The organism is Vibrio sp. 1727 (genome assembly GCF_033344415.1).
Taxonomy (GTDB): Bacteria; Pseudomonadota; Gammaproteobacteria; order Enterobacterales; family Vibrionaceae; genus Vibrio; species Vibrio alginolyticus.
In genome coordinates this window covers 57,672-115,342 of record NZ_JAWPOT010000011.1, presented here as the reverse complement: position 1 = coordinate 115,342, position 57,671 = coordinate 57,672, and the positions used below count along the sequence as shown (strand labels likewise).

Below are 57,671 nucleotides of genomic sequence, written 5' to 3'. Positions count from 1 at the left end.
CTCTAAGACAGGTTTCCTGAACTAGATCTTCCGCGACCGCTTTATCTTTGCACAACCAATATGCGTAGCGGTACAAGTCACGATGATACCCTCGGACGAGCGCTTCGTATTTTCTTTGCTTGTCCATATCAGAGTTGACCGGACTGTTGGAATTTTTCTTTCCAAACATTTTTAATATGGCCACAGGAGCCTCCATCCTCGCTCTGTGAGTTTCTTATTTGTTCTGAGCATGACTTTACTTGCTTCATCGCTTAGCGGTTTTGGTTGCAGGATTTGTCATGCAACCCCTTTGACACAATAAGCCATGTGGTTACCTAAAAGTGTATACGCAAATGTCAGATATCATCGAACACGAATTGATATATATTGTTAACAATATCATCATTAGTAATCAATGGCTTGGATAAGTTCACTCGATGGAGCATTAAAAGGGACTTCTGATGGTGGATTCTTGAATTATTTTGAATCAATAATCGCTCTAGGTGAGCTTAAAACTCGTAAAATCACTATAAAATTGATCTATTTCAAAATATCAAGCAGTGAAGGGGTTATAGTACACCTTGTCATCTCGTTAGTCATTGCGACTAACATGTTGAGCAAGATGACACTTCCTTTTGAAGGCTGACTTTACTTTCTCCTAATCAGGAAACTGATTACTTTTCAATTGGCGTAAGTTAATTGTTTTATAGATATTCCGACCACACAGTTATGTGTGGTTTTTTTTTGCTTCGATTTTACTTTCCGTATACCTCTTACCGTTTTAACTCTCTATAGTTAACCATTAGTAATCGCATAAGAATCAAAGAAGTAGAGTAATTGAACTACTTGCTTCACGTTTATTTAAACGCACGTTTGATAAATTTAACAAATTCATTACAATGCATCAGGTCAGACCTCTTGTATTTAAGGAGAAACAATGGGCAAGCAGGAAGTAAAAACACGCAATGGTGAGCGTGTCGCTATTGTCGCGGGGCTTCGAACTCCCTTTGCTCGTCAAAGCACGGAATTTAGCCAAGTGCCAGCGGTCGATTTAGGGAAAATGGTAGTAAGCGAAATGCTTGCTCGAACAGATATTGATCCGAAGCTAATCGAACAAGTGGTATTTGGACAAGTAGTACAAATGCCTGAAGCGCCAAACATCGCACGAGAAATCGTGTTAGGCACCGGTATGAACATCCATACTGATGCTTACAGTGTGACTCGAGCGTGTGCGACGAGTTTTCAAGCGGCGGTTAATGTCGCAGAAAGCATCATGGCGGGAACCATCGATATTGGTATTGCTGGCGGTGCAGACTCTTCATCCGTCCTACCTATTGGCGTATCAAAGAAACTGGCCGCTAATCTGCTTGCTCTTAGTAAGACAAAAACAATGGGTCAGAAGCTTAGTATCCTCAAAAACTTGAGCTTTAAAGACCTGATGCCAGTGCCACCAGCAGTAGCAGAGTACTCTACGGGTTTATCCATGGGACAAACTGCAGAGCAAATGGCTAAAACACATGGTATTTCTCGCGCAGAACAGGATGCGCTTGCACATCGTTCTCATACGCTGGCTTCTCAAGCTTGGAAAGAAGGAAAAATCCAAGATGAAGTGATGACGGCTTTCCCTGAGCCATACAAAAAGTGGATTTCGGAAGACAACAATATCCGTCATGACTCAACGGTTGAGGGATACGCGAAATTGCGACCTGCGTTTGATCGTCAGTATGGCAGTGTTACGGCTGCGAACAGTACGCCGTTGACTGATGGTGGTGCGGCAGTGATGTTGATGCGAGAAGGTAAAGCGAAAGAGCTCGGAATGGAGATTCTTGGTTACATCCGAGGTTATGCATTCTCTGCTATCGGCGTGGAAAAGGACATGCTGATGGGGCCGACTTATGCCACAGCGAAAGTGCTTGAAAATACAGGCTTGGAACTGTCAGACCTGACGTTGATCGACATGCACGAGGCCTTTGCTGCTCAAGCATTGGCGAATGTGAAGATGTTTGCTTCCGATAAGTTTGCTCAAGAAAACCTTGGTCGCTCAAAAGCGATTGGTGAAATTGACATGGATAAGTTCAACGTGCTTGGCGGATCAATTGCTTATGGTCACCCATTTGCTGCGACTGGTGCGCGTATGATGACGCAAACCCTACGAGAGCTAAAACGCCGTGGCGGTGGTATTGCATTGAATACCGCATGTGCTGCTGGTGGTCTTGGTGCGGCAATGATTCTGGAGGTTGAGTAATGAGCGAGCAAAAAGCATTTAGTCTAAAGGTTGATGAGCAAAATATTGCTTGGTTAGCCATCGATGTTCCTAATGAAAAAATGAATACGCTGCAGGCGGCTTTTGCTGACGAAATGAAAGAAATTTTTGCTCAGCTAAAAGACTCCAGTGGTATTAAAGGGATGATCATCCACTCCCTAAAACCGGACAATTTTGTTGCGGGTGCTGATGTTCGAATGCTAGAAGCATGCACCACAGCAAGTGAAGCGGAAGCCTTAGCAAGGCAAGGTCAGGAGTTGTTCCAGCAGCTATCGGACTTACCTTATCCTGTCGTTGCGGCTATTCATGGCCCATGTTTGGGCGGTGGTTTAGAACTGGCTCTTGCATGTGATTATCGTGTTTGTACGGATTCTGACAAAACGCGTTTAGGTCTGCCAGAAGTACAACTTGGTTTATTGCCAGGTTCTGGTGGTACTCAGCGTCTGCCACGTTTGATTGGCCTGTTACCGTCGTTGGACTTGATCCTGACGGGTAAACAACTTCGTGCGAAGAAAGCTAAAAAATTGGGCGTTGTGGACGCCTGTGTGCCTGACACCATTTTGCTCGACGTAGCAAAACAGTTTATCGACAAAGGTAAAAACAAGGGCACGAAAAAGCTATCGACGAAAGAAAAGGTGATGTCTGGTAGCGGGCTAGGGCGCAAGTTTGTATTTGAGCAAGCTGCGAAGAAAACGAATCAAAAAACTCGCGGTAACTATCCAGCAACGGTTGCAATTCTAGAAGTTATTCAACATGGCTTAGAGAAAGGCTTCGCTAAAGGCCAAGAACTTGAAGCGAAGCGCTTTGGTGAGCTTGTGATGAGCTCAGAGTCAAAAGCGCTCCGTTCGATCTTCTTTGCCACAACAGAAATGAAGAAAGAAAATGGCACGGATGCGAAACCAGCACCAGTTCATAAAGTTGGTGTGCTTGGTGGTGGTCTGATGGGCGCCGGAATCAGCCATGTGTCTGTTGCAAAAGCAAAAGTACCTGTTCGCATCAAAGACGTTAGCAACGATGGCGTTTTAAATGCGCTCAACTACAACTACAAGTTATTTGAGAAACAGCGCAAACGTCGCATTCTATCCAAGGCCGATCTGCAAGCGAAAATGCTGCAACTGTCTGGTGGTGTCGATTTTACCAGTTTTAATCATATTGATGTCGTAATTGAAGCCGTTTTTGAAGACTTAGATCTTAAGCAAAAAATGGTGGCGGACATTGAAGCAAACGCTAAGACAGAAACTATCTTTGCGACCAATACTTCTTCGTTGCCTATCCACAAAATTGCAGAAAAAGCGGAGCGTCCAGAAAACGTAGTGGGTTTGCATTACTTCAGCCCGGTAGAAAAAATGCCGTTGGTGGAAGTGATTCCGCATGAAACGACGTCAGATGAAACCGTTTCAACAGTTGTTGCACTTGCTAAGAAGCAAGGTAAAACCCCGATCGTAGTGAAAGACAAAGCGGGCTTTTACGTGAACCGCATTCTTGCTCCATACATGAACGAAGCGGCGCATATTTTGTTGGCTAACGAACCGATCGAAAAGATTGATACGGCGTTGCTTGATTTTGGTTTCCCTGTTGGCCCGATTACCTTGTTGGATGAAGTTGGTGTCGACATTGGCGCGAAAATTATGCCGATCCTGGTTAATGAGTTAGGTGACCGATTCAAAGGGCCGGATGTGTTTGATATCTTGTTAAATGATGGACGTAAAGGACGCAAGAGTGGTAAGGGGTTTTACACTTACAAGGGCAAGAAGAAAGATGTCGACAAATCGGTTTACAAACTGCTTAAGCTCGACCCTGAATCTAAGCTAAGCGATAACGATATTGCGTTGCGCTGTGTGCTGCCAATGCTGAATGAAGCGGTACGTTGTTTGGATGATGGCATCATTCGCTCGCCACGTGACGGTGATATTGGCGCGATATTTGGTATTGGTTTCCCACCGTTCTTGGGTGGTCCGTTCCGTTACATGGACCAATTTGGCATTAAAGAGCTCGTAGAGAAAATGAATGAGTTTGCATCGAAGTATGGCGATCGTTACGCGCCATGTGATGGTTTGCTTACTCGAGCTGGTGAAGGGACAACGTTCTATTAAACGTTGCTTCGGTAGAGAAAAAGGCTTGCCAGTGGCAAGCCTTTTTCATAAAGAAGAAATGGTTACTTCTTCTTGTCTTTCTTATCTTTATTGTGGCCTTTACCTGGGTTGTCGTCCCCGTGAACGCTGCTGTTACCTTTTTTGTCTTTATCATTCCACTGCTTTGAAGAGCAATCATCTGATTTGATGGATACATTGTCTCCGCTAAGGCGCACACAGTCGTCACTTAATTCGAAGCCATCGCCTTTGACTGAGATTTCAGCGTAAGCAGATGCCAATGGCAGTATAAGAGCCACAAGTAAAAGTGCTTTTTTCATGATTACCTCATTAAGTTATTTTTAGTGCGGTAATTAGAGATAAGCCGCAATGGCGTAATTTCAATTTTCTGCCAATTATGGTGCCGATTCAATCTATGAGACCGACAACCTCATGGGTTTGTAGGTACATTCTAGTAATCGACAATTTTATTTCTGCGCAACTAGATCACCCCAAGCCGCAATCTTTTGGCCGAAGTTGGAACTCTTCAATCGATCCTATTTCTTGTCCTAGATGGATGCGCGGAGCCTCCGAATGCGCTTGACCTTGAGAGTGCATGATCAAACGATTTGCAGTACGAGGTTTCAATTCGTTCACAACGAAGCGAATCATGTCTGCGCGCGTCAGCTTCTTCAACTCCGCAAGTACCTTGTCACGTTGGTTAAACTCAGTGTCTTTGTTTCCTATTGCAACCCAAAGACGTTGAGCTCGTCCTCGAAGTGTGGTGTCCGGCGTTGCTATTTGGTTCCACAAGCCGCGCTTACTGCTGTGCCATTGGTAATCGTTTAACTCTAACAACACCATATAAAAGGCATTTAAAAACTCATCGATTGAGGTAACCAGCTCGGCAGGTGCTGCATTAGGTGACTGCACATACAGTACAATACCAGGGTGACGATTTAGCGGCATATTGCCAGTGCCTACCATGTAACCTAATTGCTGCTTGGTACGGATTTCGTGGAAAAACGTTGCCGACATAAGGTGATTGGCCAATGAGTATAGCGCGATACTGCGAGGCTCAATATCCTCGCACTGGTGGTAAATAACGACTGCGGAATCTTGCTGATTACAATGCACCTCACGTTGAAAACTGCCATTTTTACCTAGCATAATGAGCGGACGAAGTGCCTCTTCATAACGTTGCTCGTTAACTCTTAGAGCATCCTTTAAGGTCGTTGCCATGTCATGGGCTTGCTGGCGTTGCCAGTCTCCGTAAACAAACATTTCAACGTGCAGTTCTGCAAGAATGGATTCTACGAATACCGAGAGTTCATCGACTTCGATTTCTTCTAGCGCTTCGACTAAGGTTGCGAAAGGCGGGTTATTGGGTTGAAGTAACCCAGTAAGTGCGTTAAACAGCTGCGAAATAGGGCGATCTTGTGAAGCATTTCTCCAGTTTCGTAACAGTTGTTGTTTGATGGTTTCAAAGCGAGCTGGGCTGAAATCTCGAGAAGCAAAACGGTGCAGAATCATTTCTAGCAACTGAGGCAGCTTTTGACTGAACCCTGAGAGGGTTAAGGTCACGCCACCTTGGTGAGCGTACATATTGTAACCCATCCCTGCGATTTCTGCTTGATAGGTTTCTTTTGCTAGCGAATCGAGGAACATCTCTACACATAAGCGCGTTTTGACGATGTTCTTTGGTGATGCAACGGCATGAGAGCTGTCGATAGCGACATAAACGACACCTTTAGGCACGCGAAATTCGTCATCTTGCAAATGCCACAGCCGAAACCCTTCGAGATCCTCAATCAACTCTGGCAGCGAATCACCATTTTCGAGTGGCATGGGGTCGAGGTCGTAGCAAATATAAGGGTTCTTTTTCGGTAAGACGAATTGCCAGCTTGGGTCGATTTGTTGATAGAAACGACGTTGGCCTTCACTAAAAGGTGTGACGGAGTACGGGGTAAAGTACCATTCGGCAGTACGGTTGTATTCCAGGCCTTTAGCAATCAAAGTGACGCGTACATTATCGATGGTTAAGTATCGCAGCAATGAACGCTGTAACTCCTCATCGTAGCCCGCCATTTTGTAGTCACCATAAACCGTGTCTTCCGGTTGATAGTGCTGCATGTTGATCACCAGATGGCTGACGAGATCCATTGGGCGCGATGGCTCTTGGAAGCGGAAAGCCGATTCTAATACCGCTTGTTTTTCGAGATAGCGCCATTCATCTAACCCGTCTTGTTTGATCATCGAGAGGTATTGAAAAACTGCTTGAACGATATCATCAACATGATCTAAGCCGTTTGGCGTCAGGGTGCAGCTTACGGTAAAGTCTCGGTAGTTACTGCCACTCGCGCCGCCGCCCGCTGAGAGAGAGGTAATCCAGCCTTTTTCTTTGAGTTGAAGCATCAAACTGCCTTCTCCTTCATAACCCAACAGGTGAGCAAAGTAGGAGAGTGGCTTCACGCTATAATGCGCATCCATTCCCGGCATGGGGAATGTGAGAATCAGTTTACGGAACTCTTTGAGCGGCTCGACTTGAACCAAAATGCCCGTGCTTTCCTCAGTGCCTATCGGTACATCAATCGATTTTCCACGAAGGTGGTGATTTGGGATGTCGGCAAACATGGTTTCTACCCAAGCTTGCTGTTCATCGAGCGACTGTGGCCCAAATAGAGTCAGTGTCATCAAATCGGCGGAATACTGAGAGTGGTGAAACTCCACAATTTCGTCGCGGATGGATTTACCATCTCGGTCGCCAAGAGTATCTAAGTTTCCGACAGAGAATTTTGAAAACGGGTGCTCTGGATTGATGACTTCTTTGTTAACTTGATACAGGCGACGAGAATCATCATTGAGTTTGAGCTTGTATTCGGAGTCGACAGCCTGGCGTTCTTTGTCTAATGCTTCTTCGTTAAACAAAGGTGCGGTAAAGAATTGGCTAAATCGATCTAAGGCACTTTCAAAGGCATTTGGAGCAATATTGAAAAAGAAACAAGTGTGCTCTGTACCAGTCCAAGCGTTGTTTGTTCCACCGTGTTGGCTAATATAGCTTTGAAACTCGCCCACTTTAGGGTATTTTTCCGTACCCAAAAAAAGCATGTGTTCTAAATAGTGTGCCAGACCTTGGCGATCGTTTGGGTCGTCGAAGTGTCCAACGTTCACTGCCAGAGCAGCTGCCGACTGTTGAGCTGTATCGGAATGAATCAGCAGTACACGCAGATCATTGCTCAAGGTAATGTAGCGGTATTGATTTGAATCGTTAGGACTTAGATGCACGATGCGTCTCCAGATTTCGCATTACAGTAATTTAGGCTCCCCTCGCGGGGGGCGCAAAGTTTGCGTTTCGACAAATACTGCTTGCCGTATTTTTGTTATTCGTAGACTTCTGCACAGGCCCATCGCGTTTGCGTATGGGGAAGAACTGTTTGAGTGAATGCTCTGAACTCATTGCACAGTTAAATAGTGTGATGAACTGAGTACATTCTTTTAATAGATTGTTAAGAAAGTCGCTATCTTTAACAAGCGAATTGGTATAATTAACAGATAATTATATCAGTATTTTTGTTTCGTCATTGTTAAAGTTAGCCCCGTCTATCTAATAAAGATAGCAGTCAACCTTTTGGTAGCGTTAGCTATCCCTAGGAAATAACATGAAAATATTCATCATGCGTCACGGTGAAGCCGAGCATTTTGCAGATTCAGACGCAGCACGACAATTGACCCCAAGAGGCAGAGTCGAATCAGAAGCGGTTGCTAGAGCCTGTAAAGAACAGGGTTTTGCGCAATTCGATAAAGTGTTGGTGAGTCCGTACATTAGAGCTCAACAAACTTGGCAAGAGATCAGTGCGTATTTCTCTGCAAAAAGCATTGAAACTTGTGAAGATATTACACCTTATGGCCAGTCCGAGCATGTCTTCGATTTCGCAAGTGCGTTAATCGAAGTCGAACAATTGGACTCGCTTTTGTTCGTATCGCATTTGCCTTTGGTCGGTTATCTGACTTCAGAGTTTGTAAAAGAAATGACACCTCCGATGTTTCCTACATCAGGCCTAGTGTGCATTGAATATGATTTACAAACACAAAATGGTGAAGTGCTATGGCATATTACGCCATAAGTGTCTAAACCAAAATAAGCGTTTGCAAATTAGAGACCGAATAAGAAAGGCAGGATATCCCTGCCTTTTCGTTTCATCGTGTCTACGGTAAGCCTGTTACTTTTCAGGAATTGAAAGCAACACTAACAACGCACCATCACCACCAAATTCTAGTGGCGCTTGGTGAAAAGCCATTACGTCAGGATGCTGTGCTAACCAAAGTGGGGCTTTCTGTTTCAGGATGTGTTTCCCAATACCATGTTGCACACACGCACAATGAATCTCGTTTTTGATGCAATAGGCTATCATCGCACCAAGCTCGCGTTTTGCTTCTTGCTGTGTCATGCCGTGCATATCGAGGAACACGTCCGGTACATACACGCCACGACGTAGACGTTTGACTTCATAAGTGGAGACGTCGTCACGTGCATAACGAGTTGGACCTTCATCGTTTAATAGAGGGACAAACTCGTCTGAAAAGTAAAATTCAGAGTCACTCGCTTCACGGTTGGAGCGCTTGATTTCTTTTTGCTTAGTATTTTTTTTTGGTTGCTGGATTATGGTATCCTGTCGCAACTTTTTTACGCCCTGTACTGCTTCCTGAAACAAGGCGAAATCGTCATCGTTCTCGGTGTCTTTTTTGCTCATTAGGTAAACAATTTCATTAATAAACTTTATTGGCAGTATTGTAGCGCTTTTCGGAGGCAATTTTGGATAAGATTTTTGTAGAAGAAGCGGTATCGGAGCTGCATACCCTTCAAGATATGATTCGTTGGACGGTAAGCCGCTTTAATGCAGCGAACCTGTTTTACGGTCATGGTACTGATAATGCGTGGGATGAAGCAGTTCAGCTTATCCTGCCAACCTTATACTTGCCGATTGATGTGCCTCCGCACGTATTGAACTCTCGCCTAACGACAAGCGAGCGTCTGCGTATTGTTGAGCGCGTAGTAAAACGCATCAACGAGCGTACGCCAACAGCATACCTAACAAACAAAGCATGGTTCTGCGGTCTTGAGTTCTTCGTTGATGAGCGTGTACTTGTACCACGTTCTCCTATCGGCGAATTGATTCAAGCGGAATTCCAACCTTGGTTGGTGGAAGAGCCTACGCGCATCATGGACCTATGTACGGGTTCTGGTTGTATCGCGATTGCTTGTGCGCACGCTTTCCCTGAAGCAGAAGTGGATGCGATCGACATCTCTACAGATGCTCTACAAGTGGCTGAGCAAAACGTACAAGATCACGGTATGGAGCAGCAAGTGTTCCCAATTCGCTCTGATTTGTTCCGTGATCTTCCAAAAGAGAAATACAATCTAATCGTGTCCAACCCACCATATGTGGATGAAGAAGACATGAACAGCCTGCCAGATGAGTTCACGCATGAGCCTGAGCTTGGTTTAGCTGCGGGTACGGATGGTCTAAAACTTGTGCGTCGTATTCTTGCTAACGCGCCAGATTATCTAACAGATAACGGCATTCTTATTTGTGAAGTCGGCAACTCAATGATTCATATGATGGAACAGTACCCAGAGATTCCATTTACTTGGATTGAGTTCGAGAACGGCGGTCATGGCGTATTTATGCTAACGCGTGACCAGCTGGTTGAGTGTGCAGAAGAGTTTAAACTGTACAAAGACTAATAGAGTCTTGCACTAAACATCAAAACACCGAGCTTTATGCTCGGTGTTTTTTTTATGCATACCTAGCCGATATTAACTCTTTACATCAAAACGTAATAAAGCCACTATGAATCCACGAAGAATTGGAAAGCAGCTATGCTCTGTTTTGAGAGAGCGTGGCGATAAAAACTTGAGGAAGTAATGGCAGGAAACAGTATCGGACAACATTTCCGAGTGACGACATTCGGGGAAAGTCACGGTATCGCACTGGGATGTATCGTAGACGGATGTCCTCCGGGGTTGGAAATTACAGAAGCAGATCTACAAATCGATCTCGACCGCCGTCGTCCAGGCACATCACGTTACACCACACAACGTCGTGAACCGGATGAAGTTAAAATTCTTTCTGGCGTTTTTGAAGGCAAAACCACGGGCACATCGATCGGTTTGCTAATTGAAAACACCGATCAGCGCTCAAAAGACTACTCTGACATCAAAGATAAGTTCAGACCGGGTCATGCTGATTACACTTACCACCAAAAATATGGCATCCGCGACTATCGCGGTGGCGGCCGTTCTTCAGCTCGTGAAACCGCAATGCGTGTGGCGGCTGGTGCAATCGCGAAGAAATACTTAAAAGATGAGTTTGGTGTTGAGATTCGTGCTTACTTGTCACAAATGGGTGATGTATCTATCGACAAGGTAGATTGGAGCGAAATCGAGAACAATGCATTCTTCTGCCCTGATGCTGACAAAGTAGAAGCATTTGACCAACTTATCCGTGACCTGAAAAAAGAAGGCGACTCTATTGGCGCAAAAATCCAGGTTGTGGCAACTAACGTGCCTGTTGGTCTCGGGGAACCCGTATTTGACCGTCTGGATGCAGACATCGCGCACGCACTAATGAGCATCAACGCGGTGAAAGGCGTAGAAATCGGAGACGGTTTCGAGGTGGTAAACCAAAAAGGCAGTCAGCACCGTGATACGCTTGCTCCTGAAGGTTTTGGTAGTAATCATGCGGGTGGCATTCTTGGTGGTATCTCGACTGGTCAAGACATTGTCGCAAACATTGCGCTTAAGCCAACATCAAGTATCACTGTGCCGGGTGAGACCATCACAAAAGAAGGTGAACCAACTCAGTTGATTACCAAAGGTCGTCATGACCCATGTGTGGGTATTCGTGCTGTGCCTATCGCAGAAGCGATGCTGGCAATTGTGGTGATGGATCATTTACTACGCCACCGTGGTCAAAACCATGGCGTAACAACTGAAACACCGAAGATTTAAGAGCTTTGTGTCATTCCAGCGAGCTATAGCGAGACTAGGAATCTAATTTCAGCGCGATGAAAAGAGAAAGAAACATCTCTGACAACAGAGCGCTCGGATAATAGATCCTGAATCATGCTCCTTCGTCGCTGTTCAGGATGACTGAATATAAAATTATGCCACTCACTGAATCGCGGGTGGCACAATTTTATCAGGCAACCTTTTTTGTTTAAGTAGTTTTTGCTTAATGAATCGAGCCTTCGGTTTCCAAATGGAAAGAAGGCAGACGCCACTTAAAGCGTACCGCAGCCATACGCAACATGTAACCAGTAACCAGTGTAATAATAGTGGCAGTGACATCGGGAACATTGAATTCTAATAGCGCTAAGTACATTCCTGATGCGATAAGAGCGACAGAAGCGTAAAGCTCTTCATGCAGTACCAATGGTGTTTGGCGACAGATTAAGTCACGAAGTAGCCCACCGAATACACCAGTTACTAACGCTGAAACCATACAAATACCAGGGTGCAAGCCCATGCCCATCGCAATTTTTGTTCCGATGATACTAAACACGATTAAACCTAATGCATCGAGGCGAATGAACAGACCTTTCAGCTTAATCACCCATTTCGCTAAACCTGTTGTTAGCACACCTGCAACACACGTAATTGCAAGGAACTCTGGGTTTTTTACCCAACCAAGAGGGTAGTGGCCTAATAGAATGTCACGTACGGTGCCACCACCAATGGCCGTTGCGCTGGCCACCAACATAACACCAAACCAGTCCATCTTTCTTCTACCAGCACTTAACGCACCTGTCATGGCTTCAGCCGTGATACCAATGATATACAACACACTTAGCAACATAGGGAAACACTCAACGTAAAAAGTCACTACGTTCTACGAGAATCAGCGTAGGCGAAGTAACAACACTTACAAACGGTTCTATCTCTCTTAAAAAGTGATTAAAACCAGCAACATGCTTGTAATCAAACGGCTTCAAAATAGCGGTTTGAACGGCATCAAAATAAGGCGAGAGTGTAGTGGTAAATAAGTACGCTGACGAATGAGAAATTGTATGGAGAAAGCGACCTTCAGATAAATTCAACTAATAACCAAAAATGTGGGGCTGCCTTTACCTCATAACTAAAAACAGCGACAATATGCAGCGCATGTCAAACTGAAGTACAAACTCGACGATGACCCACGAATACCAAGACTTAATCACCATTTTTAATGACACCTTTTTAGAACAATTTAATACGAAATTAGAGTTAGGTGGTGATGCGCCTATTTATCTTCCTGCTGATGATGAACACCCTCATCATCGGATTATTTTTGCTCGGGGTTTTTACGCCTCTGCTTTACACGAGATCTCGCATTGGTGTGTGGCTGGTCCAGAGCGTCGTTTGCTGGAAGATTTTGGTTATTGGTATGAACCCGATGGGCGAACAGCAGAAGTTCAAGCGGAGTTTGAGAAAGTTGAAGTGCGACCTCAAGCTTATGAATGGATTCTGGCACAAAGCGCTGGCTTCCCTTTTACGGTGAGTTGTGACAATCTACACGGCGATTTTGAACCAGATAGGCTCGGCTTTATGAAAAAAGTGCATAAAGAAGTGCTGGGTATTTTGGACGTTGGCTTGCCTTTGCGAGTGAAAATGCTTTCTGATGCCCTGCGCGCATTTTATCAAACTAAGCCACTGGAAGCGTCGGACTTTTGCGTTAAATAACCACTAATAACCTCAGAGATACACCATGATTATTGAATTTGAAGAAAAACTACTGGAACTGATTGATGCTCGAATTGAAACAGCATCTGACGATGAATTGTTTGCTGGTGGTTATTTACGTGGTCACATCTCTTTATCCGCGGCGTCTTGTGAAGAAGAAGGGATTAGCGATATTACTGAGCTGAAGTCACGCATTGAGAGCAGCTTAGAAGATGCGCGTACCGAGTTAAGCCCGGCCGATCGCGTGATTGTCAGTGATTTGTGGCAAGAGCTCCAGGCTCAGGCTTAATCCCTAAGCAGCGTTCTCCCTTTATTTAATCCTAGTCATTTACTACTTCGAAAAATTCGAACCTCTCCATAAAATTTTTGTGGTTGTAGCGAAACAGTTCAACTTTTATTCTGATCAGCATAAAACGTGAACAAAGGATTACAACCATGAAAATTGTCGCATTTGGTGCATCTACCAGCTCTACCTCAATCAACAAACTACTTGCTACATACGCAGCAAATCAAGTCGAAGGCGCTCAAGTGAATGTTCTAGACTTAAACGATTATCAAGCGCCAATGTTTAGCGAGGACAAAGAGAAAGAAATTGGTCAAGCTGAAGGGGCTGTCGCGTTTTTACGTGACTTGGCGGAGGCTGACGCTCTCGTTGTTTCCTTCGCAGAGCATAACGGTTCGTACCCAGCGGCCTATAAAAACTTGTTCGATTGGGCGACGCGCATTGAGCGTAATGTATTTCAAAACAAACCTGTCGTTTATTTAGCAACTTCCCCAGGTCCCGGTGGTGCACAAAGTGTTCTTGCGGCGGCGACAGGTTCTGCTCAATTTTTTGGCGCGGATGTAAAGGCATCGTTATCTGTGCCGAGCTTCTACGAAAATTTTGACGTGGAATCGGGTAAGGTTGTAAACCCAGAAGTGGCAGAGCAAGTGAAACAGGCAGTTGCACTGCTGAAGTAATCTCAGTACGAGCGACTTAATGAGTTAGCGATTCCCGACACGTATCTGTGTCGGGAATTAAAACGAGAGAATACTCTTACAGCTCGGTAATGGCTTTGCCTTTTCTTAGTTTACGAACCCACATTCGACTTGGGTGAAGTTCGGTCAATACATCAACAGGTAATGGCAGCGGGTCCCCACAGATCTGGGAGGCCAACACTTCAGCTAATAATGGTGCAGAGCTCAGTCCACGAGATCCTAAACCTAAGAAGCAGAATAGGTTAGGGTACTGATGAATGGTTTCTACCTCTTCTTCTTTTTGATTTTGTAAGTTGGCGTATTGCGTTTTGATCGTCTCAAAGTCACCCACATTTCCGACAAATGGTAAGTGATCTCGGCTAACACAACGAATACCTTGGCGAGATTGATTACCAGTGATATCTACCTCTTTTGCCCATGTTTGATTCGGTACACATTTCACTAGCTTTTCCGCATTATCTTTTTGGGCGTTTTCATCAAATTCGTAGTCAAGGTGACTGCGGTCGTAGCTTGCACCGATACACAAGTGTTGATTACTTGGGTTAACAGGTGTCATGTAACCGTCGTAACACAACACCGTTCTCAGCTGACTCAGCGTTTCGGTTGCTGGCGCATGACTGACTTGTCCTTTCACTTGTCCCATTGGTAGGGAAGCGGTTTGACTCAATGTCTGGAACTCATGGCCGTTCGCAATTACAACCGTTGAGTGCTCAAATGTTTGACCACTCGCCGTTAGTAGCCAGAGCTGACGTTTTTCATCCCAATCTAATGCCTCAACAAGATGTTCAAACTTCGTTGAGAGTAACGACGTCTTCTCCAATTGTTTAATTAACCCGCGAGTTAACTCGGCAGGGCACAGCCACCCTCCCATTGGGTAGTGCACAGACGCCATATCAATAGGTAACCCGATAGTGTTCGCAGTTTCCTCGGCGGACAGCTTTTGAATGAGCTCTGGAGTGAAGTTACCCGCAAGCATTTTCTCCAGTTTGTCTGTGGATTTGTCATCCCACATCAACTGAGTTACGCCACACCAGTCATGATCAAAATCGATCTCTTGTGCTGCTTGTTCAACAAACTGACGTGCGAACAAAAATGCAGGAGCAAACACACGCGAAACGCCCGTGTGCGGGCCATTAAGCAGTGGATAAACGGCTCCTTGTCGATTGCCTGAAGCTCCTTTGGCTGGTTGTTTGTCTTTACAGTAAAGGGTGACGTTTTGGCCACGACGAACTAACGTTTTCGCTAACGCCGCGCTAGCTATACCACCACCAATGATGGCAATCGAATCAAGATTGCTAGATGCTGAGCGATTGAACCAAGGGAGATGGTTCGACTGCTTTTCACGTTGCTCCATAGAGCCGGCGATCATTTCTCGCTTAGTGCCGAAACCTTTCACCTTTTTCATTGTAAAGCCAGCTTCGTTCAAACCACGACGTACAAAGCCTGCTGCGGTAAACGTGGCAACTGTACAATCTTGCTTGGCTAGCTTTGCCATGTTGTTGAACAGGCCTTGGTTCCACATTTCTGGGTTTTTGCTTGGCGCGAATCCATCTAAGAACCAAGCATCAATCAAACCTTGTTCGTTGTATGGAACTTGCGGCATGCAGTCTTTAATGTCACCAAACCAAAGGTCGAGTGTGATTGCGCCGTCTTCTAAAACAATGCGATGACACTCCGGCACAGCGGCAGGGTAGTGCTTTTGTAACTTTTCCGCGTATTCAGCTAGCTCAGGCCAAGCTTCATGCGCCTTCTTTAAATCGGCTTTGCTTAATGGGTATTTTTCAAAGCTAATAAAATGCAGCTCTTTCAATGTTGCGTCCGGATGCTGACGACGAAACTCACTAAACCACTGGCATACTGCTAAGAAGTTTAATCCCGTGCCAAATCCGGTTTCACCAATGACAAAACGTCTTTGGTCAAATTCCTGCCATCTTTCTGGGAGATGATTTTGTTTTAAGAAAACGTAGCGTGTCTCTTCAAGACCGTTTACGTTAGAGAAGTAAACATCATCAAATTGGTCTGAAACCGGAGTACCAGCTTCGTTCCAACCAAGTTCTGCGTTTTTTATTGAAGTCATAATGGTGCAAATTTGTGATTTGGCGCGGTAAGAATGGGGCGATTGTACGAATTTATGGGAAAGCTGACCACTTTTGTTGACTATCTTAGTTATCATCTAGCGGATTTTTGAATTATAGGAATGTCATAATGAAACGAGTCGTAATCACCGGTATGGGTATTGTTTCAAGTATCGGTAACAACGTCGAAGAAGTTCTAGCGTCTCTTAAAGCGGGCAAATCTGGCATCACTGCATCTGAGCAGTTCAAAGAACACGGTCTTCGTTCGCAAGTATGGGGTGATCTAAAAATCAACCCGGCGGAACACATCGACCGTAAGCAGATGCGCTTTATGGGTGATGCGGCTGCTTATGCATACCTATCAATGGAGCAGGCAATCGCAGACGCTGGTCTTACAGAAGAACAGGTTTCAAACGATCGTACCGGTATCGTTGCAGGTTCTGGCGGTGCTTCTGCATACAATCAAACGGTAGCGACAGACACGATGCGTGCAAAAGGCGTAAAGCGAGTTGGTCCTTACATGGTTCCTCGTACTATGTCTTCTACTGTTTCTGCTTGTCTTGCTACGCCATTTAAGATTCGTGGCGTGAACTACTCAATGAGCTCTGCATGTGCAACATCTGCACACTGTATCGGCCATGCTATGGAGCTTATTCAACTAGGCAAACAAGATATTGTTTTTGCTGGTGGCGGCGAAGAGCTAGATTGGTCTCAAACTATGATGTTTGATGCGATGGGCGCACTGTCAACCAAATACAATGACACGCCAGACAAAGCATCTCGTACATACGATGCAGACCGTGACGGTTTTGTTATCTCGGGCGGCGGCGGCATGCTGGTTATTGAAGAACTAGAGCACGCACTGGCACGTGGTGCGAAAATCTACGGTGAAATCGTAGGTTACGGTGCGACATCAGATGGCTACGACATGGTAGCGCCATCAGGTGAAGGCGCAATTCGTTGTATGAAGATGGCGATGCAAGACGTTGATGGTGTGGATTACATCAACACGCACGGCACATCGACACCCGTTGGTGACGTGAAAGAGCTTGGTGCTATCCAACAATTGTTTGGTGAGAACAGCCCTGCAATCTCTGCAACAAAAGCAATGACTGGCCACGCACTCGGCGCAGCGGGCGTGCACGAAGCAATTTACTCAACACTTATGCTAGACAAAAACTTCATTGCTCCAAGCATCAATATTTCAAACTTGGACGAAGCAGCACAAGGTCTGGACATCGTGACAGAAGCACGTGATGCAGAGCTAACGACCGTAATGTCAAACAGCTTTGGCTTTGGCGGCACAAACGCAACTTTGGTTATTAAAAAGTACCAAGGTTAACTGAATTTGTTGGCGCCTTGCGAGAGTACTGTAAACGCCAACAATCCAGTTTCCAGAGCTTGATCAGTCACACTGATCGAACAGACGCAGACTCTATCCCATGGAGAGCGGGATAGGATCCTTTTGTTCTGGAACTTTGCCCGGCTATTTAGCCGGGCTTTTTCTTTTCTCTGTTTCTGCTTTTCTCTAGGCTTCCCGTCAATCGATTCTATAGGAGTTACCTCCTTGAGGTTTATTGGTGTTATATCTTGAGATTTTTCGGGAAAAGGGCACAATCGCTTTAGTTTCGCATCTTGCGAATAAACGAACTCTTACAAATGGATGTTAGAACGCTGGCGCTATGAAAATTATTGTTGATGAAAATATGCCGTATGCTGAAGAACTATTCAGCCAACTCGGTAACGTAATTCTAAAACCAGGTCGTACACTGACCGCCGATGATTTAGTGGATGTTGATGCCCTAATGATTCGCTCAGTCACCAAAGTGAATGCTGACCTGATCAGCAAAGCAAACAAGCTGAAGTTTGTTGGTACGGCCACGGCAGGCATGGATCATGTTGACCAAGCACTCTTAAAAGAGAAAGGCATTTTCTTCACTGCGGCGCCAGGGTGTAACAAAGTGGGTGTGGCGGAATACGCGTTCAGCGTGATGATGGTGCTCGCTCAGCAACAAGGTTTCTCGGTATTTGACAAGACGGTAGGTATTATTGGTGCAGGCCAAGTAGGTAGCTACCTAGAGAAATGTTTGAAAGGCATGGGTATTAAAGTTCTGATCAATGACCCATTCAAACAAGAGGCTGGTGATCCTCGTAGCTTTACTCCGCTGACAGAACTGATTGAAAGCTCAGACATCATTACACTACATACGCCAATCACCAAAGATGGCCCATACCCAACGCATCATTTGATTGATGAGAAGGTATTAAATGGTCTCCGCAGCGATCAAATTTTGATTAACGCGGCTCGAGGTCCCATCGTTGACAACGCTGCTTTGAAGCAACGTCTTTTGAAAAACGATGGCTTTACAGCGGCACTCGACGTATTTGAATTTGAACCAGAGGTTGATATGGAGCTTCTGCCTCTGCTAGCATTCGCAACCCCTCACGTTGCAGGCTACGGCTTGGAAGGGAAAGCTCGCGGTACAACGATGATTTTCAACAGCTACTGTGAGTTCTTAAATAACGAATTACGTGCGCATGCCAGCGATTTACTGCCAACCGCGCCTGTTCCTACTATGGTATTGGACAGAGCTTGGGACGAAGCAACACTGCATAACATCACGCAGTTAATCTATGATGTGCGTAGAGATGACGCTCTTTTCCGCCGTGAAATCAGTAAGCCAGGCGCTTTTGACCTGATGCGTAAAAACTACTGGGATCGCCGTGAATACAGCGCTGTCACGCTAGTGGGTAACAAAACATGTAACCTTGCTCCATTAGCAGAACTAGGTTTTCAGATTGAGGTAAGTCAATGAGCCAGCAATATAATGTTGCCATTTTAGGTGCGACCGGTGCGGTCGGTGAAACAATTTTGGATGTGCTTCAAGAGCGCAAATTCCCAGTAGGCGAAATCTTCCTACTCGCGAGTGAGCGCAGCGAAGGCAAGACTTACCGCTTCAATGGTAAAACGGTACGCGTTCAAAACGTAGAAGAGTTCGATTGGTCTCAAGCGCATATCGCACTGTTTTCTGCTGGTGGTGAGCTATCAGCCAAGTGGGCTCCAATTGCCGCTGATGAGGGCGTGATTGTTATCGACAATACATCACACTTCCGTTACGAGTACGACATTCCTCTTGTTGTGCCAGAAGTAAACCCAGAAGCGATTGCAGAGTTTCGTAACCGTAACATCATCGCGAACCCGAACTGTTCAACCATCCAAATGCTGGTGGCACTAAAACCAATTCACGATGCGGTGGGCATTGAGCGTATTAACGTATCAACTTACCAATCGGTGTCTGGTGCAGGCAAAGCGGGTATCGATGAGCTAGCAGGTCAAACGGCGAAGCTGCTAAACGGTCTGCCCGCAGACAAGAAGCAATTCTCTCAACAGATCGCGTTTAACTGTATTCCACAAATCGATCAGATGATGGAAAACGGCTACACCAAAGAAGAAATGAAAATGGTGTGGGAAACACAGAAGATCTTTAACGATCCATCAATCACAGTCAATCCAACGTGTGTACGTGTTCCTGTATTCTACGGTCACGCAGAAGCACTTCACATTGAGACTCGTTCACCTATCGATGCACAAGAAGTCGTTAACTTGCTTGAACAAACTGACGGTATCGAAGTGTTCCACGGTGAAGACTTCCCTACACAAGTTCGCGATGCGGGCGGTAAAGACCATGTAATGGTTGGCCGTATCCGTAACGATATCAGCCATCATAGTGGCGTAAATCTGTGGGTTGTTGCTGATAATGTGCGTAAAGGCGCGGCAACTAACGCGGTGCAAATCGCAGAAGTTCTGATCCGCGATTACTACTAAGTCGCTTACAGTTCATTTCAAAGCCTCGCACAGTGCGAGGCTTTTTTGTACGAACGAAACAAAATAGTGTGAGATTAGTACGAATATGGCGAGAGCCACACATTTTTTATTCTCAACGCTATAGTTTTGCATGCGATATCCGATATATTTAACCGATCACCATTTCAAATTGTATTTAGCACAAAACTGAGCCTTCTATGCGTCAAAATTATAAGCGTTTGTTAGCAGCCCTTGTGTTGATGAGCGCGACTCAGACATCATCAGTGGTTCAAGCCGAAGGAATTCGTCTTGTTGGACCGTCTGGTGAAGTGCAATCATCTCCGAGCTATGCTGAAGATATTGAGCGAGCATTACCTGCTCCTCCTGCGAATACTCAACCGTCACGTTTCTTTGGTCCGACTGGTGAAAATCAAACACTATGGTCGATCGCTTCGGAATTACGACCTTCACGCGGTGTTACCGTTCAACAAACGCTTCTTGCCATTTACCGAATTAACCCTCAAGCGTTTGAGAACCAAAACATTCATGAATTGATCCCAGGGAGTCGGCTACGAGTACCTTCTCTAGAGCAAGTGCAAAGCGCGACCACAGCGCAAGCTGTTGCGATTATGAAGGCGCATGAAGCTAAGTTAAAACAGCCGAAGCCGACAAATAGAGCGACGCCAGCACAACGAGTCACCGAGCAACCAAAGCCACAAATTAAAGTAGAACCCAAGCCTGCGACTAAGCCAGAGACAGTGGCAGCAACGGAGCCAAAACCAACTCCGAAAACAATACCCGTCATCCCTGCGCCACCAGTAACCACCTCTCCGCAGGGGGAAAAGCAGGTCAGTGCGCTAAAGGACAAACTTCAAGGCTCACAAAGTGAATTAGACTCATTAGAAGAGAAGAACCATCGTCTTCGATTGATGCTGTCAGAAGTGCAAAGCGAAGTCGAAACTTTGAAAAGCGAGCTGAATGACGAAGAACGCATTCGCTCGGAAGTCGAGAAGCTGCTTGCTGAAGAACGCCAGCGCCTTGCTGAACAACAACGCATGCAACCAAGCACCATGGACAAAATTTTGTCGAATGGTTGGCTTGTTGGTCTTGCGGCATTAATTCCTGGTGCTTTGATTGCGTTGCTAGTTGTTATGCTTCTTGGTCGACGCTCTAAAGCGAAAGAGGAAGATGCGGCTGCACAGGAACAGCAAAACGTTGATCCTCTTGCGGCGCCAATCGGTTTAGCGGCGGCGGATGAGCTGGATGAAGAGCTCACGCTTGATGATGAATTGTTTGCAGATGAAGATATCAACGCACAGTCTTTAGAAGAAGAGAAGTCAGATTTAGAAGAAGACGTCTTTGCTAACCTCGACGATGAAGAACTGGATTTCAATCTGGAAGGGGACGATGACCCATTTGCAGATATTGGCGATGACGGCGACCTAGATGTTGGTCTGGATGAGTTTGAGTCATCGAACAATGGTATCCAAGTCAACGGCGAAGAAAAAGCGCTTGGTTTAGAAGAAATGGAGCGAGCCTTAGATGAGGTTGCTCCAGAACTAGAAGTGCTCGATGACGATGAGTCTGGCTTCGATCTTTCGGATGATACGAATGAGAAATCAGACTCACTTTCAGACGACGCATTTGCCGAGTTACTTGCAGCCGATGAGCCGTCAGAAGAGTTACCAAGTGACACTGTCGACCAGGATATGCTTGATGACTTGTTTGCTGAACTCGGCAACGATGACTTCGATTTAGATACTGATGAGCCTGAGTTAAAACAGCCCGTTTCGGATGATGACTTTAGTGTTGGAGAGGCATCTGACGACGATATCGATAAGCTATTGGCCCAGTATGAACAACCGGCTAGTGAATCGGAAGTTCGAGAAGCTGACGCCAATGAAGGTCCTGTTCTAGATGAAAACAGTACAGAGCTACTCGATGAACTCATTGATTTTGATGAAGATGACACAGACGAGTTTGATCCACTAAACGAGCTAGAAGCAATCTCTGGTTTTGAAGGTGATGACTCGATCGAAGAGTTAGACGCAGATAGCACAGACTTACTGGATGAACTCATTGACGATGTTACCTCTGAACTTGATGAAGAGACTGAAGCTGATTTAGATCCGTTTGATGATCTGATTCGAGAGGACGAGAGCCCAGAGCAGAATAAATCGGAAGAGGAAGAGTTACTGAAATCACTTGGTTTTGGTGAATCAGACGCCGACGAAAAGCCATCTCCCGTAGTTGAGTCAGAACAAACTCATGAAGATCAGGACATTGAGTCTGGGTTGGACATCGACGCTTTATTAAGTGAAAGCCAGCCAGACACGCAACAAGCTGTAGAAGATCAACCATTAACCGAGCCAGAAGCTACTTCAGAGCCATTTAGCAGCGATGAATTTCTTGGTGATTTAGAGGACCTCTCACCAGAGAATGATCCTTTAATGAGCGAGCTAGACGACCTATTTGAGTCAGACAGTGAAGAGCTTCTGCCAACAGAACAAGAAAAAGCGGATTTTTCTGCTGAACTTGACGCTCTATTTGATAGTGAAGACGATTTACCGCAGCAAGTTGAAAAAACACAAGCTGAGATAGAGGAAGCTTCATCACTACAGCAAGAGGCTACCGATACTGATTCAACACAAGAACCATCCGTGGAGTCCGATGCTGAGGTACAGCCTCACGTTGAGCAAGAGGAAGACATTCCAGCCTTCACGCCGACACCAAATACAATAGAAAATGAATTCGGTGTTCCACAAGAAGAAGATTGGCTACTGGATGAGCCTGAATTGGAGCCGGAAACTGAGTCGACCAACGATTCAGAAGAAGAATTCAATTTTGATGAGCTAGATTTGCCAGAATTCAGTGAAGAAGATGCTCTAGCATCTATGGCTGGCGAACCTGCGTTAGAAACGTCCGAGTCCGTTGAGTCAGAACAGGTTGAAGCAGGCTTACCAACTGAATCAGAAGATGAATTCAATTTTGACGAGCTGGATCTTCCTGAGTTTAGTGAAGAAGACGCATTGGCGTCTATGGCGGATGAGCCGGAGTTAGAAACGTCCGAGTCCGTTAAACCAGAGCAAGTCGAAGCTGACTTACCAACCGAGTCCGAAGAAGAGTTCAATTTTGATGAGCTGGATCTTCCTGAGTTTAGTGAAGAAGACGCATTGGCGTCTATGACGGATGAGCCGGAGTTAGAAACGTCCGAGTCCGTTGAGCCAGAACAGGTTGAAGCAGACTTGCCAGCTGAATCAGAAGATGAAGTCAATTTTGATGAGATCGATTTGCCAGAGTTCAGTGAAGAAGATGCACTGGCGTCTATGGCTGGCGAACCTACGTTAGAAACGTCCGAGTCCGTTAAGCCAGAACAAGTTGAAGCCGACTTGTCAGCTGAGTCCGAAGAAGAGTTCAATTTTGACGAGCTGGATCTTCCTGAGTTTAGTGAAGACGACGCATTGGCGTCTATGGCTGGCGAACCTGCGTTAGAAACGTCCGAGTCCGTTGAGCCAGAACAAGTTGAAGCCGACTTGCCAACTGAGTCCGAAGAAGAGTTCAATTTTGATGAGCTCGATTTGCCAGAGTTCAGTGAAGAAGATGCACTGGCGTCTATGGCTGGCGAACCTGCGTTAGAAACGTCCGAGTCCGTTGAGCCAGAACAGGTTGAAGCCGACTTGCCAGCTGAGTCCGAAGAAGAGTTCAATTTTGATGAGCTCGATTTGCCAGAGTTCAGCGAAGAAGATGCCTTGGCGTCGATGGAAGAAGAGCCAGAATTACCGAGCTCTGAGACTGCAGATATAGAACCAATCTCCGGTGAGGATGAAGAGTTAAGTTTTGACGACCAAGATCTTCCAGAGTTCAATGAGGAAGATGTTCTCGCGTCAATGAACGAGGGTGCGCCAGAGAGCCCTAAGGTTGAAGCAGAGACATCGAGACCAGCTATTCAAGCCGATAACGATCATGATGCTTTGTTTGAAGTATTTGCGCAGCAAAACGGCTTTGATACTGACCCAGAAGTGCAGCCAACAGCGACAGAGGGTGAGCCGCTCAGTAATTTGGATGATGAATCATCAATGGCTAACCTTCTTGCGGAAGACGCAAACTCAGAAGTATTTGAAGGTAAACTAGACAGTGACACCATCGCAAGTGCAGGTATGGATTTTGAAACCATGCTTGATGTTGGAGATGATTGGGATGGCTTTAAACCCGCAGCTGATAACGTAAGTTCTACTGAAGAAGTGCCTGAGGACCAGCGTGATGTTTGGAATTCGAGTGATGCACTAAGTCAGCCAGAGATCGCGCAAGAAAACTGGGCAGAGCAAAGCGACTTGGATGACTTCGACCCGAAGAAAAATCAATTTATGACGATTGATGAATTGATGGCTCAGGTCGACAGAGAAGGTGGTGAGTTCGAAGAAGAAGACCTTAAGCTCGATGTCGGATTGAACGAGTTTCCAGATGTTATCGGTGAGATCGGCGATATTGACGTAGATAGCAATGCTGAAGCGGCTGGGAAACTGGATTTGGCTAAAATCTATCTCGAGATGAACGATTCTCAAGGGGCGATTAAACTACTAGAAGAGGCGATTGTTTACGGTGAGGATGATATTCGCCGCGAAGCAAAAAGCCTGATTGACGCCATTAATGGCCGATAAACCGAAACAAAAGGGTAGCGTTTGCTACCCTTTTTGTGTCCCGTTAGTATGATGCTACCTTTATGTCACCCTTGGTGAAACTGGCAACTTGAGGTGACTTGAGTATATACTTCCCGCCCCATTTTAGAGTTCGAAGGTTAAGATGAGAATCGCATTAGGTATCGAGTACAACGGTACAAACTACTTTGGTTGGCAGCGCCAAAGAGAAGTGAAAAGTGTCCAAGAAGAGCTAGAGAAAGCATTGTCCGTCGTCGCTAATCACCCAGTTGAAGTTCAGTGCGCTGGTCGGACAGACGCAGGCGTGCATGGCACGGGACAAGTTGTGCACTTTGATACCAACGTTACTCGAAAAATGGTAGCTTGGACCATGGGCGCAAACGCGAACATGCCGAGCGATATAGCGGTTCGTTGGGCTCAAGAAGTTTCAGATGATTTCCATGCAAGATTCTCAGCGACAGCGCGCCGTTATCGTTACATTATTTTCAATCATGCTTTACGTCCAGGCATCTTAAACTCGGGGGTTAGTCACTATCATGGTGAGCTCGACGAGAAAAAAATGCATGAAGCAGGGCAGTTCCTACTCGGCGAAAATGATTTTACGTCGTTTCGCGCGGCGCATTGTCAGTCTCGCAGTCCATTTCGAAACTTGATGCATCTGAACGTTACGCGCCATGGAAACTATGTGGTTATTGATATTAAAGCCAATGCGTTCGTGCATCATATGGTTCGTAATATCACGGGTAGCTTGATAAAAGTTGGACGTGGCGAAGAGAGTCCTGAATGGATCAAGTGGTTATTAGACGCCAAAGATCGCAAACTAGCGGGTGCGACAGCGAAAGCGGAAGGTCTGTACCTGGTAGATGTAGACTACCCAGAAGAGTTTGGGTTACCTGAAGTGCCGATCGGTCCACTGTTTTTACCAGATAATTTGAACTAATTTTACAAACTTATTTCAAAATATCGGTAGTGTTTACATTGAATGTGAACGGAAAACATACGCTATTTACGATATCAAAAATAGGTACAACCAGTTTTTTATCTACAGTAGCTGCAAGATATGGTTTAATCCGTCGGTATTATGTCGAATTTATATCTTTCGCAATGAAGCGGAAGAGTTGAGAGAAAAGGTCTTCCATGAGTTGGCTTGAAAAGATTTTAGAGAAAAGCAATCTAGTAAGTTCACGCAAAGCTTCTATCCCAGAAGGTGTGTGGACTAAATGTACCTCTTGTGAACAGGTTTTATACCATGCAGAGCTAGAGCGTAACTTAGAAGTTTGTCCAAAGTGTAACCATCACATGCGTATGAAAGCGCGTCGTCGTTTGGAAACATTTTTAGATGAAGGTAATCGAGTTGAATTAGGTTCTGAACTTGAGCCACAGGATAAACTGAAATTTAAAGATTCTAAGCGATACAAAGAGCGTATCTCTGCTGCACAAAAAAACAGCGGTGAGAAAGATGCGCTAGTTGTGATGCAGGGTGAATTGCTTGGTCTGCCGCTTGTGGCGTGTGCGTTTGAATTCTCCTTCATGGGTGGTTCAATGGGTTCAGTCGTTGGTGCTCGCTTTGTGAAAGCAGTGGATGCAGCCATTGAAAATAACTGTGCGCTTGTTTGTTTCTCAGCAAGTGGTGGTGCTCGTATGCAAGAGGCTTTAATGTCTCTTATGCAAATGGCAAAAACCAGTGCTGCGCTTGAGCGTTTATCAGAAAAAGGTCTGCCGTTTATTTCTGTTCTAACTGACCCTACAATGGGTGGTGTATCAGCAAGTTTGGCTATGTTGGGTGATATCAACATCGGTGAACCTAAGGCCCTCATTGGCTTTGCTGGTCGTCGTGTAATCGAGCAAACTGTACGTGAAGATCTTCCTGAAGGTTTCCAGCGTAGTGAGTTCCTACTTGATCACGGTGCTATTGATATGATCGTTGACCGTCGTGAAATGCGTCAGCGTGTGGGTGGTCTTATCGCTAAGATGACTAACCACAAGTCTCCTTTGGTGGTTTCGGTTAACGAATCTCCAAATGAAGAGCCATATTCTGTACCAGAAGCGGACGAAAAAGGGTAAAGTATCAACTAACATAAAAACCAAAGAATTTAATGGTTAAAGTTAGATGACCCAAAACCCAATTCCTCAAGCCACATCTTCATTAGAGATGTGGCTTGATTATTTAGCAAATATTCATTCCTCAGCAATTGATCTAGGCTTAGACCGTGTCCAAGCGGTAGCAAACAAAGCCAATCTTACCAAACCAGCTCCAACCGTAATCACCGTTGCCGGAACCAATGGCAAAGGCTCAACGTGTGCGTTAATGGAAGCCATTTTACTTGATGCTGGCTATTCAGTCGGTGTTTACAGTTCTCCGCACCTGATTCGTTACAACGAGCGTGTACGCATTAATGGCGTTGACGTTGTAGATGCAAAGCACTGTGAAGCATTCGATTATGTAGAAAAGCAGCGTGGTGATGTTAGCCTTAGCCTCTTTGAATTCGGTACGCTTGCTGCACTACGTATTTTCCAAGTAGAGAAAGTTGACGTTGTCTTACTTGAAGTAGGACTTGGCGGCCGTCTAGACGCCACTAACGTTGTTGACCATGATGTTTCTGTTATTACGAGCTTAGCGATCGATCATGTGGATTGGCTTAGTGATGACATCAATGTTATTGGTTTTGAAAAAGCGGGCATTTACCGTTCAGGGAAGCCAGCAATTTGTGGTCAACTAACGCCACCAGCGACCGTGGCGGCTCATGCTGACGATATTGGTTCTGAGTTCTTCCAAGTAGGTATTCAGTACGATTACCAACTAACTGATAATGGTTGGAAGTGGAGCAGTGGGGCATTTGAGTTAGAGGATTTACCAATCCCATCGCTACCATTACAAAATGCAGCCACTGCACTGATGGCACTAGGGGCTTCGGAATTGCAAATCACTGACATAAATATTGTCAATGGCTTGAATAATGCGCGTTTGGCGGGGCGTATGCAAGTACTGCATCACGAACCTGAAATAGTCCTTGATGTCGCTCATAACCCGCACTCTGCTGAGTATTTGGTAGAGAGAGTGAAGCAACAATATCTGGGTAAGAATATCCATATTGTGGTTGCAATGCTGCATGACAAGGACATTAAAGCAACCATTGAAGCTCTAACTCCAGTTGCAACACAATGGTATCCAGCGTCGCTTACTGGACCGAGAGCGGCGACCGCTGATGAATTGTGCCAATACTTACCTGATGGGCAAGTTCATTTTGAAAACCCTGTTGACGCCTTCGAGAGTGCGAGAAGCCACGCAAAGACAGGAGACGTTATTCTGGTGGTTGGCTCATTCCATACCGTCGGAGAGGTATTGGAACATTGGCAATCAAATAATAAATAAGTAAAGGTATTTTGATGGCAAGTAAATTCCAAAGTCGTTTAGTCGGCACCATCATTCTAGTCGCAGTCGGAGTCATTGTTCTTCCCGATGTGCTAGATGGTAAGAAACTGCACTACAAAGAAGAATTTGCCAGTATTCCTATCAAACCAGAACTTGATAGTGATGTGGAAAACTTCGAAATATTAGAGCCAGTGGAAGACGACATTACGTTACCGGATTCTCCGGTTGAAGCTGTAGTGCAAGAACGTGAGGATGCTCAAGTAGCCGTTTCTGAGCCCGAGCCAGTGCCAACATCTAAACCTGAGGTCATCAAACAACCAGAGCAAGTTGAGGTCGTCACTCGTCCTGTTCAAGAGAAAAATCAATATGAAGATTCAGCTTGGATCATTCAGTTGATGGCACTTAAGAATCACGAAAATGCTGTCGCGCTTGTCGCGGATTTGCAAAAGCGTGGTTATCAAGCTCACACAAAGAAAGAAAACGAGTTTACGAGAGTTATTGTTGGCCCTGATGTGTCAAAAAGTAAACTTGAACGACAAGTTCAAGAATTACAAAAAATTACAGGATCAAAAGGTCAATTGCTTAAATTTAAGCCATTAAATCCATAAGAAAACGTTTGCGTCGGCATTTTTTCTGTTAAAATGCGCGCCAACTTAAGATGAAGAAAAGATGAATTGGATAGATTTTATCATTTTAGGTGTGATCGGATTTTCAGCTCTGATCAGTTTAGTTCGCGGTTTTGCTAAAGAAGCTTTGTCTTTGGTGATTTGGTTCGGAGCGTTTTTTATCTCCAGTAATTACTATGCCAAATTGGCGGTGTACTTCACCAACATCGAAGATGATATGTTTCGTAACGGAGCGGCGATTGCGGCGTTATTTGTCGCAACCTTGGTAGTTGGTGCAGTGGTGAATTACGTCATTGGTCAACTGGTACAAAAAACAGGGCTATCAGGTACGGACCGAATTCTCGGGATTGTATTTGGTGGTCTACGCGGAGTCTTAATTGTTTCTGCGGTGCTGTTTTTTATGGATGCGTTTACTGCATTCCCAAGCTCGGATTGGTGGAAAGATTCACAGTTGATCCCTGAGTTCAGCCGTATCATCGCCCCATTCTTCGAGCATTTACAAGCAACATCAAGTTTTCTGTCTGGCACTATCTAGTAGTGCCAGCTACTGTCGCAAATCGAGGATTAGGACATGTGTGGTATTGTTGGAATCGTGGGCACAACGCCTGTAAACCAGTCTATTTATGACGCGTTAACGGTGTTACAGCATCGTGGCCAAGATGCCGCTGGTATTTGTACCATAGAAAGCAATCGTTTTCGTCTGCGTAAGGCGAACGGTTTAGTCAAGGATGTATTTGAAGCAAGACACATGCAGCGCCTGCAAGGCGAGGTCGGAATTGGTCATGTTCGTTACCCTACAGCAGGCAGTTCAAGCGCTTCAGAAGCTCAACCTTTCTACGTAAACTCTCCTTTCGGTATTACACTTGCCCACAACGGTAACTTGACCAACGCTAACGAAGTTCGTCAGAAGCTGTTTGAAAAAGATCGCCGTCATATCAATACCACTTCAGACTCTGAAGTATTACTAAATGTACTGGCGCACGAAATTGACTCAGTAAAAGGAAATGTCACGACCGAAGACGTATTCCGCGCAGTCACCAATGTTCATCGCACAATTCGCGGTGCTTATGCTGTGACAGCTATGATCATTGGTCATGGTATGATTGCATTTCGTGACCCACACGGTATTCGCCCGCTGTGTTTAGGTAAGCGTGAAGTTAACGGCAGAGCAGAGTACATGGTTGCGTCTGAATCGGTGGCATTGGATGCGGTCGGTTTTGATTTCGTCCGTGATGTTGCACCTGGTGAAGCGATTTACGCAACGTTTGACGGTGAGCTTTACACGAAGCAGTGTGCAGATAATCCTAAGCTTAACCCTTGTATTTTCGAGTTCGTGTACTTTGCTCGTCCAGATTCGTTCATCGATAAAATTTCGGTATACAGCGCTCGCGTTGAAATGGGTAAAAAGCTGGGCGAACGTATTCGTGAAGATTACGCAAACCTTGATATCGATGTTGTCATTCCTATCCCTGAAACGTCTTGCGACATTGCACTGCAAATCGCTCAAGCGATCGATATCCCTTATCGCCAAGGTTTCGTGAAAAACCGTTATGTTGGACGTACCTTTATCATGCCTGGCCAGCAACAACGTAAGAAATCAGTACGTCGCAAGTTGAATGCTATTCGTTCGGAATTCAAAGGTAAGAATGTGTTGCTGGTGGATGACTCTATTGTTCGTGGTACAACGTCAGAGCAGATTATTGAGATGGCTCGTGATTCTGGTGCCAAGAAAGTGTACATGGTCTCAGCGGCTCCTGAAGTTCGTTTCCCGAACGTATATGGCATTGATATGCCAAGTGCTACAGAGCTTATTGCCCATGGCCGTGACAACGATACAATTTGTAAGCAGATTGGTGCCGATGCGCTTATTTATCAACGTCTAGAAGATTTGGTAGAGGCAGTCGGTCTTGGAAACCAAGATATTACTCAGTTCGATACATCCGTGTTTAACGGGGAATATGTAACGGGTGATATTGACCAACGATACCTAGATTTTTTAGATGGTCTTCGTAACGATGATGCGAAAACACAACTTGAAATCCAACAGGACTTAGCAAATCTAGAGCTTCATAACGAAGGCGCATAGGATGCGCTTTCTTAAGTCGTAAAAAAACCAGAGCTTCGGCTCTGGTTTTTTGTTTTCGCTATCTAGTTAGTGAATGTTATAAGCGATCACAAAGTCAATAAAGAGGCGAACTTTCTCTGGCAGGTGGTCTTTGTGGTTGTAAAGCATATAAATGTCGCGCGGGTTTGCACTCCAATCTGGCAGTACGCGTACCAAATCGCCGCTCTCGATGTACTCTTTGATCATGACATCTGGCATTAGTGTGATGCCTAAACCTTCGGAGCAAGCACTGCGCACCACATTGAGCGCGTTTGCTTGAAAACGACCACGATCAACATTCACCACAGACTCGCCTTTGCTATTAATCAAGGTCCACTTAATAAGCGGGTACCCTTTTAGCAATGAATGGTTAGAGAGCTCTTCTGCATGATGAGGCGCAGGATTCGAGGTTAGATAGTCAGGGCTTGCAACGAGAATATCCTTCACTTCGCCAATCTTACGCGCGATGAGGCTAGAGTCGCGTTGCGGTCCCACTCGAAAAATTACATCCCATTCAGTAGGGTCAAGCTTGTCCGCATTATTCTCTGTCGTTAGCTCAATGTTGATGTCCGGGTACTGCTTCATAAAGCTGTTGAACATCGGCATCATCATTCGTTTAGTTAAGTTATAAGGCGCGGATATCTTAATCTTGCCGGATGCTCCTCGGCAGTCGTCAGTGATTTCCTCTGCCGCAGTTGTTAGCCTTTGTAGTAAAGGAGAGCACTCATGGTAAAAACGTTCCCCTGCTTCAGTGAGCGAAAGTTTGCGAGCATGACGGTTCAATAGTCGAAGATTGACAGAGTCTTCTAGCGCTTGAATGCGTCGGGTGATGGTCGCAACCGGGATCATGGTTTTTCGCGAAGTTGCGGTGTAGCTCCCATTTTCGACAACCAGTCGAAACAGGTTTAAGTCATCTAATTTCATATTTCCAGACACATTAAATTACCGATTACGGTTAATTTATAATTAACTTTGTGATCAAAGCTTGCTTTAAGTCAACATGTTGCATCATTTGAACACAGCAACCCTGTTTGAGTAAATACTGTTATACGCCGTAATATTTGTATTAATGCAGTTTCCGAGCTAAGTTTTATAACAAGGCGAAGCGGCCTCAGGTCTTGCTGTGACACGTTTTGCTGGAAGTAAACACAACAAAAATAATGACTTAATAATAAATCTGTTTTTTTGACTGAGCTTTGTGAGGGATAAAGGTATGTTTAAGACTCACAGTCAAACGGCAATGGTCTCGGCACAGGAAGTGATTAATCAAAAACTAATAATGTTGGTGGACGATGATCCAATATTTCGTAAAGTAACCAATGCCTATTTAGAAAGTCAGGGTTTTAAAGTAGTAGAAGCAGAAAACGGCCTAGAAGCGCTTCAACAACTCAGGGAATGCCAACCCGATCTTATCTTATGTGATTTATCGATGCCGGTCTTAGATGGTATCGAGTTCGTCGAAGAAGTTAGTCTCGAATACCCATATATGCCGCTTATCGTGGTATCAGGCACGGATGAAATGTCCGATGTCGCGAAAGCGTTGCGATTTGGTATTAAAGATTTTCTTCCTAAACCGATAGGTAATTATGAGCACCTATCTCAGGCGATAGAGAATACGCTAGAAGATACCGATAGCCACTTCTCAGAACAACGTGACTTTTCAAGTCAGTGGTTCAGGGTTGATGATGGTGGTGAAATCCCAGATGAACAAGAGCTGTATTGGCATCTGGAATATTTACAACAGAATCCGAGTGCGGCAAGAGATTTACTGCAAGCGCTATTGCCAGAGAAGGATGCTGCTCAGGGAGATTGGCGCTGCTCGTACCGTTTATTGCAATCGACGGATGTGATGCCCTTGGTTTTCGATTATCGTTGGTTAATGAATGGTCAATTTGCGTTTTATCTCGTTGATTCTGCTTCCCAAGCTAATGATGGAGTTGCGACGACATTGCTCGTTAGGGCATTGTTTGACGATTATCTCCGTAACTTGAAAAGTTTCAGTGCTGATCTCAAGGACATGGTAGGGATCATTGAAAAAGGAATTGAGTGTTCGGAGTGTGCGGGTGCAGTCAATGCTGTGTTTGGTGTCGCCGACCTCGCTTCATCCTCGGTCTCTATATTGCCTGCGGGTTTAGATAGCCATTGGTCTGACGGAAATACGAATCAACACATCGCAGCAGGTAACCGTTTAGGGGGAGGAAGTATGAAAAACTTCATCACCCGCGATTTACCGCTTAGTGTTGCAGGACAGTTGTCTATCGGGTGTTTAGGTTCTTCAAGTTTTAGTTTAAGTATTACCCGGAAATCCCGACTAGTATAATTATGACTTGCAAACCAATAAGCAGCGTCCTTACGCTGCTTATTATCTTTTTAGAACCACCAAAACAACATACGTTTAGTTCAATAACCTTACTTTTTACTGGTGTTTAGATTTGGCTGTTTAATGTATAGTCAGCGCTTAAAACAATAATGACCCATTTGTGCAACGATAATTTAACGCTGTGCCTTGGGAGAAGCAAAGTCAACTAGTGAGAAGACACATCATGGCAGACAAAGATTTTAAAGAGCCTTATAATATTTTTTACTTTTTAGGTTTTATTGCAGTTCTTTTGATCCCAACACTTCCTGCAACGCTAACCTGGTTTCGTGTAATGAATGGTTACGCAGGCTTTTAATCTAGCTATTTTGTACCGGAGTTCACCATTCGTATTAAGCGTTACTTTTTCAATACTGTTGGTGGACTCTGTATTGTGCTCGGCATAGCCGGCATAGCCCTTCCACTTTTACCCACCACACCTTTTATTTTGCTTGCTAGCGCATGTTTTATGCGTGGTAGCCCCGCATTTCATCAATGGTTACATAACCACAAAACGTTTGGACCCATTCTCGACAATTGGCATAAGCATCGGGCTGTTACTTCAAAAGTAAAAAAGCGTGGTGCGATTTTTATTGCGCTTAGTTTCATGGTTTCAATCGTTGTTGTCCCCCTCGTTTGGGTAAAAATTGGTCTTTTAGTGATGCTAATCGTTTTACTCAGCTGGTTTATGCGTCTGCCTGTGATTGAGTTGGTTGCTGACCGAGAAGAAAATCACTAAGATTGTAGAGAATAGTGTGCCCGCTCTTCGAGTGGGCGTTTGTATTTTCAGCGCCTGTGACTTTTACGAAAATAAGCACATAGTGGTGAAAACCTATTGTTCGTTGCCCTCGTGATACTGCGATTAGAGAGGGCGATGAGCCAATCTAAGTAAATCGGTATTATGACTACAGAAACAATTTCACTGATCAAATCTAGCATCAAAAGCATCCAAGACTACCCAAAGCCAGGCATTCTATTTCGTGATGTGACGAGCCTTCTTGAAGACGCGAAAGCATACCAAGCGACGATCAACTTACTTGTTGAACGTTACAAAGATATGGGCTTTACCAAGGTTGTGGGTACGGAAGCTCGTGGCTTTCTATTTGGCGCGCCTTTAGCGCTTGAGCTAGGTGTTGGTTTTGTACCAGTGCGTAAACCAGGCAAGCTACCACGCCCTACTGTTGCTCAATCTTATGAGCTTGAATACGGCGTTGATACACTAGAAATCCATACAGATGCCATCGTTGAAGGCGACAAAGTACTGGTTGTCGACGATTTATTGGCAACGGGCGGTACTATTGAAGCGACGACTAAGCTGATTCGCCAACTGGGTGGTGAAGTTGAGCACGCTGCCTTCGTTATCAACCTACCAGAAATCGGTGGCGATAAACGTTTAGAAGCACTAGGTCTAAACGTGTACAGCATCTGCGATTTTGAAGGACATTAATACATTCAATGAGTTATTTAGCTTTAGCGCGAAAATGGCGTCCTAATCAGTTTGACCAAGTTGTCGGACAAAAACATGTCCTGACGGCGTTGGAAAACGCACTGGCGCAAAACCGTTTACACCATGCTTATCTGTTCAGCGGGACTCGTGGTGTGGGTAAAACGAGTATCGGTAGGCTGTTTGCCAAAGGCTTGAACTGCGAAACCGGCATTACCGCGACACCTTGTGGTAAGTGTGATACTTGTCGTGAAATTGATGAAGGTCGCTTTGTCGATCTTCTTGAAATCGACGCAGCATCACGTACTAAAGTTGAAGACACTCGTGAACTGTTAGACAACGTTCAATACAAACCTGCTCGTGGACGTTTTAAAGTGTACCTCATCGATGAGGTGCACATGCTATCGCGTCACTCTTTCAATGCGTTGTTGAAAACCCTGGAAGAGCCGCCAGAGTATGTGAAGTTCTTACTCGCAACAACTGATCCACAAAAGCTGCCTGTCACTATATTGTCGCGTTGTCTTCAGTTTCATCTGAAACCAATCAGCGTTGATGATATTCACCAGCAACTTGATTACATCCTAGGTCAAGAGCAAGTTTCAGCAGAGCCAAAAGCGTTGGGTATGATCTCACATGCTGCAGATGGCAGTATGCGTGATGCTCTTAGCTTGACTGATCAAGCAATTGCTTTAGGTAACGGTGCGGTGCAAACCGATATTGTCAGCCACATGTTGGGGACGATTGATACCGACCAAGCGATTCACTTACTAGAGTCAATCAGCAGCAAGCAACCTCAACAAGCCATGGATAAAATCCAGCAATTAGCAGCAAATGGTGTCGAGTGGGATGGTTTGTTGCAGCAAGTCGCAACACAGTTACACCGAATTGCGATGTATCAAGCGTTGCCCGCATCGTTAGACCGAGCCCAACCAGATGCAGAGAAAATTGAGCTGTTGAGTAAAGCTCTAAGCCCGCAAGACGTTCAGCTTTACTATCAAATTGCATTGAAAGGTCGTGAAGATTTGACCCTCTCGCCAAATGGGCGAGTCGGTTTGGAAATGATTGTGCTGCGTATGATGGCGTTCCGCCCATCAAATAACAGTGGGGCAAATGTTGTTTCTAGTAACTGCGAGCCAGCGTCATCTCCGGCTCAAAGTACCAGTCAACCAAAGGCTGCGCCAGCTCAGACAGCCGCGGCTCCTCGAGCTCAGCAGCCGAGTCCAGCACAAAGCACACCACAAGCGGCGCCTCAACCTTCATCCAGTTCGCAACCTGAGTATCAAGCGAGTGGATATGAGACGGTTCCACCACAGTATGATATGGCGCCGCCGATGAGCGAAAACCCAGCGCCGCAACATGAAACGCCACCTCAACAAGTGCAAGAGAGCGTTTCAACACCAGCGCGCGGCGGTCTAAGCGGTTTGCGTCACCAATTACGTTCTCAGCGTCAAGGCCTACAACAGAACACTCCTCAAAATGGTGGCTCAAAAAAGCCTAAAGCGGCATCTGCACAACCAGAATCGGTTATCGACCGAGTAGCGCAATTGCATGGCAATTCCGCGCAGGTGTCGCCAAACTCAGCTCCGAAGTCGACGGAGCCACAAGTTGAGGAAGCGTATCGCTGGCGTCCAAGCAAGCCTGTTGAGACAAAAGTAAATACAAAACTGACACCTACGCAGCTCAAGCAGGCACTTGAGCATGAGAAAACGCCTGAAATGGCACAAAAGCTCATCGATGAGTCATTAGAACATAATGAATGGGCGAAGCTAATCAGCTTAATGGAGATCCCTAAGCTGGTAGAGCAACTTGCGCTAAACTCTCATTATAGTAAGGAAGGAACAACCGTTTCGTTACTATTGAGAAGCAGCCAAGCTCATTTGAATACTGATAGAGCTCAAGCCGAATTGCTTAAAGCACTTAATACCGTGTTGGGTGAAGAGTGCCACATGAGCATCGAAATAGGGGAGAGTGGAGAAACACCACTTGAACTGAGAGATAGGCTCTACCAAGAGAAATTACAGCAAGCGCTGAACAGTTTAGAAAACGATCCAAATGTTCAATTTATTGAACGTCGTTTTGCTGCAGAGCTTGATAAAGATAGTGTGCGCCCTATCTAATAATCGAATGGAATGGGGTTGAAAACCCAAAGGTATAACCCCATTAATTGATGCAACACCTCATTAAACCAGAGAGATAAACATGTTTGGTAAAGGCGGTATGGGCAACCTAATGAAGCAAGCCCAGCAAATGCAAGATCGCATGCAAAAGCTTCAAGAAGAAATCGCGAATATGGAAGTAACTGGCGAGTCTGGTGCTGGCCTAGTTAAAGTTACTATCACTGGTAGCCACAGCGTACGTCGTGTTGACATCGATGAAAGTTTGATGGAAGACGACAAAGAAATGCTTGAAGATCTGATCGCTGCGGCGTTCAACGATGCAGCCCGTCGTGTTGAAGAAACTCAAAAAGAGAAAATGGCTTCTGTAACTGGCGGTATGCAACTACCACCAGGCATGAAAATGCCATTCTAATCTGCTGATATTTAATTAAGCGGACTTTTAATGCGTACCAGTCATATGCTGGAGCAATTGATGGAGGCCTTACGTTGTCTACCTGGGGTTGGCCCCAAGTCAGCGCAGCGTATGGCCTTTCATTTGTTACAGCGCGATAGAAAAGGCGGTTTGCAGCTTGCAGATGCGCTGAGTCAGGCAATGACAGAAATAGGTCATTGTACTGAGTGTCGAACCTTCACCGAAGAAGAAGTCTGTCACATTTGTACCAACCCAAAACGCCAAGAAAATGGTCAAATTTGTGTGGTAGAAAGCCCGGCAGACATCGCAGCCGTTGAAGCAACAGGCCAATATTCTGGTCGGTATTTTGTTCTTATGGGGCATTTGTCGCCATTAGATGGTATTGGTCCAAGTGATATTGGATTGGATGTCCTTGATTACCGCTTACGTCGCGGTGATATTACCGAAGTGATTTTGGCGACAAACCCAACAGTTGAAGGTGAAGCCACTGCCCACTACATCGCAGAGCTATGTAAAGAGCACCAAGTTGATGCCAGCCGCATCGCGCATGGTGTGCCTGTCGGTGGGGAGCTAGAGCTTGTTGATGGCACGACGTTGTCACATTCGCTATTAGGTCGACACAGAATTTAATAAAAAGCCGCTGAATTCAGCGGCTTTTTTGATTTTGGGAGTTAGGAACGATTAATCGTTCGATTCTTTACCAAGAAGATTTTTGTAGATAACCGCACCAAGCACGCCACCCACAATAGGAGCAATCCAGAACAGCCATAGCTGAGAAACCGCCCAGTCACCCACATATACTGCGACTGCCGTGCTACGAGCAGGGTTTACTGACGTATTGGTGACAGGAATGCTGATCAGGTGAATGAGAGTCAAACACAGGCCAATTGCGATAGGTGCAAAGCCTTGTGGCGCACGTTTGTCTGTTGCACCCATAATGACAATCAGGAACATCATCGTCATGACAACTTCAGTCACAAGTGCAGCGATCATCGAGTATTGGCCTGGAGAGTGTTCACCATAACCATTGGCGGCAAAGCCAGAACCCACAACATCGAATCCTGCTTGTCCAGATGCAATAACGTAAAGCACGCCACCTGCGATAAGCCCGCCGATAACCTGTGAGATGATGTAGGGAACAACGTCTTTTGTCTCAAAACGACCGCCTGCCCAAAGGCCAACTGTCACTGCAGGGTTCAAGTGACAACCTGAAATATGACCGATAGCAAATGCCATCGTCAGAACGGTTAAACCGAATGCCAAAGAAACGCCCAACAGACCAATACCCACTTCAGGGAAACCCGCAGCCAACACCGCGCTACCACAGCCGCCTAACACTAGCCAGAACGTGCCAAAAGCCTCAGCCAAATACTTATTCATGTTCTTTCCTGATCTTTAATTAAATGACCCGCTGAACATAGTCGAGAATTGTCAATAAATTGTGAGGGAGATCGCGCGAAAACCGCAAATGGGACGCTATGTGGCAAGAGTTCTCAAGGGTGAGATAAAAGGCTGAGGGGGGAGTGCTAAATCTTGAGTTTGCTTTGATTACTGCCGCGGAGAGAAACAACCGAGGTACTAACTTTAAACGTGTGGTCTAGAGTCGCATTACGTCAATTGTTCTAATTCAGTGATGTTGTCGAGTGCTTCTTGATTGGTGTTGCCGCATACAATCGGACACGGTTTAAAATCGTGACAGACTTTAGGGCGTTCAGGCTTACCAAATAGCTTGCACAAATTGTCGTCGTTGAGTTGCACACAACGAACACCTGCAGGTTTGCCCTTGGGCATTCCAGGTATTGGTGAAGAGATACTTGGCGCAATACAGCACGCTCCACATCCTAATCGACAATCCATAATGTAAACCTCTTAAAAATTAAGGGGGTAATTATGGTCATTTTGACGTGGATTGGAAGAGTGAAGAAAGAAAAAAATAAAAGGGCGCGCTTAACATTACGCTCCCTTTTTGGTTTTTTGCTTTTAAATCATCGTGATTATTTTAAGAAACGGTTATAAACAAACAACAGAATAAATGCGCCTAGTGTTGCGGTAATGATACTACCAATGTTGACGCCAGTTGCTCCGCCGAAACCGAGAATGCCGCCAAGGAAGCCACCTACAAATGCCCCTGCAATACCAAGTAACATTGTTGCAATCCAACCGCCCCCATCTTTTCCTGGCATGAGCCATTTAGCAAGTGCGCCGGCGATTAAGCCCAAAATAATCCAAGAAATAATACCCATGAAAACTCCTTAATGCCTTCTTGATCAATTGAGTAATGGAAACTTGTTTAAGGATAGAACAGTAAAACGAAAGTAGTTGAATATCTCCACCGTTATGTGGGAAGGATGCAAGATCTTCTCAAAACTTGAACTTTTGCGTTGAGAAGAGTATAAATCGCCCCCTAAATTCCCTTGGTGAGACCTGAAGTATGAGCACTCCATTTTGGCAAAGTAAATCGTTAGAGCAGATGACAGAAGAGGAATGGGAATCTCTCTGTGATGGTTGTGGCAAATGTTGTTTGCATAAGCTGATGGATGAAGATACCGATGAAATCTACTATACCAATGTGGCTTGTAGCTGGCTGAACAGTAAAACGTGTTCATGTAAGGATTACCCAAACCGTTTCACTTCGGGTGAAGAGTGCACCAAGCTGACCCGAGAAGACATCGACGATTTTACTTGGCTGCCACACACGTGCGCTTACCGTCTGTTGGCTGAAAAGCAGCCTTTACCAGAATGGCATCCGTTGATTACAGGCTCTAAGTCCGCAATGCATGCGGCTGGGGAAAGTGTCCGTAACAAAGTTGTTTACGAGATTGATGTGGTGGATTGGGAAGACCATATTTTAAATCATCCCAACCGTCCTTAGTCGAATAAAAACAAGCCTTTCATTGATTAAATGAAAGGCTTGTTTGCTATTGGGGCTCCCAACTTTGACGTCTCGCTAACGAAATGCTGCTCAGTTTATTATTTAGTGTTGTAAACTTAGGAGTATGATTTCAACGCTTTACACTTCTATTCCTGATTGTTTTGATCAGGATTGTTCCCTATGAGGTAAACATGACGTTTCATTTCCCCCAGAAACTGCGCCTGACATCTTGGGTGACATTATTCGCACTTGCCGTCATTATGTTCTCCCCAATGGCTGTTCATGCGACTGCTACTGACGATATCCAAGAGCCTTCTGCTGCCGAAATCTCGATTGACAACTTGAACCGAGAGATTGTGGATTTATCCCAAAGCCTCTCGCAAGCGAGTGGCGACGAGCGTGATGCCCTTCAACTGCAACTATTCCAAAAGAATGAAGAATTAAGAAGCCAGTTAGCGTCAGCGATTGAACGTGAAACTATCTCTCGCGACAAGCTGATCTTGCTAGTTAAAAAACAAGAACAATACTCTGAGGACGCGACGAACTATCTATCGGAAAAAATAAAGAAAGTCGTCGAGGATTTAAATAAGGCTAAGGATGAAGAGAAGCTTGCTCTTGTTAACGATTATCGAGAGCTACAGCGTTATCTTGATGTTAGCTTCGATTCGAGCTGGCAAAATCTCGCTTGGTTGAAGGAGCTAGGGGCCCAAAACGAGCGCGCAGAAGCGGAACTAAAAGATAAAATTGATAAACGTATGCGCTTACTGTCTGCTTCAATTGAGTACTTGAGTCAGCAAAGTGAGATCATTGGCTCCCAACTTTCGTCTAGCCCAGAGTCGGAAAAAGCGTCGTTGCAACTTAGTCAGCTCATTACTAAACAAAGGCTAAATATTGCGACAGAAAGCTTACGCAACCTGATTTCAATTGGTGATAAAGTCGGTTTAGAAACGTCTGAATACAAACGCCAAATTTTTGAAGTGACGGGTAATATCACCCATGATTTACTGAATACCAAAGTTGTGTGGTCAATACTGAGTCACTGGTCCAACTCGGCACTGGATTGGTTTGCCGAGAATGCACCGCAGCATATCTTCCAGTTGTTTGTTTTTGCGCTGATTTTATTGATCGCTCGCGGACTGGCTAAGTTAACTCGCAAAGTCGTCCGTAAAGCAGTTGCATCGAAAAACTTAAAACTTTCCCACTTGATGCAGGACTTCTTTATCTCGATGTCCGGCAAATTCGTGTGGGTGATCGGTATCATGGTGGGCTTATCTCAGCTTGGTTTGAACCTAGCGCCAATCCTAACCGGTTTCGGTATTGCTGGTGTGATTATTGGTTTCGCGTTGCAAGACACGTTATCCAACTTCGCGGCGGGTATGATGCTGCTTATTTATCGCCCATTTGATGTTGGTGATTTTGTGTATGCTGGCGGTGTGGATGGCAAGGTAAGCCATATGAGTTTGGTGAACACCACAATCCGTACGTTTGATAACCAAATTATTATTGTGCCTAACAGCAAAATCTGGGGAGATGTTATTAAGAACGTCACGCATGAACGCATTCGCCGCGTGGATATGGTGTTTGGCATTGGCTATGCGGATGACCTCTTAAAAGCGGAGTCAGTATTGTCTGATATCATTACCTCTCACCCTTCGGTACTTCGCACTCCAGAGCCAATGATCAAAGTTCATACATTAAATACGTCTTCTGTAGATTTTATTGTGCGTCCTTGGGTAAAAACGGATGATTACTGGGATGTATACTGGGATGTGACGAAAGAGGTGAAACTACGCTTCGACCGAGAAGGTATTTCGATTCCTTTCCCACAACAAGATGTGCATTTGCATATGGTGGAGAAGCAAGACGCTTAATCACAGATCCCAACTAGTGAAAGGCACTCTAGATAGAGTGCCTTTTTTGATCTTCGGTTAGCGCTATAGTTACAGTTCGTTAAAGAACACCAGTTTCGGCTCGCATTCTAACAAGTTGTCGATCTGGCTAATCAAAAGAGCAAAGTGTTCTGTTTTACCATGAAGCTCAAATGCTTGTTGGTCTTTAAATTGCTCCTGAAAAACGAAGTGGCATGCATTGTCTTTGTCTTGGAACAATTGATAACGAACGCAACCTTCTTCATTGCGAGTAGGTTCAAGCGCTTGGGTAAGTACCTCTTTCAACTCTTGTTCTTTTCCCGGTTGTGCATGAAAGGTAGCCGTCAAGTGAATCATAATGCTTACTCTTTTTGTTATAGGTAACGCCCTTGGCGTTGCAGGAACTCAATTTTGTAACCATCAGGGTCGGTTACAAAAAAGAACGTTGCTAAATGCTTTTGTTGATGGTCAAAGGCTTTGATGTCACCAGTTTCAATGCCGAGAGATTTAATGCGTTTGTGGGCTTGTTCAATGTCCTCCACGCTGACGGCAAGGTGGCCGTAGCCTGAGCCGTGAGTATAGGGCTCACTTTGGTCGTGATTGTGCGTCAGTTCCAATTCAAAGCCAGTTTCTTGGTTGGCTAGATAGGTTAGAGAAAAGCCATCAAAGATGTATTGATCAGCGACTTCTAGTTCAAGTACGTCACAGTAAAATTGTAGAGAGCGGTCCAGATCACTTACTCGGATCATGGTGTGAATCATTTTTGTCATGGGTACTCCTTGATAGTCCGCATAGGTTAGCGATTTCAAAAGGAGCCTGGGTAGTACTCTAGTACGACAAATTAGAAGATGTTCAAGGGTTTATAATACGGATGCATAGCCCAGGATGGTTATTGGTCGGTTGGTTGCTATTAACTGTTAAGTTGCGCAAGTGCTTGACGAGTGGTCTCTTGAGGTTGGCGAGCGTACGTGAGGCAAGCGCATCGAAGTAAGGAGGCAAAGTTGTTCACTTCACCATTGTATTCGAGTGCTTCTTGATAAACAGTGCTTATGAATTTAGGAACCGTCATGTTTTGAGCACTAGCGATTTCCTCAAGAATTGTCCAAAAGCTCGCTTCAAGTTTTACACTGGTCGCGTGACCATCAATACGGATAGAACGGGTGATGAACTGATAGTTGTCCTGGGGTTGCTTAGCAAAGATTTCGCACATTTTCTTTATTCATATAGTTAAAGACCCATAATTATTGTGGTGTACGATTTAAAACGTCAACTGTTTTCATGCATAAAAAAACGCTCCCTTGGGAGAGCGTTGAAACATCACGAGTTGTGAAGTAAGTGCAAGTTGATTATTTAATTTGTTGCTTCAAGTACTCGCCTAGTTGCGAGTGGTGCATGATTTTTGATACCGGAAGGATAGTTTCTGCAGGTCCCCAAGCAAATACGTTGACAGGAGTATGCGTATGAGTACCCGTCCCCCATACTGTGTTTTGCTTTGTTGCATGCTCACGCGCTAGCAAGTTGCCACGGTCGTTGTAAGGAAAGAAAGCATCAAAGTCATTGATTGTCGGTACGTTCTCTTCGCTTAAGTATTTGTGTCCAGCGAGTCGGTATGGATTTGGTTTACTTGCTAATACGCGTTCTGCTTGCTCAGGCGTAATCGAAAAATCGCTATTTGCGTTCACGACTTCCGCAAACTTCTCTGGAGTTTGCTCTTTCTTATCAAGCGCTTGGAATTCACTGATCATGCCGTAGTAACTTTTCTTTTGGTTGTATAAACCATCGAGGATCTCGAACTGACCAAAGTTGAAGTTTGGCGCGTAATCCTGATTTTTGAATGCTTCGCCGTCGCGTTTTTGTGGTTTAGGCAAGTTTGCTGATGAGTAGCTAAAGCCAAAAGAGCCGGTTTCGTGGTCAGCAGTAACAATGATCAGGGTGTCATCACGGCCTTTTGCCCACTCATAAACTGAGTTTACCGCTTCATCGAATTTAAGCATTTCATGCAGCATCGTACCTGCATCGTTACTGTGGCCAGCCCAGTCAATTTGGCCGCCTTCAACCATCAAGAAAAAACCGTCTTTGTCTTTTGAAAGAATGTCGATTGCTTTGGTGGTCATTTCTTTCAGCGATGGCTGCGTGCGTTTTGGATCGTTTTTGCTTTGACTGTAGGCAATACCATCGTTCATGCCCGAGTAAGCAAAAAGTCCAAGTAATTTGTCACCTTTAGCTTGTGTGAGCATATCGCGGCTGAAAGCCAGGTTGTAACCTTGGTCTTGCGCCTCAGTAAGCAAGTTGCGTTCGTCTTTGCGTTTCGATTTTAGGTAGACATTTCCTTCAGTGAGCTTTTCAAGCTGCTCGTATGTCTCTCCCTTGTCGTTTGTCGACTTTGGAATCCAATGACGAAGTCCACCAGACATCATCACGTCTACGCCTGTTTCGAGCATATCCGCCGCAATACTGTTTTCTAGGGAGCGATGTGGTTGATGAGCGGCAAATGCTGCTGGCGTTGCGTGGGTCATACGCGTATCAGAGACGAGCCCAGTTGCTTTACCTTTACTTTTGGCTTTTTCCAAAATAGTTTCGACATGGTTGCCTTGGCTATCAATGCTAATGACTTCAGAAGCGGTAGGGATTCCTGTCGCTAGCATCGTAGCTGAGCACGCAGAGTCGACGACAATTGCGTCTTCTGGATTGGTCAGTGATGATCCAATCACACCTTCTTGAGCGAGTTTGTATAACGCTGTGCTTTCGCCTTTGTAAACCGAGTTAGGTGCGTGTTTTGCGTAGGTCTCGAGTAAACCAACTTGTTGAGGACCCATGCCGTCGCCGATCATCAAAATGACGTTTTTGATTTCAGCTGAGAGTGCGTTGAAAGAGAGGGTAGATGCAGCCACTGCCGTAACGATTGGAGATACTAAGCGCTTCATTATATTTTCCTTGTTTATTGAAAGCGCAGGCATTAAAGCAATGATTTATGAAGGTTTTGTGTCGGTAATAAAAGTTTAACCAAATTGTCGTTTTTGTTTGGTTTTGCAGAAAAAATGAGTCGCTCTCTAACGTTCGTTAGTTTGGAAAGAAGAAAGCCCACAAACGTGGGCTTGGATTACGCTTAGGAGTTGAAAGCATGGACTAAAGTTATCCATTCAGTGCCTTCACAAGAAACCTAGTTTAGGGAGCAATAAACGAGCATGTATTATCGGGCCACAAGAGCGGTCGAATTCACTTAAATTCACTTACGTTTGCATCATATCGTTCTTTGGCTTATTAAATTATGGGCTGCAGTAAGTGTTTGGTTCAAATAGGACTTGTTGTCGTGACGATTATCAGACTATCAGACTAATGCCAGTATGATGCCACCAACGGTAAGTGCCGCAGAAAGGTATTGACCCGCAGAATATGAGCCATCCTCTTCTTTCTCGATTTTATCGGGGTGATCCATGCCAAGCGCACCATGCGTGAAAGATTCGACCTTTTCACCAACAGATTTATCTTCTGCTTCTATTTTCTTGCTGTCGTGCTCGATTTGTTGCAGAGCGGCAAGTAGCGCTTTGCCTTCGGTCGAAAGCGTCACCTTATTGTGTTCGACTTTCAGCGGCGAAGCACTAGTTTCTTCTTGTGCAATACTTGCTTGTTTAGAGGCGACAGATTGTTTGGCATAGCTATTAACAGAAGTGCTTCCTACTGGATTCATCGAATACTCCTTGGAACATCGACACTCGGTCACTGAGTGCGGGCAAAAAGCAGTTATATTTTTATCGGCGGCAAAGTTTATTTCTGAAGCTATTTGGATAAAAACAGGTCTGCTTTTGCCGCTTCTAGTTTCTATTGGTGATCATTAGCAAAAAATAGACCAGCAGGAAGCAGACCCTTGTCACTCGATGAACTCGGAGCGGTGTGATGATGCAACGCAACGACAAGGTAGTAACTTAAATTGAAGACCAGCTACTTACATTGAAGATCGTTATTGCGTTTAGTTAGATGTTGATATGCCGCCATGCGGTGAGCATCTTGTACATACCGTACTGGTGGTGCGAGAACCTCTAACTGATAGTCTGTATTATCAGAAAGCACGTTATCTGTTGGGCTAATTACAACCACTTTTAAGCTCGGGTTGCGGCTTAAGATTGATGCTGCCGTACCCAACCCTTGCTCGGTGTGAAACTTGCCTGCAACATGGACAACCTGAGCGCCTGGGTTGTCGTCTAGGTAGCTAACGATAGATTCCGCCATAGTTTCATCCCAAGTAACTTGAGCTGCAAACTGTTTTTCCGTCTGCTCTGGCTTACCGTGATGCATGGATGCCATGAACTTTTCTTTGTACGGACTACTACCAGTGTTGATGGCTTGTGCAATGAACATCCGCTGATCATCATCGAGCTTGTTAATGTAATCTAGCCCTTGTCGACCAATGCATCGGACAATGCTCTTTGGTGCATTTGCTGCAATGATCGGGAGATTTTTCTGCTTAGCAAACTCCACGAGAGGGCGATAGTCGCTTTCATAATTGGGCCAAGCGTTGGCTTGTTTCATTAAGTACTGTTCGCCGATCTCCCCACGTAGGTAAGCGTCAACAACAGGTTGTTTGTCGCGGGTAAATTGTTCCATAGATAACGCGAGTGAGCGGTCGTAGGACGTAAGTTGTTTGAGCATATCGGTTTGAAAGCGATGAACGCCGGCGTGTGTGTGCCATTCACCAATAAGAATGACATCTGCTTGTTGCAGCTCAATTGGCAGTTTGCTTAGAGCGATGTGCTCGCCAGAAGGGGTGTATAGTTGGTAGTCGTAAAAACTAGTGACTTCCGCTGAGGTTGCGTGAGAGTCGGTGTGCGTATATGAAGAGCAACCAGTAAGTAAGCCTGCAAAGAGCAAGCTCAAAGTAGAAAAGCGCATTGAAAAGCCTCCAAAAATGTCCGGATGATATTAATGGAGGCTGAGCAATGAATCAATATAAATGATAACTATTTGCGTTTGTTGTTTTTTTGACTTATTAATTGAGTGTTTTTTTGCGATATACACGCAACATAAAATCAGCCTCACATTGGAAAAGTGTAGCGGATTTCAACTCTTCACGAAGAGCATCGGTTGCTTTCCATGCGAATGGCGTCATTTGCAATAAATCGATTGCGGCTCCGTTTTTCAAGTCCATAACATAGTTAAGATGCTGCTGGTGCTCTAATTCAAACCCTTCAATATGTTCTGGTTCTTCATTGTGAAGACGAACTTCTTGATAAATGCGCTCACGCAGTTGGTATAAGTGGCGGCTAGCAGGAGTAACCGTGACAACAACGCCGTCGTTTTTTACAACGCGCTGCAGCTCCTCAGCTTTACACGGGGCATAAATGCGCAAAATGGCATCTAAGGATTCATTTGCGAAGGGAAGTCGGTGACTAGAAGCCACACTAAAGTTGCAGTGCGTGTAACGCTTCGCCGCGTAACGAATGGCAACTTTGGAAATGTCTAAGCCATAAATCGTGGCATGGTTCGCTTGTGTTTCTATCGTCTTTTGTACTTGATCTGTGTAGTAACCTTCACCACAACCAATATCTAATAATTGATGGGTGCTCCCCTCAGTGTATGTTGCACACAGCTGCGCCACTTCTTGGCGCATTGGGTTGTAGTAATCTCCTTCGAGGAATCGACGACGAGCTTGCATCATCTCTTTGTTGTCACCAGGATCTTTAGAACGTTTGTGGTGCGCTGGCATCAAGTTAACGTAGCCTTCTTTTGCTAAGTCAAACTGATGATTGTTTTCGCACTTAAACGTTTTTTCATTTAACGCTAGAGCTTGGTGGCATAGAGGGCATTGATAGTTCATGACGATCTCGAACAGAAAGTAGGGCGGCAAATTCTATCAAAAAGCATGGTCTCAAGTGAAACAAAAAGAGCCGACTGGGTCGGCTCTTATTAAGTATTAGTGGAAGAAGTCGACTTGCTCTTTCAAGTTTCGTGCTTGTTGTTGAAGTTCAATGGCACTTTGCGAGGTTTTTGCGCTCGTGTTGCGGCTTTCTCGGTTAAGTTCACTGATAGAATGGGCATTTGCTGCAATTTCTTGTGAAACTTGAGCTTGTTCTTCTGAAGTCGCTGCAATGGCGTCGGCTTGAGAGGCTATCGACTGCACTTGTACTGCGATGGCTTCTAATGCTGTGCCCGCGTCTTGTGCTTTGTCCAAGACCTGGTTTGCACTGCGTTGGCTGTCTGTCATCATATTAACTGCATTATGAGTCGACCCTTTTAGTTTCTCGATAATTTCCACGACATCCTGAACTGAGCTTTGGGTTCGGTGCGCAAGTGTGCGCACTTCATCTGCTACAACTGCGAAGCCACGGCCTTGCTCACCTGCTCGTGCTGCTTCAATGGCGGCATTCAAGGCAAGTAAATTGGTTTGCTCAGCAATTTCATCAATCATTTTAGTGACGGTTTGAATACTCTCGCTATCGCGATTTACTTGCTCGATAGCCGTTGCTGATTGATCCAATTGATCGTTAAGTTGAGCAACGTCGATACATACGCCTTCAACAATCGCGAGACCAGACTGGCTATCGGTATTTGCTGAGCGTACGTTTTCCGCAATGCTTTCGACTTGTTGTGCGACAGATTGAGCGGAAGAGGCCATTTCTTCAATCGCTGTCACAACTTGCTCGACTTCTTGTTGTTGTCGGTCGGCTTGGGTCAAATTGCTATGTGCATCGTTGGCAACGCTGGTGGAGTTGCTCTCCACTAAGTCGCTTGTTGAACGGATCTTACCGACAAGTTCATTGAGCTGACTTGCCATACTGGCGACACCCGAGCTCAGGTTCGTAATTTCATTCTTTGATGCTTTACGAGACGCTGGGATGCTCAAGCTGACTTCGCCGCCGGCTAAGCGAGTCATGTATGAGTTTAGAGTCGTGAGAGGTTGTAAGCTGCGATTCAAGAAAAGTGTCAGTACAACAAAAGTAATGATTGCCGCTACCGAAGAAATGATGGCAATGAGTGTGAGAAGCGTGTCGCTACCTTTTGTAACTTCTTTGATAAACGTACCGCCTAGCAGTTTCCAGTGCCAACCTGGAACCTCTGTGTAGACAAGATACTTTTCGTCTACGTTACCTTGGTACTCGAAAGGGTAGCGAATTAATCCACTAGATTGTTCGAAAATCTGGCCAAAAGGCTTGTGACCATTGTAGTCGGCGACTTCTAGTATTGACGAATCTGAGCCGCTTTTTGCTGGATGAAGTAGGTATTTACCAAGATTGTTTTCGTCGTTATCAACGATAATGGTGTAACCAGTGTCGCCCCATTTTATCTCTTCGAGTGCATCGAATAAGGTTTGTGTCGCTTGGTCTACTGGTAAGCCAATAAACGATAGGCCTGCTACCTTTCCTGTCGCATCTTTGATTGGGGCATAGTAGGTAATGTAGCGCTCGCCATACAATTTAATTTGAGCGTAATACGGTTGTCCTGCTTTAAGTTGCTGATAACCAGGATGGTTGATGCCTAGCGTGGTTCCGACCGCTCGCTGACCTTGTGGATCTTTTAGGGAGGTGGACACCCGAATAAAGTCGTCACCCAATGGTGCGAATAGCGTTGCTATAGCGCCGGTATCACGTGTGAAACTGTCGACCAACTTGGTGTCATTAATTAAGCTTTCACTGTATTGAGTGATGTTTGGTACTTCATGTCCCATGAAGTCAACCGTGTAATTTTCGACATAGACACCGGCAAGGTAGCCATTGCGAAAAGTAGATTCGAGGACTTTAGCGGTGTGCAGGTAAGCATCGAATTGGCCAGCAATGGTTTTTGCCATTGATTCTACTTTAGATTGGTGTTCTTTCAGTGTGCTTTCCAATAGAACATCGGAAGCGTTGCGGTAAACAAGCGCTGCAATACTGCTGAAAGCAATGAATAGACACAAAGTGATCACCAGTTTCAACTGGAATCCGACACTTTGATTTCGGTATCTCTCTAACATAGACTAATTCCTGATATTTTTATTATTTATGAGTTTTGTATCGGTATGCTATCGGTTTATATGATCAATTTTTTTGATATTTATTAATGAAACCGTCAAAAGTGACCAGTAACCAATAAGTTAGTAAAGATAGGACCATCTAAGCAGAGCTTTTATTACAAAAAAAGCCGGGTATCCCGGCCTTTATATGGTGATTCTTACTGCGCTGAAATGACAGTGACAAGTTCATGTGTCTCACCTGGTTGGAGGGTTTGACCTTGCTCAATACTTGGTGCATGAACAGTAGACTCCACACACAACATGGTTTGATAACCATCGTCAGCCATGTCACCCATGCTTTGCGCACCTTCTGCCCAAGGGTTCCATAATACTGCTGAGTTGTGGCCTTGGTTGTGTACGCTTAGCGTACGATCCAATACCGGGTCTTTTACCAAAATTTTCGCTTCTGGTTGCGTGTAAACGCGATCAATCGTGTCAGTTAGTTGTAGAACATTACCACCTTGGCATACCGCATCAGCTTTCAAGCTATCAATGTACTCGGCACCCATGCCTGTCGTTTGTGCTTGCTTAATGTCTCCAACGTTTAGGTAAGTATGTAATGCGCCAGAGAAGGTCCAAGCCTCGTCATCAATGTTCATGACTTTGAGCGTCACTTTTAGCTCATCGCCCACTTCAATCACCAAACGAGCGTCAAACATATGGGGCCAAATATCGTGGATTTCTTCTGTCGGAAACAGAGCAAGTTCAACAATCACACCGTTATGGTTCTCACGATGTTCAACCAACTCCCATTCTGCGGTGCGGGCAAAGCCGTGAGCTGGAGCAGCAATACGCCCAAACCAAGGCCAACAAACCGGAATACCACCGCGAAGAGCAGCTTTACCATCGAAGACAGCTTTTTCGCTCATCCAGATCAGATCTTCTTGACCTTCAGGCGTGAACGACACGACATGACCACCGTGTAGCGAGATGCCTGCCGTTGCTTTGTCATGAATCACGCGGACGATTTTTATCTGATCAACTTCAACGATAGTGACGTTATCAGATAGCACCGTTAGGGCTGGGAGAGTTTTTAAATCCATGTGTAGTTTCCTATCGCTGGGGGAGAGCTTTTAGACGCGCTTCGCACATTAAATGCAACATCGAGCCTGCATTCTCTCAAATTCCAGATACAAAAAAGGCGACTCTAGAGCCGCCTTTTCTTTAACGAAGTTATTCGCTAATTGCTAATTTTCTAATTACTTAGAGATGTGAGCGATTAGGTCTAGAACTTTGTTTGAGTAACCGATTTCGTTGTCGTACCAAGATACAACTTTAACGAATTTGTCAGTTAGCGCGATACCAGCTTTAGCATCGAATACTGAAGTGCAAACTTCGCCGATGAAGTCTTGAGATACAACTGCATCTTCAGTGTAGCCTAGAACGCCTTTTAGTTCGCCTTCAGAAGCTTCTTTCATCGCTTTACAGATGTCTTCGTAAGAAGCACCGTTAACTAGGTTAACAGTTAGGTCAACTACAGAAACGTTAGCAGTTGGTACGCGGAAAGCCATACCAGTTAGTTTGCCGTTTACTTCTGGAAGTACAACGCCTACAGCTTTAGCAGCACCAGTTGAAGATGGGATGATGTTTTGAGAAGCACCACGACCACCGCGCCAGTCTTTAGCAGAAGGACCATCTACAGTTTTTTGAGTTGCTGTAGTTGCGTGAACTGTAGTCATAAGACCAGATTCGATACCGAACTTGTCGTTAAGAACTTTAGCGATAGGCGCTAGACAGTTAGTAGTACAAGAAGCGTTAGAAACGATGTCTTGACCAGCGTAAGTGTCGAAGTTTACGCCGTTAACGAACATTGGAGTAGCGTCTTTAGAAGGACCAGTTAGTACAACTTTTTTCGCGCCAGCAGTGATGTGCTTACGTGCAGTCTCGTCAGTTAGGAAAAGACCAGTTGCTTCAGCTACAACGTCAACACCGATTTCGTCCCATTTTAGGTCTTCAGGGTTGCGCTCTGCAGTAACACGTACAGTTTTACCGTTAACGATTAGGTTACCGCCTTCAACTTCAACAGTACCGTTGAAACGGCCGTGAGTTGAGTCATACTTAAGCATGTATGCCATGTAATCTACATCGATAAGGTCGTTAATACCTACTACTTCGATGTCGTTGCGCTCTTGCGCTGCACGGAATACGAAACGACCGATACGGCCAAAACCGTTAATACCTACTTTGATAGTCATTATAGTTGCTCCACAACTTAATTTCTGATTAAAGATAACTGGTAGTAAAATTACAGAATCCAGTAAACATCTGCAAGTGATAATCGGACTTAACTTGTTTAAAGTCAAAAAAAAGCGACGCTTTTTTTAACAATTCTTTGCAAATGTACGTTTTTTAAACTTTTAACTGATTCTTCTGTAGCCCAGTTGGCGTAATATAACTGGTGAGATAAGTGCTCTTATCAAATTAATTACGCATGGTGTCCTGGTGAGAAAGTATGTGCTACAACTGTTAAGAGAAGCAAGTTTTTTGCTAAAAAAGTCAATACCAAGAACAGTAAATAAGGAGCCGAAAGTCGTGGAACAAAGCGGGAAAAAAGTGACGAAGTCAGATGAACAGTGGCGTGAGCAACTGTCTGATGAAGAGTTCCGTGTTTGCCGAGAGCAAGGTACAGAGCCTCCTTTCAGCGGTAAGCTACTGCATAATAAGGAAACTGGTGTTTATGCTTGTACTTGTTGTAATGCCCCTCTCTTTGTCTCTGATAACAAGTATGACTCTGGCTGCGGATGGCCAAGTTTTGATGCGCCTATCAACGATCAAGCGGTGCGTTATTTAGAAGATCTAAGTCACGGAATGGTACGTACAGAGATTCGTTGTGCAACGTGTGATAGCCATCTAGGGCACGTTTTTGAAGATGGCCCACAGACCACAGGAGAGCGTTTTTGTGTTAATTCTGTGTCGTTAATTTTCAACAAATCAGAATAATAACGACAAAATTGTGCTCGAGATTGTTTTATCCTTTCAGGATGATTCATGCTCAACAGTGATCTGAGTGTCGCTCGACTTAAATAAAAACTCCCGCTCATTGCGGGAGTTTTTCGTTTATATCTCACTGGGTATCATTGCTGGGGAATAGATACCTTTCTCTATGGCTTTCGCCACCGATTCGGCTAATTCATCCAACTGCTTATATCGCTCTGGATGACTGAAATTGAACATACGTTGGAGCTGCTTTTCATCAGCAAGCGGTACGTCGAATCTCTTCGCGACCATTGCCCATAGATACGCTTGCTCTTTGTCTCCAAGCCCCTGATGAATACTTGCCATTGACTTGAGAATGACCGGATTGATGTTGTCTTCATCAGATAAAGACAACGCGTTATTAAGAAGCTCCAGGGTTTTCTTGGTATCTCGGTTGGTATAAAAAGTGGCTAATGCATATTGCATCTCAGCATTATTTAATTGGGGAGACCCTTCCATTTGTAAAAATGCGCGCCGAGCTTGAGTATCTCCCGTTTGAGACCATAAGAAATACAAAGTAGCCGGGTCTTCTGAGCCTTTTAACTCGTTTACGATGCGCTCTAGCTCATCAATACTGTGTACCAATGCATTAAAGCGTTGTCTTTTGAGAGCACTTTGATCAATAGGGGTGATCTGGGAGGCGAGTTCTAAGCATTTCCTATATTCAGCGACCAGACCGTATTCGATGATTTGGTTGGCCTCTGATGGGTTTTTCAATTGCTCAAACCGATGCCAAACCAAATTTGTTCTTGGAATTCGACATTGGCCGTCATCCATATTGAGCTGCTCGCAACGCAGCTCTGGTGTTTTTTGGCACAACTCTTCGGTTGTCACGTTACCTTCAAAACAGCCCGATAGCGCAAAACATGCGAGGCTGAGAAGTAACCAGTTTGTTCTTTTCATGGCTTTGCTTGTGATCCGTTACACCAATTCATTTTCGTATTCTTGACTCAGTTTCTTAACCCGTTATGTTCTGTAAATAGAATGTAATAAGAAGGTACACTATGGACGCAGAACAACTATTACAAGCGATGACTCCAGAAGTTTATGATCGCTTAGTCTATGCAGTAGAAACGGGAAGATGGCCTGAGGGTACAACACTTTCTAAAGAGCAGCGAGATTCGTGTATGCAAGCTGTGATGTTGTATCAATCAAAACATAATACTGATGCGCAGCATATGACGGTTGCAGCCGGTGGTGAAATCAGTTTTAAATCAAAACAAGAGCTTAAAAAACAATTCAGCGGAGAAGAGAGCGATATTGTTCGTGTGAATCCGAACATTGATTAATCCTTACGCCTTATTTCTCAAAATTTTATTATTTTGATTTTGAAAGAAAAAAGCCCAAATTGTATTGGGCTTTTTAGATCGCAGAAAGCTTGAACTTACAGGCTCATTTCACCACGCAGTACTTGTTGCATTCTCTCTTTTACTTCTTCGTAAGAAAGGTTTTGGCTTAGAAGGTAGTGTAGTTTTGCCAGCGCCGCTTCGGGCGTCATGTCAAAGCCACTGATAACACCAGAGTCTGCGAGCGCACAACCTGTGGCATATCCGCCCATATTCACTTTACCTGCCAAACACTGAGTTAGGTTTACGACAATAACGCCGCGCTCAGAGGCTTCTTTCAGGTGACCAAGCAGCTCAGGGTTCTGAGGAGCATTACCGACACCAAAAGTCAGAAGAATCATCGCATTCACGGGCTGACGAAGCGTGTTGCGGATAACTTCGTGTGAAATACCAGGGTACATGGTGATCACACCGATTGGTTGTGGCGTGATGTTGTGAACCTTAAACTCACCTTCTGGTTGTGCACCAACGGTTACGCTGTTGCTAACTTGAATATTGATCCCAGCTTCCAATAGTGGAGGAAGGTTTGGTGAAGTAAAGGCATTAAAACCGTCTGCATGAGATTTTGTACTGCGGTTACCACGCATCAATTGATTATTGAAGAACAAAGTTACTTCGTTGATCGGGTAGTTTGCCGCAATATGTAGCGCGTTTAATAGGTTTGCTTGGCCGTCAGAACGCAGCTCTGCGAGAGGGATTTGTGAACCCGTTACAATCACTGGCTTACCAAGGTTTTCAAGCATGAAAGACAATGCGGACGCTGTGTACGCCATGGTGTCAGTACCATGTAGGATAACGAAACCATCGTATTTGTCATAGTTGTCACGAATATCATTCGCAATCTGCTGCCAGTCAGCAGGTGTCATATCTGATGAGTCAATCAGAGGGTCGTATTCGTGGATGGTGTAATCCGGCATTTCAGGACGATGGAATTCGGGCATGCTTGCTAATTGCTTTTCCATAAAGCCAGCAACAGGCACATAGCCGTGGTCGGATTTTTGCATTCCGATGGTACCACCGGTGTAAGCGATGTAGATGTGTTTTCTAGTCATCGTTTTTTCTTTCGTGTAGGGGAACAGAGGCGGGGATTATATACCTAAATAACCTTGAGATGCGAGGCTATACGCACAGCATCAGAAAGTCATCTGAGGAGATGCAAAGCCTAATAAAAAGGGCACTTCAAGTAGAAGTGCCCTTTGTAATATTGATGGAAAAACTACTGCACTTGGCAGTTCAAACAAAATGCGTATTGACCTTTAGGATCGTTGAAGCTTTGGAGCAAGCTTGCGTCTTGTTCGAATTGTTGAGCTACGGGTTGAAGACTTTTTGGTAGCAAGCTTGTTGCATCAATACCTAGAGAGACTTTCACCTGTTTCATAAACTCTTGTAGAAATAGTTCAGTAGGTGAAAGAGGCTCTTCTACCCAGTAAATGCCGTAATCGGTTACGTTCGCTAGTTTCGCCGCTAGCTCTACAGCATCATCAAAGTCACCCATTTGATCGACAAGACCAAAGGATAGTGCATCTTGGCCAGTCCAAACTCGACCTTGAGCAACTTTGTCAACTTCCTCTAGAGACATATCGCGATTCTCGCCAACTAGAGAAATAAAGCGCTTGTAACCGTGCTCGATACCTAATTGGAACACTTGAGACGCGCCCTCAGAAAGGCCAGTGGTAATACCGTCACCTGAGAACGGCGATGTGCCAACGCCATCAGTATTAATACCTAACTTGCTAAAGCCTTTTTCAAACGTGGTGATGACACTAAATATACCAATGGAGCCCGTCAAGGTTGTTGGCTGAGCAACGATTTTGTCTGCGCTCATTGAAATCCAATAACCACCAGAAGCGGCCAAACTCGACATGGATACAACAACCGGCTTACCTGCTTGCTTCAGAGCTTCTACTTCGTTACGAATCACTTCAGAAGCAAAGGCACTGCCTCCTGGACTATCTACTCGTAACACGACCGCTTTCACTTTTTCATCATTGCGTGCTTGACGCAGCAAACTTGCGACCGTGTCACCACCAACAGTTCCGCGAGGTTGTTGACCGTCCATAATCGCGCCACTGGCTAGAACAACGGCGATGTCGTGTTGAGGTAGTGTGTAATCAGGACGAATCGTTGCAAGGTAGTCGTAGTAACCAATCGCGTTGTAGCTGTCTTTGCCGTCGCTACCAAACTGTTTTGCAAATAGAGTGCGAATGTCTTGGCGTGTAGCAAGTTCATCCACTAGCCCCAATTTGACTGCGAGCTGAGCAATATCGCCATTTACAGACTTCATCTCGTTAATCAGCTCATCCATGGTTGGATTAAGCACTTTCGCATCAATGTTTCGGTTTGTTGTTACGTCATCAACAAAAGCACTCCACAATTGAGTAACCCAACGTGTTGCTGACTCTTTCGCCGCATCGGACATGTCATCACGAATAAAAGGTTCGATAGCGGATTTATAAGTACCTACGCGAAAAACATGAGTAGAAACGTCAAGCTTTTCAAGTAACGTTTTGTAGTACATTGAGTAAGCGCTGTAACCTTTAATCAATACACCACCATCAGGTGCCAGATAAACTTTGTCAGAGTAACTTGCCAAGTAATATTGGCTTTGGTTGTAGAAATCACCTACGGCGTAAACGGGTTTGCCTGACGCTTTAAATTCGTTCAACGCTTTCGCGATGTAACGTAGTTTCGTGAGATTTGTTTCTGGCATGTCTCGTAGTGCTAGCACTAATCCAGACACTTTAGGATCGTCTTTCGCGTAGCGAATAGTATCAACGATATCGAAAAGGACGTTTTCTTTCGGTAACTCATTACCCAAAAGGGAACCAGCAAAAGAGTCCATTGGGTTTACATAACGTCTTTGTTCGACAATTGGGCCTGAAAGGTTCATCACCAATGCAGATTCTTTTTCGACGACAGGTTGACCGTCTCCGGTATAAGTAAAGGCAAAGTAGAAAACGGCAATCATCAGCAAGAAAATTAGGTTTGCCAGTGCGAGTCTGATGAAAGTGATACTTTTCCATATCCCTTTAAATATCAAACCAATAAATTTGAAGAGTTTTTTCATCTTGTCTCCATAACGAGATAGTTACGCCGAGTCTAACAAAGTATGGGTTCTTATCTCTAAGATCTCAAAAGATAACATTTTTTTAGCTTATCACGACCACTCAACAATTGGCATATTTTCACACGAGATTGATCGGTGTTACAAAAATGTAAACGCTTGTTTGATTTTTTGGTTGAGCAGGCTTAATCTGGTCAGACCATGATAATAACAATGGATGTTAAGTGATGTCTGCCATGTACCCAAACCTATTAAAGCCACTGGATCTCGGTTTCACACAATTACGAAACCGAGTTCTGATGGGATCAATGCACACGGGCTTAGAAGAGCACAAAGAAGGATTACAGAAGCTCGCTGCTTTTTATGAAGAACGCGCGAAAGGCGGTGTCGGACTGATTGTAACCGGAGGTTTTTCTCCTAACTTACGCGGTCGTTTACACCCGTTGAGTGCTGAATTCAGCAAGCCAAAACATGCTAAAGCCCATAAAGTTGTGACAGAAGCGGTGCACAAGCACGGTGGTAAAATTGCGTTGCAAATTCTCCATGCTGGGCGTTATGCAATGCATCCATTCTCGCAAAGTGC

General features: G+C 44.9%; 53 protein-coding genes (2 of these 53 cut by a window edge). 30 read left to right on the top strand and 23 right to left on the bottom strand.

All coding sequences use genetic code 11. From position 1 onward, the window contains the following. Positions 1-196, bottom strand: partial view of a sigma-70 family RNA polymerase sigma factor gene (locus tag R8O10_RS12350; RefSeq protein ID WP_005380528.1) — the 5' end (the start) only. It extends 380 nt beyond the left edge of the window; the window shows 196 of its 576 coding nt (coding positions 1-196); the start codon lies at positions 194-196; the stop codon falls past the left edge of the window. A gap of 720 nt (positions 197-916) precedes the next feature. On the opposite strand from R8O10_RS12350, the gene fadI reads away from it, so the two are divergent. Together fadI and fadJ are read left to right on the top strand one after the other, a co-directional pair. Next, the gene (fadI, locus tag R8O10_RS12345; protein ID WP_005384447.1) at positions 917-2,224 is read left to right on the top strand and encodes an acetyl-CoA C-acyltransferase FadI; all 1,308 of its coding nucleotides are present in this window, start codon (positions 917-919) and stop codon (positions 2,222-2,224) included. Next, positions 2,224-4,335: a fatty acid oxidation complex subunit alpha FadJ gene (gene fadJ / locus R8O10_RS12340; protein WP_005384446.1), complete on the top strand. Its 2,112-nt coding sequence runs from the start codon at positions 2,224-2,226 to the stop codon at positions 4,333-4,335. Before fadI ends, fadJ begins: the two co-directional genes overlap by 1 nt. A gap of 62 nt (positions 4,336-4,397) precedes the next feature. Here the strand turns inward: fadJ and R8O10_RS12335 are convergent, their stop codons facing one another. Next, positions 4,398-4,652, bottom strand: coding sequence for a CG2 omega domain protein (locus tag R8O10_RS12335; RefSeq protein WP_065274741.1), 255 nt, complete (start codon positions 4,650-4,652; stop codon positions 4,398-4,400). A gap of 166 nt (positions 4,653-4,818) precedes the next feature. Continuing rightward, positions 4,819-7,596: an insulinase family protein gene (locus R8O10_RS12330; protein ID WP_115386222.1), complete on the bottom strand. Its 2,778-nt coding sequence runs from the start codon at positions 7,594-7,596 to the stop codon at positions 4,819-4,821. A gap of 374 nt (positions 7,597-7,970) precedes the next feature. Here R8O10_RS12330 and sixA point away from each other — a divergent pair, with 374 nt between their 5' ends. Beyond that, positions 7,971-8,435: a phosphohistidine phosphatase SixA gene (gene sixA, locus R8O10_RS12325; protein ID WP_238970023.1), complete on the top strand. Its 465-nt coding sequence runs from the start codon at positions 7,971-7,973 to the stop codon at positions 8,433-8,435. A gap of 96 nt (positions 8,436-8,531) precedes the next feature. Here the strand turns inward: sixA and smrB are convergent, their stop codons facing one another. Next, the gene (gene smrB, locus R8O10_RS12320) at positions 8,532-9,062 is read right to left on the bottom strand and encodes an endonuclease SmrB (protein ID WP_005380539.1); all 531 of its coding nucleotides are present in this window, start codon (positions 9,060-9,062) and stop codon (positions 8,532-8,534) included. Positions 9,063-9,124: 62 nt separating this feature from the next. On the opposite strand from smrB, the gene prmB reads away from it, so the two are divergent. Together prmB and aroC are read left to right on the top strand one after the other, a co-directional pair. After that, a complete protein-coding gene (gene prmB / locus R8O10_RS12315) occupies positions 9,125-10,057 on the top strand; it encodes a 50S ribosomal protein L3 N(5)-glutamine methyltransferase (protein ID WP_005380541.1) in 933 nt (310 codons plus the stop codon). Between the two features lie 180 nt (positions 10,058-10,237). Further along, positions 10,238-11,323: a chorismate synthase gene (aroC, locus tag R8O10_RS12310; RefSeq protein ID WP_033907375.1), complete on the top strand. Its 1,086-nt coding sequence runs from the start codon at positions 10,238-10,240 to the stop codon at positions 11,321-11,323. Positions 11,324-11,546: 223 nt separating this feature from the next. Here the strand turns inward: aroC and R8O10_RS12305 are convergent, their stop codons facing one another. Then, the gene (locus R8O10_RS12305) at positions 11,547-12,170 is read right to left on the bottom strand and encodes a trimeric intracellular cation channel family protein (protein WP_005380544.1); all 624 of its coding nucleotides are present in this window, start codon (positions 12,168-12,170) and stop codon (positions 11,547-11,549) included. Between the two features lie 332 nt (positions 12,171-12,502). On the opposite strand from R8O10_RS12305, the gene R8O10_RS12300 reads away from it, so the two are divergent. The 3 genes from R8O10_RS12300 (at position 12,503) to R8O10_RS12290 (ending at position 13,993) form a co-directional block, all read left to right on the top strand. Then, on the top strand, positions 12,503-13,033 hold the full coding sequence (locus R8O10_RS12300; RefSeq protein ID WP_318191439.1) for an elongation factor P hydroxylase: 531 nt from the start codon (positions 12,503-12,505) through the stop codon (positions 13,031-13,033). A gap of 25 nt (positions 13,034-13,058) precedes the next feature. Then, positions 13,059-13,322: a YfcL family protein gene (locus R8O10_RS12295; protein WP_005380548.1), complete on the top strand. Its 264-nt coding sequence runs from the start codon at positions 13,059-13,061 to the stop codon at positions 13,320-13,322. Between the two features lie 146 nt (positions 13,323-13,468). Then, positions 13,469-13,993, top strand: coding sequence for an NADPH-dependent FMN reductase (locus tag R8O10_RS12290; protein ID WP_005380552.1), 525 nt, complete (start codon positions 13,469-13,471; stop codon positions 13,991-13,993). A gap of 76 nt (positions 13,994-14,069) precedes the next feature. Here the strand turns inward: R8O10_RS12290 and mnmC are convergent, their stop codons facing one another. After that, positions 14,070-16,088: a bifunctional tRNA (5-methylaminomethyl-2-thiouridine)(34)-methyltransferase MnmD/FAD-dependent 5-carboxymethylaminomethyl-2-thiouridine(34) oxidoreductase MnmC gene (gene mnmC, locus R8O10_RS12285; protein WP_238970022.1), complete on the bottom strand. Its 2,019-nt coding sequence runs from the start codon at positions 16,086-16,088 to the stop codon at positions 14,070-14,072. 128 nt (positions 16,089-16,216) lie between these two features. Between mnmC and fabB the strand changes: the two genes are divergently transcribed. The 10 genes from fabB to purF all read left to right on the top strand — a co-directional run bounded on the left by fabB (position 16,217) and on the right by purF (position 30,631). Continuing rightward, the gene (fabB, locus tag R8O10_RS12280) at positions 16,217-17,428 is read left to right on the top strand and encodes a beta-ketoacyl-ACP synthase I (protein WP_005380557.1); all 1,212 of its coding nucleotides are present in this window, start codon (positions 16,217-16,219) and stop codon (positions 17,426-17,428) included. 340 nt (positions 17,429-17,768) lie between these two features. Beyond that, the gene (locus R8O10_RS12275) at positions 17,769-18,902 is read left to right on the top strand and encodes a 4-phosphoerythronate dehydrogenase (RefSeq protein WP_005380560.1); all 1,134 of its coding nucleotides are present in this window, start codon (positions 17,769-17,771) and stop codon (positions 18,900-18,902) included. After that, positions 18,899-19,912 carry an aspartate-semialdehyde dehydrogenase gene (locus R8O10_RS12270; RefSeq protein ID WP_005380562.1) on the top strand — a complete coding sequence of 338 codons (1,014 nt, stop codon included), beginning with the start codon at positions 18,899-18,901 and terminating at the stop codon, positions 19,910-19,912. The genes R8O10_RS12275 and R8O10_RS12270 overlap by 4 nt, the downstream gene beginning before the upstream one ends. Positions 19,913-20,109: 197 nt before the next feature. Then, complete coding sequence (locus tag R8O10_RS12265; RefSeq protein WP_318191438.1) at positions 20,110-24,549, top strand: FimV/HubP family polar landmark protein; 4,440 nt, start codon at positions 20,110-20,112, stop codon at positions 24,547-24,549. A gap of 142 nt (positions 24,550-24,691) precedes the next feature. Continuing rightward, entirely contained in the window at positions 24,692-25,486 is a 795-nt protein-coding gene (truA, locus tag R8O10_RS12260; RefSeq protein WP_033907367.1) for a tRNA pseudouridine(38-40) synthase TruA, read from the top strand. Positions 25,487-25,683: 197 nt separating this feature from the next. Next, positions 25,684-26,610 (top strand): acetyl-CoA carboxylase, carboxyltransferase subunit beta, encoded by a 927-nt coding sequence (accD, locus tag R8O10_RS12255; RefSeq protein ID WP_005380583.1) that lies wholly within the window; start codon positions 25,684-25,686, stop codon positions 26,608-26,610. A 46-nt stretch (positions 26,611-26,656) separates the two neighbouring features. Next, complete coding sequence (gene folC / locus R8O10_RS12250; protein WP_318191437.1) at positions 26,657-27,919, top strand: bifunctional tetrahydrofolate synthase/dihydrofolate synthase; 1,263 nt, start codon at positions 26,657-26,659, stop codon at positions 27,917-27,919. A 14-nt stretch (positions 27,920-27,933) separates the two neighbouring features. After that, a complete protein-coding gene (locus R8O10_RS12245) occupies positions 27,934-28,527 on the top strand; it encodes an SPOR domain-containing protein (protein WP_005380588.1) in 594 nt (197 codons plus the stop codon). A 61-nt stretch (positions 28,528-28,588) separates the two neighbouring features. After that, positions 28,589-29,080: a CvpA family protein gene (locus R8O10_RS12240; protein ID WP_005380590.1), complete on the top strand. Its 492-nt coding sequence runs from the start codon at positions 28,589-28,591 to the stop codon at positions 29,078-29,080. 36 nt (positions 29,081-29,116) lie between these two features. Next, the gene (gene purF, locus R8O10_RS12235) at positions 29,117-30,631 is read left to right on the top strand and encodes an amidophosphoribosyltransferase (RefSeq protein WP_213966707.1); all 1,515 of its coding nucleotides are present in this window, start codon (positions 29,117-29,119) and stop codon (positions 30,629-30,631) included. Positions 30,632-30,697: 66 nt separating this feature from the next. On the opposite strand, the gene R8O10_RS12230 is transcribed toward purF, so the two are convergent. Next, positions 30,698-31,573, bottom strand: coding sequence for a LysR family transcriptional regulator (locus R8O10_RS12230; RefSeq protein WP_005384959.1), 876 nt, complete (start codon positions 31,571-31,573; stop codon positions 30,698-30,700). A gap of 289 nt (positions 31,574-31,862) precedes the next feature. Here R8O10_RS12230 and R8O10_RS12225 point away from each other — a divergent pair, with 289 nt between their 5' ends. The 7 genes from R8O10_RS12225 to recR all read left to right on the top strand — a co-directional run bounded on the left by R8O10_RS12225 (position 31,863) and on the right by recR (position 37,608). Further along, the gene (locus R8O10_RS12225; RefSeq protein ID WP_005380606.1) at positions 31,863-32,969 is read left to right on the top strand and encodes a response regulator; all 1,107 of its coding nucleotides are present in this window, start codon (positions 31,863-31,865) and stop codon (positions 32,967-32,969) included. 223 nt (positions 32,970-33,192) lie between these two features. After that, positions 33,193-33,324: a hypothetical protein gene (locus R8O10_RS12220; protein WP_262637871.1), complete on the top strand. Its 132-nt coding sequence runs from the start codon at positions 33,193-33,195 to the stop codon at positions 33,322-33,324. Positions 33,325-33,357: 33 nt separating this feature from the next. Further along, on the top strand, positions 33,358-33,744 hold the full coding sequence (locus R8O10_RS12215; RefSeq protein WP_080276930.1) for a YbaN family protein: 387 nt from the start codon (positions 33,358-33,360) through the stop codon (positions 33,742-33,744). A 162-nt stretch (positions 33,745-33,906) separates the two neighbouring features. After that, on the top strand, positions 33,907-34,452 hold the full coding sequence (apt, locus tag R8O10_RS12210) for an adenine phosphoribosyltransferase (RefSeq protein WP_005380615.1): 546 nt from the start codon (positions 33,907-33,909) through the stop codon (positions 34,450-34,452). 8 nt (positions 34,453-34,460) lie between these two features. Next, on the top strand, positions 34,461-36,566 hold the full coding sequence (gene dnaX / locus R8O10_RS12205; RefSeq protein WP_017820796.1) for a DNA polymerase III subunit gamma/tau: 2,106 nt from the start codon (positions 34,461-34,463) through the stop codon (positions 36,564-36,566). Positions 36,567-36,648: 82 nt separating this feature from the next. Then, positions 36,649-36,978 (top strand): YbaB/EbfC family nucleoid-associated protein, encoded by a 330-nt coding sequence (locus R8O10_RS12200; protein ID WP_005380618.1) that lies wholly within the window; start codon positions 36,649-36,651, stop codon positions 36,976-36,978. 30 nt (positions 36,979-37,008) lie between these two features. Then, complete coding sequence (recR, locus tag R8O10_RS12195; protein ID WP_005380619.1) at positions 37,009-37,608, top strand: recombination mediator RecR; 600 nt, start codon at positions 37,009-37,011, stop codon at positions 37,606-37,608. 51 nt (positions 37,609-37,659) lie between these two features. On the opposite strand, the gene aqpZ is transcribed toward recR, so the two are convergent. The 3 genes from aqpZ to R8O10_RS12180 form a co-directional block, all read right to left on the bottom strand. Continuing rightward, the gene (gene aqpZ, locus R8O10_RS12190; protein ID WP_042522509.1) at positions 37,660-38,358 is read right to left on the bottom strand and encodes an aquaporin Z; all 699 of its coding nucleotides are present in this window, start codon (positions 38,356-38,358) and stop codon (positions 37,660-37,662) included. Positions 38,359-38,586: 228 nt separating this feature from the next. Further along, the gene (locus R8O10_RS12185; RefSeq protein ID WP_017820793.1) at positions 38,587-38,835 is read right to left on the bottom strand and encodes a YkgJ family cysteine cluster protein; all 249 of its coding nucleotides are present in this window, start codon (positions 38,833-38,835) and stop codon (positions 38,587-38,589) included. 137 nt (positions 38,836-38,972) lie between these two features. Continuing rightward, positions 38,973-39,221: a GlsB/YeaQ/YmgE family stress response membrane protein gene (locus R8O10_RS12180; RefSeq protein WP_005380625.1), complete on the bottom strand. Its 249-nt coding sequence runs from the start codon at positions 39,219-39,221 to the stop codon at positions 38,973-38,975. 188 nt (positions 39,222-39,409) lie between these two features. On the opposite strand from R8O10_RS12180, the gene R8O10_RS12175 reads away from it, so the two are divergent. Further along, the gene (locus tag R8O10_RS12175; RefSeq protein WP_005384948.1) at positions 39,410-39,850 is read left to right on the top strand and encodes a YcgN family cysteine cluster protein; all 441 of its coding nucleotides are present in this window, start codon (positions 39,410-39,412) and stop codon (positions 39,848-39,850) included. A 191-nt stretch (positions 39,851-40,041) separates the two neighbouring features. Next, complete coding sequence (locus R8O10_RS12170; protein ID WP_005380681.1) at positions 40,042-41,721, top strand: mechanosensitive ion channel family protein; 1,680 nt, start codon at positions 40,042-40,044, stop codon at positions 41,719-41,721. 69 nt (positions 41,722-41,790) lie between these two features. On the opposite strand, the gene R8O10_RS12165 is transcribed toward R8O10_RS12170, so the two are convergent. The 10 genes from R8O10_RS12165 to gap all read right to left on the bottom strand — a co-directional run bounded on the left by R8O10_RS12165 (position 41,791) and on the right by gap (position 51,897). Next, the gene (locus R8O10_RS12165) at positions 41,791-42,075 is read right to left on the bottom strand and encodes a putative quinol monooxygenase (RefSeq protein ID WP_053306679.1); all 285 of its coding nucleotides are present in this window, start codon (positions 42,073-42,075) and stop codon (positions 41,791-41,793) included. 17 nt (positions 42,076-42,092) lie between these two features. Then, a complete protein-coding gene (locus tag R8O10_RS12160) occupies positions 42,093-42,488 on the bottom strand; it encodes a VOC family protein (RefSeq protein WP_005380685.1) in 396 nt (131 codons plus the stop codon). 140 nt (positions 42,489-42,628) lie between these two features. Beyond that, entirely contained in the window at positions 42,629-42,928 is a 300-nt protein-coding gene (locus R8O10_RS12155) for a ribbon-helix-helix domain-containing protein (RefSeq protein ID WP_005384938.1), read from the bottom strand. A gap of 136 nt (positions 42,929-43,064) precedes the next feature. Next, positions 43,065-44,642: an alkaline phosphatase gene (locus R8O10_RS12150; RefSeq protein ID WP_170890468.1), complete on the bottom strand. Its 1,578-nt coding sequence runs from the start codon at positions 44,640-44,642 to the stop codon at positions 43,065-43,067. Between the two features lie 404 nt (positions 44,643-45,046). Continuing rightward, on the bottom strand, positions 45,047-45,406 hold the full coding sequence (locus R8O10_RS12145; protein WP_005380688.1) for a hypothetical protein: 360 nt from the start codon (positions 45,404-45,406) through the stop codon (positions 45,047-45,049). A 251-nt stretch (positions 45,407-45,657) separates the two neighbouring features. Next, positions 45,658-46,605, bottom strand: a complete 948-nt coding sequence (locus tag R8O10_RS12140; RefSeq protein WP_115386216.1) for a ChaN family lipoprotein — start codon at positions 46,603-46,605, stop codon at positions 45,658-45,660. A gap of 97 nt (positions 46,606-46,702) precedes the next feature. Beyond that, a complete protein-coding gene (rlmA, locus tag R8O10_RS12135) occupies positions 46,703-47,530 on the bottom strand; it encodes a 23S rRNA (guanine(745)-N(1))-methyltransferase (RefSeq protein WP_005380691.1) in 828 nt (275 codons plus the stop codon). A gap of 96 nt (positions 47,531-47,626) precedes the next feature. After that, positions 47,627-49,663 (bottom strand): methyl-accepting chemotaxis protein, encoded by a 2,037-nt coding sequence (locus R8O10_RS12130; RefSeq protein ID WP_318191436.1) that lies wholly within the window; start codon positions 49,661-49,663, stop codon positions 47,627-47,629. A gap of 197 nt (positions 49,664-49,860) precedes the next feature. Next, positions 49,861-50,745 carry a D-hexose-6-phosphate mutarotase gene (locus tag R8O10_RS12125; protein ID WP_064368686.1) on the bottom strand — a complete coding sequence of 295 codons (885 nt, stop codon included), beginning with the start codon at positions 50,743-50,745 and terminating at the stop codon, positions 49,861-49,863. A 156-nt stretch (positions 50,746-50,901) separates the two neighbouring features. Further along, positions 50,902-51,897, bottom strand: coding sequence for a type I glyceraldehyde-3-phosphate dehydrogenase (gene gap / locus R8O10_RS12120; RefSeq protein ID WP_005380697.1), 996 nt, complete (start codon positions 51,895-51,897; stop codon positions 50,902-50,904). Between the two features lie 337 nt (positions 51,898-52,234). Between gap and msrB the strand changes: the two genes are divergently transcribed. Beyond that, complete coding sequence (gene msrB, locus R8O10_RS12115) at positions 52,235-52,642, top strand: peptide-methionine (R)-S-oxide reductase MsrB (protein ID WP_005380698.1); 408 nt, start codon at positions 52,235-52,237, stop codon at positions 52,640-52,642. A gap of 117 nt (positions 52,643-52,759) precedes the next feature. Here the strand turns inward: msrB and R8O10_RS12110 are convergent, their stop codons facing one another. After that, the gene (locus R8O10_RS12110; RefSeq protein WP_017821139.1) at positions 52,760-53,581 is read right to left on the bottom strand and encodes a DUF2989 domain-containing protein; all 822 of its coding nucleotides are present in this window, start codon (positions 53,579-53,581) and stop codon (positions 52,760-52,762) included. Positions 53,582-53,682: 101 nt separating this feature from the next. Between R8O10_RS12110 and R8O10_RS12105 the strand changes: the two genes are divergently transcribed. After that, complete coding sequence (locus tag R8O10_RS12105; RefSeq protein ID WP_005380700.1) at positions 53,683-53,967, top strand: YeaC family protein; 285 nt, start codon at positions 53,683-53,685, stop codon at positions 53,965-53,967. 95 nt (positions 53,968-54,062) lie between these two features. Here R8O10_RS12105 and ansA read toward each other — a convergent pair whose 3' ends face one another. Together ansA and sppA are read right to left on the bottom strand one after the other, a co-directional pair. After that, positions 54,063-55,076 (bottom strand): asparaginase, encoded by a 1,014-nt coding sequence (gene ansA / locus R8O10_RS12100; RefSeq protein WP_017635822.1) that lies wholly within the window; start codon positions 55,074-55,076, stop codon positions 54,063-54,065. Between the two features lie 164 nt (positions 55,077-55,240). Continuing rightward, a complete protein-coding gene (sppA, locus tag R8O10_RS12095) occupies positions 55,241-57,091 on the bottom strand; it encodes a signal peptide peptidase SppA (RefSeq protein WP_064368684.1) in 1,851 nt (616 codons plus the stop codon). Positions 57,092-57,315: 224 nt separating this feature from the next. Between sppA and R8O10_RS12090 the strand changes: the two genes are divergently transcribed. Then, positions 57,316-57,671, top strand: the beginning of a protein-coding gene (locus R8O10_RS12090; RefSeq protein ID WP_171342834.1) for an NADPH-dependent 2,4-dienoyl-CoA reductase. The gene runs 1,657 nt beyond the window's last position; 356 of the gene's 2,013 nt are visible here — the first part of the coding sequence; it begins with the start codon at positions 57,316-57,318; its stop codon lies off the right edge, out of view.

Coding starts and splice junctions, on each gene's coding strand:
- R8O10_RS12245 (WP_005380588.1), top strand. CDS start 27,934: ATGGCAAGTAAATTCCAAAGTCGTTTAGTCGGCACCATCATTCTAGTC.
- fadI (WP_005384447.1), top strand. CDS start 917: ATGGGCAAGCAGGAAGTAAAAACACGCAATGGTGAGCGTGTCGCTATT.
- R8O10_RS12275 (WP_005380560.1), top strand. CDS start 17,769: ATGAAAATTATTGTTGATGAAAATATGCCGTATGCTGAAGAACTATTC.
- R8O10_RS12170 (WP_005380681.1), top strand. CDS start 40,042: ATGACGTTTCATTTCCCCCAGAAACTGCGCCTGACATCTTGGGTGACA.
- R8O10_RS12165 (WP_053306679.1), bottom strand. CDS start 42,075: ATGATTCACTTGACGGCTACCTTTCATGCACAACCGGGAAAAGAACAA.
- mnmC (WP_238970022.1), bottom strand. CDS start 16,088: ATGACTTCAATAAAAAACGCAGAACTTGGTTGGAACGAAGCTGGTACT.
- R8O10_RS12200 (WP_005380618.1), top strand. CDS start 36,649: ATGTTTGGTAAAGGCGGTATGGGCAACCTAATGAAGCAAGCCCAGCAA.
- accD (WP_005380583.1), top strand. CDS start 25,684: ATGAGTTGGCTTGAAAAGATTTTAGAGAAAAGCAATCTAGTAAGTTCA.
- apt (WP_005380615.1), top strand. CDS start 33,907: ATGACTACAGAAACAATTTCACTGATCAAATCTAGCATCAAAAGCATC.
- gap (WP_005380697.1), bottom strand. CDS start 51,897: ATGACTATCAAAGTAGGTATTAACGGTTTTGGCCGTATCGGTCGTTTC.
- fabB (WP_005380557.1), top strand. CDS start 16,217: ATGAAACGAGTCGTAATCACCGGTATGGGTATTGTTTCAAGTATCGGT.
- R8O10_RS12335 (WP_065274741.1), bottom strand. CDS start 4,652: ATGAAAAAAGCACTTTTACTTGTGGCTCTTATACTGCCATTGGCATCT.
- purF (WP_213966707.1), top strand. CDS start 29,117: ATGTGTGGTATTGTTGGAATCGTGGGCACAACGCCTGTAAACCAGTCT.
- R8O10_RS12130 (WP_318191436.1), bottom strand. CDS start 49,663: ATGTTAGAGAGATACCGAAATCAAAGTGTCGGATTCCAGTTGAAACTG.
- R8O10_RS12140 (WP_115386216.1), bottom strand. CDS start 46,605: ATGCGCTTTTCTACTTTGAGCTTGCTCTTTGCAGGCTTACTTACTGGT.
- R8O10_RS12125 (WP_064368686.1), bottom strand. CDS start 50,745: ATGGATTTAAAAACTCTCCCAGCCCTAACGGTGCTATCTGATAACGTC.
- sixA (WP_238970023.1), top strand. CDS start 7,971: ATGAAAATATTCATCATGCGTCACGGTGAAGCCGAGCATTTTGCAGAT.
- R8O10_RS12155 (WP_005384938.1), bottom strand. CDS start 42,928: ATGTGCGAAATCTTTGCTAAGCAACCCCAGGACAACTATCAGTTCATC.
- fadJ (WP_005384446.1), top strand. CDS start 2,224: ATGAGCGAGCAAAAAGCATTTAGTCTAAAGGTTGATGAGCAAAATATT.
- R8O10_RS12295 (WP_005380548.1), top strand. CDS start 13,059: ATGATTATTGAATTTGAAGAAAAACTACTGGAACTGATTGATGCTCGA.
- R8O10_RS12305 (WP_005380544.1), bottom strand. CDS start 12,170: ATGTTGCTAAGTGTGTTGTATATCATTGGTATCACGGCTGAAGCCATG.
- ansA (WP_017635822.1), bottom strand. CDS start 55,076: ATGACTAGAAAACACATCTACATCGCTTACACCGGTGGTACCATCGGA.
- R8O10_RS12220 (WP_262637871.1), top strand. CDS start 33,193: ATGGCAGACAAAGATTTTAAAGAGCCTTATAATATTTTTTACTTTTTA.
- R8O10_RS12230 (WP_005384959.1), bottom strand. CDS start 31,573: ATGAAATTAGATGACTTAAACCTGTTTCGACTGGTTGTCGAAAATGGG.
- R8O10_RS12175 (WP_005384948.1), top strand. CDS start 39,410: ATGAGCACTCCATTTTGGCAAAGTAAATCGTTAGAGCAGATGACAGAA.
- R8O10_RS12270 (WP_005380562.1), top strand. CDS start 18,899: ATGAGCCAGCAATATAATGTTGCCATTTTAGGTGCGACCGGTGCGGTC.
- R8O10_RS12225 (WP_005380606.1), top strand. CDS start 31,863: ATGTTTAAGACTCACAGTCAAACGGCAATGGTCTCGGCACAGGAAGTG.
- R8O10_RS12105 (WP_005380700.1), top strand. CDS start 53,683: ATGGACGCAGAACAACTATTACAAGCGATGACTCCAGAAGTTTATGAT.
- sppA (WP_064368684.1), bottom strand. CDS start 57,091: ATGAAAAAACTCTTCAAATTTATTGGTTTGATATTTAAAGGGATATGG.
- smrB (WP_005380539.1), bottom strand. CDS start 9,062: ATGAGCAAAAAAGACACCGAGAACGATGACGATTTCGCCTTGTTTCAG.
- R8O10_RS12185 (WP_017820793.1), bottom strand. CDS start 38,835: ATGGATTGTCGATTAGGATGTGGAGCGTGCTGTATTGCGCCAAGTATC.
- recR (WP_005380619.1), top strand. CDS start 37,009: ATGCGTACCAGTCATATGCTGGAGCAATTGATGGAGGCCTTACGTTGT.
- R8O10_RS12265 (WP_318191438.1), top strand. CDS start 20,110: ATGCGTCAAAATTATAAGCGTTTGTTAGCAGCCCTTGTGTTGATGAGC.
- truA (WP_033907367.1), top strand. CDS start 24,692: ATGAGAATCGCATTAGGTATCGAGTACAACGGTACAAACTACTTTGGT.
- R8O10_RS12300 (WP_318191439.1), top strand. CDS start 12,503: ATGACCCACGAATACCAAGACTTAATCACCATTTTTAATGACACCTTT.
- R8O10_RS12110 (WP_017821139.1), bottom strand. CDS start 53,581: ATGAAAAGAACAAACTGGTTACTTCTCAGCCTCGCATGTTTTGCGCTA.
- R8O10_RS12150 (WP_170890468.1), bottom strand. CDS start 44,642: ATGAAGCGCTTAGTATCTCCAATCGTTACGGCAGTGGCTGCATCTACC.
- R8O10_RS12160 (WP_005380685.1), bottom strand. CDS start 42,488: ATGACAAAAATGATTCACACCATGATCCGAGTAAGTGATCTGGACCGC.
- R8O10_RS12180 (WP_005380625.1), bottom strand. CDS start 39,221: ATGGGTATTATTTCTTGGATTATTTTGGGCTTAATCGCCGGCGCACTT.
- R8O10_RS12145 (WP_005380688.1), bottom strand. CDS start 45,406: ATGAATCCAGTAGGAAGCACTTCTGTTAATAGCTATGCCAAACAATCT.
- R8O10_RS12290 (WP_005380552.1), top strand. CDS start 13,469: ATGAAAATTGTCGCATTTGGTGCATCTACCAGCTCTACCTCAATCAAC.
- rlmA (WP_005380691.1), bottom strand. CDS start 47,530: ATGAACTATCAATGCCCTCTATGCCACCAAGCTCTAGCGTTAAATGAA.
- R8O10_RS12240 (WP_005380590.1), top strand. CDS start 28,589: ATGAATTGGATAGATTTTATCATTTTAGGTGTGATCGGATTTTCAGCT.
- aqpZ (WP_042522509.1), bottom strand. CDS start 38,358: ATGAATAAGTATTTGGCTGAGGCTTTTGGCACGTTCTGGCTAGTGTTA.
- dnaX (WP_017820796.1), top strand. CDS start 34,461: ATGAGTTATTTAGCTTTAGCGCGAAAATGGCGTCCTAATCAGTTTGAC.
- folC (WP_318191437.1), top strand. CDS start 26,657: ATGACCCAAAACCCAATTCCTCAAGCCACATCTTCATTAGAGATGTGG.
- aroC (WP_033907375.1), top strand. CDS start 10,238: ATGGCAGGAAACAGTATCGGACAACATTTCCGAGTGACGACATTCGGG.